The sequence below is a fragment of the Paenibacillus sp. J22R56 genome, from assembly GCF_056269375.1.
Genome location: NZ_JBWDNV010000007.1, coordinates 230685 through 288355 on the forward strand (window position 1 = coordinate 230685; position 57671 = coordinate 288355).

Here is a 57671-nt window from a genome sequence, read left to right on the forward strand (position 1 = left end):
TACATGAACACTCAAGGCACACAGGCATGGAACCCCGGTACTTATGATTCGCAGCTTGGATTTGTATCCCAGCTAGGAAAAGGAATTATGGAATGGCTGGATCCTAAGCCAGATGAGCATATTCTTGACTTGGGTTGTGGCACTGGAGATCTGGCTGTTGAAATTGCGAAGGCTGGTGCACAGGTAACTGGGATGGATCAGTCGGAGACCATGATCTCTTCTGCAAGAACTAAATATCCGGATATTCATTTTTTCGTTGGTGATGGCGAGCAGTTTACCCTGGACGCTCGTTTTGATGCTGTTTTCTCAAATGCTGCCCTTCATTGGATGAAGAATGCATCAGGTGTTATTGAGTCGGTCCATCATGCTTTAAAAAGTGGTGGACGATTTGTCGCTGAATTTGGCGGCAAAGGCAATGTTGATACTTTCGTCCAAGCTTTCTATGAAGTAATGCCTCGCTACGGCATCAATCCTGCTGAGCGAAACCCCTGGTTCTTCCCTTCTATAGGGGAATATACGAGCTTGCTCGAGCAGCATGGCTTCCAAGTTCGGATCGCCGAGCATTTCGACCGGCCGACTCCTCTGCCCGAAGGCGATAAAGGTGTGATGCATTGGCTCGAAGGGTTTGGGGATGCATTCTTCAAAGGGTTGAATGATGCAGACAAACAGGCTGCTAAGCAAGAGGTATACGAATCTGCAAAACATAATCTGCAGGTTGTAAACGGTGTATATCAAGCAGATTACAGACGGATACGAATTGCCGCTGTTAAGTCTTGAAATAAAAAATCCCGAAGCGGATCTTGTGTCCGCTTCGGGATTTTTTTTGTGTTTGGTTACTCCTTCTTCTCGGTAGGCTCAGCCGGCTGTGGGATCTGTACAGATGTCTCAGAAGCAGCGGCCGCCGGTGTGGTTAGTGCACCACCGGACACCCGCGAAGTTAAGCCTTTCATCAAAGCATTCACGTCAATGCCCGAAACATTCTTAAGCATTTCCGGAGCTGTCGCCATTAAGCTGGTAACATAATTGCTTAAGCGAGCTGCTCCTTCACCATGACCGGTATCAACAACCGTAAGCTTATCGATACCTTTAATTGGCTCAGCAACTTTGCCTGCAAGCTCAGGCAGCATTTTCACGATAATATCGAGGATCGCTGCTTCGCCAAAGCTTTCAAACGCTTGAGCAAGCTTCTCTTTCGCCTCAGCTTCAGCAAGACCCCGCAGTCTGATTACTTCAGCTTCAGCTGTACCTTTTGCACGCTCAGCATCAGCTACAGCCATACCGTCGAGACGCTTCTGCTCGGCATTCGCCTTCGCTTCCGCTTCAATGCTATACTGCAGTGCATCCGCTTCACGCAGACGTTTCGTTTTATCCGCTTCAGCCGCCTGCTCAACCGCATAACGATCTGCTTCCGCCTTTTTCTTCACTTCTGCATCATACTGCTTCTCACGACGCAAGATCTCCTTTGCTTCCAGATCAATCTCGCGCTCCTTACGAACAAGCTCAACCTTCATTTGCTCTTCAACTACGCTTTGCTTAGCACGCGCTTCCTGAATGAAATACGCCTGATCCGCTTCTGCCTTAGCCATATCCTGATCACGCTTGAAGGAAGCAATCTTCAGCTCTTTTTCTTTCCCTGCCTCGGCGATATTCGTATCACGGAGCAGCTCCGCCTTCTGGCCTTCCTCTTCGGCAAGCGCCTTCTTAATTCTGGAGTCTCTTACAGCTTCCGCTTCGGCAATGTCCGCATCACGCTTAACAGCGGCGATACGGGGCTTACCAAGAGCATCCAAATATCCATGTTTATCACGCAAATCTTTTATTGTGAAGGAGACAATTTGCAGACCCATTTTCTTCAAATCCTTAGCGGCTACTCCCTGCACCTCTTGAGCGAATTTATCGCGATTCCGGTACACCTCTTCTACAGTCATTGAGCCAAGAATGGCACGCAGGTGACCCTCGAGCACCTCTTGCGCTTCACTCTTCAGCGCTTCTGTAGGCTTACCCATAAATTGCTCGGCTGCCGTCGCTACATCCTCAACGATCCCGCCGATTTTTATAATTGCAACGCCATCCGCCATAACGGGCACACCTTGCTCCGTATAGACCTCGGGAGTAGAGACATCGAGCTTATGAGAAAGCAATGATAAAAATTCAGCTTTCTGGAAAATCGGCAATATAAATGCGCCGCCGCCGCGTACAATTTTGATTTTACGCCCTGTTTCATCCGAGCTTACATTACGGCTTCCAAGAAAAGAACCAGTCACAATCATAGCTTCATCCGGACTAACCGTCCGATAACGTGCCCAAAAGGCAATACCGAGTATAACTAATACAGCAACAACAATAACAGGAATAATTAAATATTCTGGCATGAATAAACCCCTCTCAGCTTATGAAGCTTCTTAGTATGGATCTAACTTTGATACGTACAGCGTACTGTCCTTCACTTCCACAATAACGACCCTTGTTCCACCCGGAATCGCCTCTTTGTCGAAGCTCGCAGCAATTTGGTTCGTATTGCCCGCTCCCACCCTGACTAGTACTTCTCCGTAGCCTGTTGCAGGAATGGCCGTAAGTACTTCTGCGATCTTGCCGGTCAAATCTTTCTCAGACAGCGCAATGGAATTCTCGCTTTCGCTCATTGGCTTAACGTACAGGAAATAACCACCGCTGCCAATCAACACGCCACTAATTAAGGCAAGAAGCAGAACAATAATCACCGCTATGGTCGTGTAATGCATAAGCAGTAATCCCGCGCCTCCAAACGCTGTAATCCCACCAACAAGCGTTGTTGGATTCATCCACGGATGTCCATCCAGCGATAAAAAATCAAGGATGCCTCCAAGCGCATGACCAATCAAATCTCCCAGCAGGGCGCTAATAATGGCATATAACGCTCCACCGACGAAACATCCCCAGAATATCGCCTCCAATTCCATCCCCCTCTCACAGCATCCATATGCTGTTAATTCATACGCATATACCGCCTCTTTTGTTGCGAAAAAAAAGAAGCTTGTATTCGCAAGCTTCTTCAAAGCACTATTTTTGCTGATTATCCCAGCTTCACTTTAATAAATTTCCGTTTGCCAACTTGTACAACGTCTCCGTCTTGAAGCGTAATCACGGCGTCAACATCGGACAGCTTTTCTTCATTAATACGTACAGCACCTTGCTGAACGCTCCGCTTTGCTTCGCTGACGGACGTTTGCAATCCGGTAAACGTAAGCAGCTTCACGAGCTTGATTTGGCCGTTATCCAGCTCGGTTGCAGGAATAACCGCTTCTTCAATGTCGGTAGGAAGAGCACGCTGCTGGAATACAGTAATGAAGTTTTGCTGCGCAGCTTCAGCTGCTTCTTCGCCATGGTACATACGGACAAAGGTTGCTGCAAGGCGCATCTTCGCATCACGAGGATGAACCGTTCCGTCAGCAAGGCCAGCCTTAAGGGTAGCCAGATCTTCGTTGCTCATATCTGTCGCCAGCTCGTAGTATTTCACCATCAGCTCGTCCGGGATCGACATCGATTTGCCGTAAATCTCACCTGGCTCTTCATCAATACCGATGTAATTGCCAAGGCTCTTACTCATCTTGTTAACACCATCAAGACCTTCGATGATCGGAGTCATAATCGCAACTTGCTGCGATTTGCCGTACTCCTTCTGCAGAGTACGTCCCATGAGCAGATTGAACTTCTGATCCGTTCCGCCAAGCTCTACATCTGTTTCCAAAGCAACCGAATCATAACCTTGCATCAGCGGGTAGAAGAACTCATGAATGCTGATCGGCTGACCTGAGGAGTATCGCTTCGTGAAATCATCACGCTCAAGCATACGGGCAACTGTCAGTTTAGCCGACAAAGTTACAACATCTGCGAAGGTCATAGGAGCAAGCCATTCGGAGTTGTAATACAGCTTTGTTTTCTCCGGATCAAGAATTTTGTAAATTTGCTTCTGGTATGTTTCCGCATTGCGCTTCACATCTTCTTCCGTAAGCTGTTTGCGCGTCTCGGATTTGCCAGTTGGATCACCAATTCGACCCGTGAAATCACCGATAATCAGCTGTACTTGATGACCAAGCGTTTGGAACTGACGAAGTTTATGAAGCACTACCGTATGCCCAACATGAATATCCGGTGCAGACGGGTCAAGACCAAGCTTAATTTTGAGCGGTGTGCCCGTTGCTACGGAATTCGAAAGCTTCTCAACAAGCTCTTCCTCAGGCACGATCTCCACAACTCCACGACGGATAACACCAAGCTGGCGTTCCACTTCTGCTTTTTGATTTTCCGATAACTGATCCCATTTCACCATACAACTTTCCTCACTCTCTAAGCGTCTATAGTTAAAAATGAACACAAAAAATCCTTCCAGCCCCAAGGGACGAGAAGGATTAGCTCGCGGTACCACCCTCGTTAGAGCTCGCCGCCATTTTGTTCCAAAATGGCAATAATTACACGGCTCTCACTTCATTGCTTGATAACGGAGTTGCAACTCCGAAGCAGACTACTGGCTTCCGATTGAAATCGGCCGTTCCTCCACTTACTCCGGGCGGTAATTCAACATGCGGCGTGCACCGGTTCGCACCATCCACCGGCTCTCTGATCAACACAATTCGCAGTTTACTAAAAACCCATCAACGCATTATAGTTTTTATACCACAGGGGTAATGCTAAGTCAATGATGTTAGTGCTTCAAATTATTTATTTGTGTTATAATAGGTTTTGGTCATTTAGAGGGGGAGTTCATACATATGCAAGAAGAAGATCGCAAATCACCGCCGCCCCGCGGGAGCGGATGGCGTACATTCGGAATCGTAACATTGATGACTGTCAAATGGCTCATTTATTTCGGTATATTTATTGGGTTATTAACTGGCGGAGCCTTAACCGGTTATGTCGCCTCGCTTGTAAAAGGCGAGGAAGTTCGACCGCGAACTTTAATTGAAGAAAAAGTGAACGAGAACTCAATTACAGGATATGTGTATTTCAACGACGAGACGCTGGTCGGACAACTTCGGACAGAAGAAGACCGTACTCCGATCGAATACGACGACTTGCCACAGCAGGTCATTGATGCCGTTCTCGCGATTGAAGACAACAACTTCATGAATCACCATGGTGTTGATATTAATGGCCTGGGACGAGCTGTTAAACAGAAGCTCTTAAATGAAGATACGCAGACCGGCGGCAGTACATTGACCCAGCAACTCGCTCGCCGAGTGTTCCTCAGCTTGGACAAGACAGACAGCCGTAAGGTGAAGGAAATGTTCCTCGCTCTGCGGATGGAAAGATATTTGACCAAAGGTGAAATACTCGCCGCTTACTTGAATAAAGTACCATTTGGCAATGGCTCCAGCGGCTATAACCTATACGGCATTAAGTCAGCAGCCAGAGGTTTGTTCAATATTACTGACCTTAACCAATTAAACATTGCACAGTCCGCTTACCTTGCCGGTCTGCCGCAGCGGCCTTCCGCGTACACCGCCTTTACAAGCAAAGGCCAATTCGATGAAGAAGGCTTCCTGCTTGCCATCGAACGCCAGGGCACGGTTTTATCGCAAATGTTAAAGTTCGGCCGTATTACGAAAGAACAGTATGATGAAGCGAAAGCTTTCGATATTCGTTCTTCACTTGCACCACCATCAGAGAAGGCTTATACGACCTATCCTTATCTGATGCTTGAAGCAGAGCGCCAAGCTGCTGAAATTATGCTTCTTCAAGATAATCCGAACCTGACAGCTGCGGATCTGAAGAAGAAAGAAAATGCTCCTCTGATTGAGGAAGCCCGTCAGCATTTGCTCAATGGCGGTTATCATGTCTATACGACGATCGACAAAGATATTTATAAAATCATGCATACTATAGCTGCAGACGATAAAAACTTCTCGCCGTTCAGCAAGGAGAAGGGTCTTGAACAGACAGCAGCTGTCATGATCGACCATAAGACTGGTGCGATTCTCAGTATGCTCGAGGGCCGTGACTTCTACGAGGAGCAAATGAACTTTGCTACCCAGATGACACGTCAGCCTGGTTCAACGATGAAGACCATCGCTGCTTATTTACCTGCAATTGATAAAGGCTTGATCCAGCCTGCTAGTATCGTGGATGATGCACCGGTTGTGTTGAAGGATGGTCAAAAGGGCTTCCATATTCCGAAAAACTCGACCAATCGATATTTGGGTCTTGTAACGGCACGCGAAGCGCTTAATCGCTCGCTTAACTTGCCGGCAATCAAAATCTTCCTTGATGATGTCACGATCAAAGGCGCATGGAAGTTTTCCCGCGAGCTAGGTATTACAACGCTTCAACCACAGGATGATAATGCACAAACCGGTGTAATCGGTGGCCTCAGCATCGGCGTATCCGTTGAAGAACTGACCAATGCATACGGTGCTATTCCAAACAAAGGCGTCTTCAACGATGCTTATATGATTCAGCGTATTACTGATGCGAACGGCAAACCTGTCTTCGAGCATAAAGAAACACCAAAACAGGTATTCTCGCCTCAAACAGCGTTCCTCGTGACAGATATGCTGAAGACAGTTATCTCGAGTGGTCAAGGTACAGCGCATTCTCTGACATCGGACTTCAAGCAATACGGTAAAATTCCGGTAGCAGGCAAAACCGGTTCGACTCAAAGTTATGGCGATGTATGGTTTATGGGCTTCACACCTGACATTACGCTTGGCGTATGGGCAGGTTATGAGGAACAAATTCACTCCTTGTCTACTGATGGCAAGAAACGGGCGCGTTCGATTTGGGCCCTCATGATGAATGAAATTACGAAAGCAAAACCGGATCTGTTCCCTTCAAAAGAATTCGAAAGACCTTCCGGTCTTGTAAAAGCAACCGTCTCGAGTGCAAGCGGTAAGCTTCCTAGTCAGTTGACTAAGGAATCGGGTAAACTTGTAACGGATTGGTTCAACAAAAAATACTTGCCTAAAGAAACAGATGATGCCTTAGTGAAAATGGCGTACATTCCATTCAACGGTGTCAATTATGTTCCAAATCCGGCAACACCGGCGGATATGGTTAGAGAGCAAATTGTTATTAAACGTAAGAAACCGCTCGATGAATTAATGGATGAGATCAGAGCTGCACAAGAGAAGCTTCCGGCTAGCAGCAGAAAGCCGATTGAATCCTATTTACCTGCTGATGCAGATACAAATGCGCCATCCAAAAAGGATCCACGTGTAGATGATGGCAATGCGCCAAACGCGCCAAGCAACGTGAAGCTTCAGTCGATTGGCTCCGGCGTAGTTATGCTAACCTTTACTGGTGGAACGGAAAAGGATATTGTCGGCTACAGGATCTACCAATCCATTAATCAGGCACCTGCTAAGAAGCTTGGGGATTCCATCCTCGTTGGCGATGAGTTGAAAGTGAAAATTAATGTATCTGGCAACCAAGGCTACGGCTTCTATGTTACAGCGGTAGACGTTGCTGGCAAGGAATCCGCAGCTAGTCAAGTAGTTCAGTTCGGCAATGGTTCATCATCAACTACTCCTGTTATTCCAGGTATGCCTGGTGATGGATCAGGTGGTACGGATGGAGGAACGGAGCATCCTGATTTAGCCCCTCCTTCTGCTCCAAGCGGCTTAGTTGCGACACCAACCGCTTTAAGTGTTCTGTTAACCTGGAACTCGAACTCGGATGCAGAGTACGTAACTAAGTATCATGTGTTCTACAGTGCAAATAACGATGACAAATACGTCGAGGTTGGAGCAACACAAAATCCAAGCTTCGAATATGCCTCACCACTTACAACCGGATCATTTTATGTCATCTCGGAAAATGACACCGGTAAGTCACCGCCTTCTCAACATGTGAAGGTGGGGAAATAAAACTCCGCATTTGAATGTTCTTCCGATCGCTGTTGTACCCGGATTCCTTGAACAAGTTACATCTAGTGGAATCCGGGTACAAAGGCGAGTCTCCAGAATCATTCAACCTGCTCCGTTAAGAGTGGAAAAGAAAAAGACAAAGGCGCCACTGGGGTTATCCCGGTGGCGCCTTTTGTTGTAGTAAGAGAAAAATTAGTCCTCGATTGTAGATAAATCACCTGTTGGGAGGTTTAGTTCCCAAGCTTTCAGGACGCGGCGCATGATTTTGCCGCTGCGTGTCTTCGGAAGTTTATCTTTGAACTCGATCTCACGTGGTGCAGCATGGGCAGACAGTCCGATCTTCACGAACTGTGCAATCTCCGCCTTCAGCTCATCCGACGCTGTGTAGCCCTCACGAAGCGCAATAAAGGCTTTAATAATCTCACCGCGCATTGGATCCGGCTTGCCAATTACACCCGCTTCAGCGACCGCTGGATGCTCCACAAGCTTACTCTCAACCTCAAATGGACCTACACGCTCCCCAGCTGTATTAATAACATCATCAATACGCCCTTGGAACCAGAAGTAGCCGTCTTCATCCATATAAGCAGAGTCGCCAGAGATGTACCAGCCCTGGATGCGGAAATACTCTTCATATTTTGATGGGTTGTTCCAGATCTTCCGCATCATCGCTGGCCAAGGCGTTTGAATCGCCAGATTGCCCATCCGATACGGCGGCAGCTCATTGCCTTGATCATCAATAATTGCCGCTTTGACACCTGGTAGTGGTTTGCCCATCGATCCTGGCTTAATATCCATTGACGGATAGTTGCAGATCAACTGCCCGCCTGTCTCTGTCATCCACCATGTATCATGGATACGCTGGTTATATACCTTCATTCCCCAACGTACAACTTCTGGATTAAGCGGCTCACCTACGCTAAGCACATGTCGCAGGCTCGACAGATCAAAGCTGTTCACCAGCTCATCTCCAGCGCCCATCAGCATACGGAATGCAGTAGGTGCGCTGTACCAGACGGTAACGCCGTATTTCTGAATCGTGCCGTACCAATCGCTTGGGCTGAAGCGTCCGCCTCGGATAACATTGGTCGCTCCATTCAGCCAAGGCGCGAATACGCCATAGGAAGTACCGGTTACCCAGCCTGGATCAGCCGTACACCAGTAGATATCGCCTTCTTTCAAATCCAGAACGATTTTCCCTGTGTAATAATGCTGAACCATCGCATTTTGAACGTGGAAGACGCCCTTCGGTTTGCCGGTCGAACCGGATGTATAATGCAGAATCAGTCCATCCTCACGTCCAAGCCATTCAATCTCGGTCTCATCAGACGCTTGTGCCATCTCTGCACTAAAATCTACAACCGTGTCATCAGCAGCCACATTGTCGCCAAAAACAATAATATGCTTCAAATTTGGCAGCTCATCGCGTTTAATACGTCCGAGCAGTGCTGGTGTTGTAATAATAGCCGTTGCTTCACTATCCTGTAGACGGTCTTTCACAGCCGTCTCCATAAATGCCTCAAACAACGGACCAACTACAGCGCCAACCTTCAAGGCACCAAGTACACTGAAATATAATTCCGGCGTACGAGGCATGAAGATAAATACCCGCTCGCCCTTGCCAATGCCAAATTTCCGTAATACATTCGCAAAACGATTCGACTGCTTGCTCATTTGCTCAAACGTGTAAGATTCATCACGTGCGTTGTCACTATAATAAAGGGCAATATTAGCACCTTTACCGGACTCCACATGACGGTCAATGGCCTCGTACGCCATGTTTACTTTTCCTGTCTCATGCCAGCTGAAATGGCTTTCAATCTCTTCCCAATCAAAATCAACTGTTGCTTGTTCATAATTTGGAAGGTTAGGATTTGTTGCCACCGCTGGAATTCGTTCTTGATGTAAGTTGATCATTCTATCACTCTCCCATCAAATCTGTTAAACATTAACCACAAAGAATACGCTTACAATCACTAGCCGGATCTTGCAGGCAAACAAGCCGGACCTATTATACCGATTCTTTCGGTTACTCAACCGCCACAACAATTATAACATAGTGACTTTCCGTTCGACTACGCTTTTCATTTCCCTTGATGTCTGCTATAACCATAATTATAAAAGGTTTGGGAGCTCACGGCCTCGGAAAGGAGAACCCGTAATTGGAGCATCGCAAAATATATCATGAGCAGCAAATAGAATTGCAAGATGGTCGGATTTGTCTCATTGAAGGTCCTGTCCCACCAGAATCCTTGCAATTATTAACGATGCATGCTGGTCTTGACGCTTTTCGAAGGCCCAAAGACCAGCATGAAGCTCTAGTTGAGATTGCCGGTCTGGAAGAAGGACGTATGATCATTGCTAGAGTCGACGAAATGATCGTTGGTTATGTCACCTTTCATTATCCTGATGAATTAGAACGCTGGTATGAAGCTGGAATGGCTGATCTGATTGAACTTGGTGCAATTGAAGTGGCCGATCAATATCGGTCTTACGGACTTGGTAAAAAAATGATTCAACTTGCCTTCGCAGATGAACAGCTCGAGAACATGATCGTTTTCACAACCGAATATTATTGGCACTGGGACTTGGAAGGAACCAAGCTCAACGTATGGGAATACCGAGGTATTATGGAAAAATTGATGAAATCCGTTGGCATGGTTTGGTATGCAACTGATGATCCGGAGATCTGCTCACATCCGGCCAATTGCCTGATGGTGCGCATCGGCAAAGAAGTCCCTCAAGAGTCCGAGGAGCAATTCGACCGTATCCGATTCCGTCAGCGGTTTATGTATTAATTGGGAGGTTAAGAAGTGACTAACGCTATATTCGTTCATCATTCTGACAGTACCCGTTATCAATTCGGAGAGCAGCATCCTTTTAGTCCGATTCGGATGACCTTAACCATCGATTTACTGAGAGCTGTAGGAGCCCTGCATGACGACCAGATAGCATCCCCCTCAATCACCGCTGATCAAGCGCTGCTCTCTCTCGTCCATCGGGAAGATTACATAAGCGCTGTACAGCGGCTAAGCTTGGACAAGCCTAATGTAGAAGATACTGCAGCAGCTGGACGATATGGGCTCAACACTGAGGATACTCCTTTTTTCCCGGGAATGCACAATGCTGCAGCAACTATCGCAGCCGGCTCCGTACATGCTGCAGAGCTCGTCATGAGTGGCGCGGCAAACCATGCCTATCATATGGCTGGCGGGCTTCATCACGCTTTCCCAGACCGCGGATCGGGGTTCTGTGTCTATAACGACGCTGCGGTTGCTATACAATACATACGTCAACATTACGGAGCACGAGTGCTTTATATTGATACCGATGTTCATCATGGAGACGGCGTTCAGTGGAGCTTCTATAATGAGCCTGAAGTATGTACCTATTCCATTCATGAAACCGGCAAATTTCTGTTTCCTGGAACCGGCTTTGTACATGAGCGAGGTGCGGATACTGGCTTCGGAGCATGCTTTAACGTACCAATGGAGCCTTATACGGAAGATGATTCATGGCTGGAATCGTTCCGAAGCTCTATTACCAAGATTGCAGAGGTATTCAAACCTGATATCATAGTCAGCCAACATGGCTGCGATGCGCATGCCTATGATCCCTTGTCGCATATACACTGCAGCATGCGTATCTATCAAGAGATGCCTGTTATTATCCATGAGCTTGCTCACAAGCATTCAGAAGGCCGCTGGGTGGCTCTGGGAGGCGGAGGATACGATTGGTGGCGTGTTGTCCCTCGTGCTTGGTCGCTCGTCTGGCTTACAATGTCCGAGCACCCTATCGTTCAGAAATTGAATAATGGCGAAGACGTGCCTTTACCAGCAGCCTGGCTGGATAAATGGTCGGGAGCAAGTCCTACCCCGCTGCCAGACTGCTGGCTGGATGATATGAGTCAAGTATTGCCTATCCCACGCAGGGCGGAGATCGAAGTGAAAAATCGCCAAACAACAGCTATTGCGGTGCAGGATTTATAAATCAAAAACGTCCGTACCATCAGGTACGGACGTTTCCTTTTCTCTATATATGCTGGATCATATCATCGATAATCGCATACGAGTTGTTCGCTGCAGTTACCGTAAACTCTGCATAGTTGACATGCGCTGAACCATCAGCTTTATCCGACATCGAACGAATAACAACAAATGGAACCTCATTCATATCACACACATGAGCGACCGATGCCCCTTCCATCTCCGCACACGCGCCTTGCATCGTTTCATACAGCTCACGAACCGTATCACGACTTGCGATAAACTGATCACCGGATAATACTTTGCCGATCAGGCTACGTCCTTCGAACAAACGCTCACTTGCTTCCGATGCAAGCGAGATAAGCTTCTCATCTGCCACAAACTCTGAACGCTCCTGGAACGGAATAACGCCTTTGGCAAATCCGAGCGGAGTAACATCCATGTCATGCTGCACGCAGCTGGATGATACAACGATATCACCAATATTAAGACGTGGGTCAAGCGCACCCGCTACACCAGTGAACAATACGGAATCTACGTCCATATCAATCAGGATCTGCGTACATACTGCAGCATTGACCTTTCCTACTCCAGACTTGCAAAATACAACCGTCTTGCCGTGCAGCTGCCCTTCATAATAGGTGATGCCGGCTTTCGTAACACTGTTTGTTACGTTTACGTTCTGATGCAACAGTTCAATCTCTTCAACCATTGCTCCGATAATGCCAATCTTGTTAAAACCCATTATGCTTGCAAACCTCCAACAGATTGTCTAATGACAATTTCATGCGGTAAAATGACTTTTGCGTTCTCAACTACTTCTTTCTTCATCAGCTTCGTGAGCAGACGCATCGATACGGCACCGATGTCATACATCGGCTGAGCAACTGCCGTCAACTGAGGACGAACCATCGAAGCCATACGTGTATTATCTACGCTAATAACGGATACATCATCCGGTACTCTCAGTCCGGAATCTTGAATGCAATGAATAGCGCCAATGGCCATTTCATCCGTAGCGGCAAATACAGCCGTTGGGCGTACCGACAGATCAATGAAATATTTCATCGCTTCAGCGCCGGACTCATAACGGTAATTGCCTGTCCGAACAAGCGACTCGTCATAAGGAATACCCGAATCCTCAAGGGCACGCTTGTAGCCTTGATAACGGGAATAACCATTTGCCGGATCCTGCAGAGTTCCACTGATCATAGCAATACGTGTATGACCTTGCTCTACCAGCTTGCGGACCGCATCATAGGCCGCTTCTTCATGATTAATATCAACAGACGGGATTTGTCCGTTCTCATCAGTCGTCGCACAAAGTACGATTGGTACATTCGCAGTCTTGAACGCCTGCATATGCTCTTCTGTAACAGCACCGCCCATGAACAAGAGGCCGTCTACTTGCTTCTCCAGAAGAGTGTTAATAACACGGATTTCTTTGTCTTTCTTCTTATCCGCGTTACACAAAATGATATTATAATGATACATATTCGCAATATCCTCGATACCGCGGGCAACCTCGGCGAAATTCGCATTCGAAATATCCGGAATTACGACTCCTACCGTAGTTGTTTTCTTGCTTGCGAGGCCTCGTGCAACTGCATTCGGACGATAACCGAGTCGTTCAATAGCCTCGTATACCTTTTTGCGCGTTGCCGGTTTAACATTCGGATTATTATTAACAACCCGAGAAACCGTAGCCATCGATACTCCTGCTTCTCTTGCTACATCATAAATGGTAACCGTCACGGACTTCTCTCCATTATCTCAAATTTTATTTACGCTCGCTGCATATTAACGTAATCATACGACAAAATATTACTTTTCGCAATGTTAGCGCATGCACAGCCTTAAATAAACCCCTTCATGCTGCAGCAAACTGGAGAGCGATATTCCCGTATGGCTTATGTATGCAAGGACCGCCTGCTAAGTTGAGATAGTCTTTTGTTAATATCAGCAATCCATTCCTCATCATGAAGCGATTGCGCGATTAGATGTACATCAAGTAAATTATTAATCCGCTCTTGCGTCAGCTGTTCGATATGGTATGGATCCGTATGCTTACGGTGCTCGCTTGCTTCAACAAGCAAATCCGCCCATTCATTACATTCGTTAAATAAAAAGGTTTGTTTCGGTGGTTCTTGGCCTAGCTTTGCGATGAGGCCGGTCAGATCCGGTTTCACATCGGGTAGTACTTCGCTGCGGCTGCATACCGAACAAGAAAATACTGGGACATTGTCAATTTCAACTTTGCCCGAATAGATCACTGTACGCAGTTTCATCTTCATGATGTCACCGCAATGACACCTTTTCTGCACTTTGGCCCACTCCTTTACGCGCGGCTGCTTTTCCATTTCTATTTCTTTTTTCGCTGCGTAAAGGATTCGACCTTTTCTACAAAAAATCCTGCTTATCTGCACTATGTAATTTTTACTATGGAGCAACTTTCCGCCAACGTCTTTTTATCCGCGGGATGGCTGCTAATATAACCCATACAGCTGCCCCAATCATATCATTACGGATATCTAGCACGTCAGTCATTCTGCCGCCTACAAACGATTGATGGAACTCGTCCGTTACACCGTAGAGGCCGCAGCCAATCACTATGAAGCATTTATAGAGGATACGGTCTCCCTTGGCTCCAATTGCATAATCAAAAGTAATGGCTAATAAAAAATAAGCGAGAAAATGTCCCCAGTCAAAGCTCGACATAGATGGGAAGAAGCGCTGGAAAAACGGCAGCATCGTGTTCATCTCATCACCCGTCCGGGAAGAAAATCCGAAAATGACCGCCATCCATAGGACAGCCGGGATAAAACGTATTAGTCGGCGTTTGTTCGTTTGATTCATGAGTTCTCCTTCGTTACAATGAAAATGAAATAATAAATATAGGAGGAAATCAAAATGTCATTACATAATAAAACTGTTATTTGTCTTCTTGATGACGAGTTCGAGGATCTTGAGCTATGGTACCCGGTTTATCGCGTCCGCGAAGCCGGAGCAACTGTCCTGTATGCCGGTCCTGAAAAAGGGAAAAAGCATATCGGAAAATACGGTGTTCCTGCTGTCGCTGACCTGTCCTTTGACGAAGTGAACAGCGCCGACATTGCCGGTCTGCTTGTGCCTGGCGGCTGGGCGCCGGACAAGCTTCGCCGCTATCCGAAAGTACTGGAGCTTGTTAAGGAGCTTGATGCTGCTGGCAAGCCAATCGGTCAAATCTGTCACGCAGGCTGGGTGCTTATCTCGGCTAAAATCCTGCAAGGTCGTAAAGTTACCTCTACACCAGGTATTCGCGATGATATGGAAAATGCCGGAGCAGAATGGTTTGATGAAGCTGTTGTAGTTGATGGCAACATCATTTCAGCCCGCCGTCCACCTGATCTGCCTCCTTATGCGAAAGCATTTGTGGATGCACTGGAACAGCAGGCTCAAGAGTAACAAGGCTGCGCCCCCTTAGAAGGAGCAGCATACGTTTCGCGTGTGAAATATAAGCGTAGTATTGGGAAATCTTATACTTTCTTATATTTGAATACAAAAGGAGCCGTCCGCTAAATCGCGGACGCTGCTCCTTTGCCATCAACTGAATCCATAAACTGCTTCAGTTTGTTATGAATATCTGCGCTCGTACGGCATTCCATAAGCTGCTCGAGCAAGGAGTCGCTGTCTTCCTGCCTTGTGCAGAGCAGCCGCTCTTTCACTTGCAGAATGGAATGAGAGGACATACTCAGCTCATCTACATCTAGGCTAAGCCAGATCGGAAGTGCGCGCAGGTCACCCGCAAGCTCGCCGCATACGCCAACCTTGATACGATTTCTTTTCGCCGCTTCGACCGTCAGCTTCAGCATACGCAGCACCGCTGGATGGAAAGGCTCATACAAATAGCTGATCTCTTCATTCATTCGGTCCACTGCCAGCGTAAACTGGACAAGATCGTTTGTACCGATGCTAAAGAAATCAACCTCCTGTGCCAACAAATCAGCCAGTATAACAGCTGCAGGCACCTCGATCATAATGCCTACCTGGATATTCGCATTATAAGGAATCCCTTCCTGCTCCAGCTCCTGCTTCGCTTCAGCAAGCACATTGTTAGCAGCTCTTACTTCCTCCACGGACGAAATCAGCGGATACATGATCTTTACTTGCCCATAGTGACTTGCCCGTAGGATCGCTCTAAGCTGTGTCTTGAACAGATCTTTACGATCGAGTGAAATCCGGATGGCTCTATAACCAAGAAACGGATTATCCTCTTCCGGGATATTAAAATAATCAAGCTGCTTATCGCCGCCGATATCAAGTGTTCGAATAATTAACGGTTCTCCCGCCAGCTTTTCTGCAACACTTTTATAAACCTCATATTGCTCTTCTTCCTTCGGAAAACGATTCCGATCCATATACAGAAATTCAGTACGGAACAGTCCAACACCATGAGCCCCGGTGGAGAGTGCTACCTCAAGCTCCTTCAAGGAACTGATATTCGCGGCAAGCCCCAGCACCTTCCCGTCCGGCGTTACGGATTGATGTCCGGCAATGCTGTTCAGCTGCTGTCTTGCTTCAGCCAGGCGTCCTTGAAGTTCCGAATAATGATCGATTAACGCATCTTCAGGCTCAATAAACAGGAGTCCTTCCGTACCATCAATAATGAGAGATTGACCAGTTTGAATCGGCTCCTCAAGCTTCGCCTCCACCCCAACCACAAGTGGCACACCAAGAGCACGGGCCATTATGGCAGAGTGAGAAGTCGAACTACCAGCAAGCGTTACAATACCAAGCACATTATTCGGGTTAATATGGGCCAACTGGGAAGGAGAGAGCTCTCTTGCAATTAGAATAAAAGGCTGAGTATCAGAAGGCAGTGTAATTTCCGGTGCACCAAGCAAATGCTTGAGCAACCGATTACCGACATCCTTTATATCAAGGGCACGTTCCTTCATATATTCGTCATCAAGAAGATCAAACATCGTGACGAAATGGTCAATAGCCTCTTTAACCGCAACTTCTGCCGCTTTATACTGGCGCTGGATAATGCCTTGAATCTCATTCATGAAGACTGGATCATCCAATATGGCCAGATGTGCATCAAAAATCTGAGTTTCATCCGAGCCAACAACTTCCCTAAGCTCATCTTTGATTTGCTCAATTTCATGCTTGGATGTGCGAATTCCTTCATAGACTCGTTCAAATTCTCGGGCAAAATCAGCTACATCGACACGCTGCTCAGGAAATTCCCACTCCCAATTCGGAAGTACAAACGACTTCCCGATCGCAATGCCTGCCGAAGCTCCTATTCCTTGTATCATGGTCGTTCCCCTCCACCATTTCTCTCTTTAAGTACAACTGACAAGACAGAAGACTGTCCTTTCTTCACCGCTTTGAATGGCGCAAAACGCCAAGAATGGACGAGATCCGAATTCGTGATGACCATTGGCGTTGCAAGCGATTTGCTCTCCTTGCGAACTCTTTGCAGGTCGAATCGTACGAGCATATCTCCTGGATTAACCTCTTGGCCTTCCTGTACAACTGCTTTGAAATACGATTTCCCCGTCAGCTTGGATGTGTCTATTCCGATATGGAGCAATACTTCAAGCCCCTCCAACGTTCGTATGCCTACAGCATGCATCGTTGGATACACAATAATGACGGTACCTTTAACCGGTGATACCAGCTCGCCTTTATCAGGAATAAAGGCCACGCCTTGTCCGACCAGCTTGCCCGCAAAGATGGGATCGGGTACATCTTCCAGCGGAATCATTCGGCCTTGTACCGGGGAACTAAAGAGCACCTGTTCTTGATCCCGTTCAATAGCCTTCAGCATCTCAGCTCGTATCAGCTCCGAATACGTACCGAATACCACTTGGACGTTACCGCCGCCTAGCCGAAGCACCCCTGCTGCCCCTAAATTGCGCAGCGAGTTATTATCGAGCAGCTTTTCATTGGCTACTTTGAGGCGAAGCCTTGTAATGCAGGACTCCATTTGCACAATGTTGTCTTTTCCGCCTATCGCCTGAAGGATAAGTGGTGCACGGTATGGAATGTCACCTGCCCATTCATCAAGCTGCGAGCCTTCCTCACGTCCCGGCGTCGGAATACGGAACCGATTAATCGCCCACCGAAACAGTACGTAATAAACAATACCAACAACAATACCGATTGGAATAAGCAGCCAGCCTTTTGTTGCCAAATGCTCATTAATGATATAGTCAATGACGCCACCTGAGAACGAGAAGCCATGCCGGATGCCAAGCTCATACGTGACCCACATAATGATGCCGGATAACAAAGCATGCACGACAAACAGATAAGGAGCAACGAATAGAAAAGCAAATTCAACTGGTTCCGTGACACCTGTCAAAAATGAAGCCAATGCAGCATACATAAACGTTTTCCGGATTTTAGGTTTCAAATCTTCCCTTGCTTCATGAATGATCGCTAAGGCAATGGCCGGTAAGGCAAACATGACAATCGGATACATCCCGGCCATAAAGGCACCTGCGGTTGGATCACCTGCGAAAAATCTCGGCAGATCACCATAAACCATTGCACCGTTAGCCGTCTCATATCCACCGACCTGGAACCAGAACACGTGACTGAGCAAATGATGCAGACCAAAAACAACCAGTATCCGATATAAAAAACCGAACAAGAAAACACCAAAACCACCGCCGGAAGCGACCACATCACCTAAGCCTTCCAGCATGCGCTGGATTAACGGTGCTACCCCAATCATCGCCATTGAGAGTACTACGGTAACGAAGCTGACGAACAGAGGAACAAACCTCGGCCCTCCGAAAAACTGTATGTATTCAGGCAGACGCAAATTCTTAAACCGCTCATAGCTGAATCCGGAGATGATGCCGATAATTGAGCCTACAAACACCGTTGGTTCAATCTGTGCTTCCGCTGCACCCGTTACACCAACATAGATGACCATGCCCGCTAAGGCAGCCATACCTGCTGCAATGGCATTACTCGTAAGTCCCAGCGATACGCCAACAGCAAAAATATAAGGCAGAAACATAAAGATCGCATTTCCTGCCGCTTTCAAATAGTCTGCAGCATCGGGTAATCCAAGAAGATCCCATGGCAGCTGACTAAGAAATAAAAAGATTGCCGCAGCTGGAAGTACGATCATCGGCAGCATAACTGCACGTCCTAGCTGCTGAAACCTTCCTAGAAAATTCACCTTTTCACCTCCTAAAAAGAATTATCGCGTTCTTTGCGATAATTCTTTACTTCGTAAGCATCTACCTAAAGAATTATCGCGTTCTTTGCGATAATTCTTTACTTCGTAAGCATCTACCTAAAGAATTATCGCGTGCTTAGCGATAATTCTTACTTCGTAAGCATGCATTGTTGCCTTATCCAAATCTCTATATCGATGGTACGGTGTCTACGCTTTTTTGTCAAAGTAAAAGACGGGCCTGATGGCCCGCCAATTTAGAAAGTATAACGATGAGGTGCGTCTAGACTGAAGCCTTCCCATGCGGCAGTAAGATGGAATCCTCAACCTTAATGCAGCGATCCATAATGACCTGAAGCCCGCCATCAGATGCAATCTTAGCTGCATCATCATTAGCGATCCCAAGCTGCAGCCAAAGCGTCTTCGCTCCAATCGCAACAGCTTCCTCCGCAATTGGAGGAGTATGCTCTGGTCGACGGAATACGTTGACGATATCGACCGGTTCTGGAATATCCTTAAGGGTTGCGTAGCATTTTTCACCCAGAATGATTTCTGCAGCGGGATTTACCGGAATAATCCGATAACCCTTCTTCTGCATCGCTTCAGAGACCATATAAGACACGCGGTCAGGCTTATCGGATAAACCAACAACAGCGATATTCGTACTCGCCTGCAGAATCTCTTTTATTTCATCGCGGGTCGGATTTTCAAATGCCATTATCAGCACCTCGCTTTCATCTGTTTACTCTTATTCTACCCACTCTACGTTCGCACCTAACGCTTTCAGGTGATCGAAATAAATCGGATATGACTTAGCAACATGATGTGCATCGCGGATCCGGATCGGATTCTTCGCACGCAGGCCTACGACAGTTAGTGCCATAATCACACGATGATCATAATGGGCATTAATTTCAACGCCGCCTTCTACACCTTCCGGACGGCCATGAACGATAATTTCTGCTTGGCGCTCTTCTACATTCGCACCAGCTTTACGCAGCTCGTTCAAATAATCCGTAATACGGTCGCACTCTTTGTAGCGCAGGTTCTCTACATCATAGAAACGCGAAGTCCCTTCAGCAAAGACTGCCGCAGCAACCATAGCTAGAACCGCATCCGTAGCTTTATCGCCGTCGAATTCAACAGCCTTCAGCTTGCCATTGCCCTTAACATGAACAATTCCGTTCTCATGAGTCATTGGAACTTCCATCATACGGAGGACGTCTACAACAGCTCTCTCGCCTTGTTTACTATTCTCCTCCAGACGATGAACAATAACGTCCGAATTCGTAACCGCTGCTGCTGCAAGAATAGCTGCCGAACCTGGGTAGTCCCCTTGCACGACATATTTCTTCGCTTCATACTTTTGTCCGCCTGGAATACGGTAGTTCATCAGATCCTCGCTTGCATGAATCACGATACCTGCCTGCTCCAGCACTTCCAGTGTTTGTCCAACAACAACCTTGGATTTCAGATCATGCAGCACTTCGATCTCGCTGTCTTCTTCAAGCAGCGGCGTCAAGAACAACAAGGCGCTCAGGAACTGCGAGCTGACATTGCCGGATACTTGAATTTTCTTGCCTTTTGGTGCTCCGCCTTGAATACGGATCGGCAGCTTACCCTCGTTATGTTCAACCTTCACACCTATTTGGCCAAGTGCGTCGATCAGATCGTTATGTGGACGTTTGCCAAGTGAATCTGGGTAACGGTTAATGAAGGTTACATCCGGGCAAAGCGAAGCAATCGCCATAAGGAACCTAAGGACGGCACCAGCATTGCCTACATCCAGCTGCTTAACTGCTTTTGGATTTTTGCCAAAGCCAGTAATGACGATTTTCTCTTCATCTTCTTCTACGATTGCACCCAGATCACGGATACAACGGCGCATTGCGTCGCTGTCTTCACTATGAGCTGGATAATAAATCGTGCTTGTACCTTCCGCAAGCGCAGCGACCAGTAAGTAGCGAGTCGTATAGTTTTTAGAGGAAAGTGCTTGAATTTCCCCTTTAAGTATTGGAGTAGGTGTAACGATAACATCCATTGTGCTGCAGTTCTCCTTTTATTTAAAGTAGTTGAACGTTGCTCCTGCTATTCCTCTTGCAGAGCTTGCAGAATGACCTCTGCGGCTTCCTGCGGCGTTAATGATGTTGTATCCAATTGGAGGTGAGCAAAATCATAAGCATGCTTGCGCTGCTCCATAATGCGGTGAACGTTGGCAGCTACATCACCCTGTAGTAATGGACGAGTAGTGTCAGACTTCACTCTATTAATGATATGCTCCGCATCTGCCGTAAGCGCAACCACGAATCCATGCTTCAGCATAGCTTCCCGGTTATGTTCCCGCAGAACTGCGCCGCCGCCAGTTGCGATAATAGAGCGTGCTTCGGCCTCTAACAGCGAAACCAGCACTTTGCTTTCGATATCGCGGAAGCCTGCCTCACCATAGGTTTCGAACAGCTTCGAGATTGTCCCTTCGGTTTGCTCGATGACCTCATCCGAATCGTAACGCGAGCATCCGAGCTGCTCTGCAAGCAGTCGGCTGACGGTTGATTTCCCTGTTCCCATAAAGCCTACTAATACAATTTTTCTTGTGCGTAGATCCACTGCAAGAACTCCCCTATTAGTCTGTTCCGATATTATTTACCACAACATCATATCATTTTTTATCCGGAATAGGGTATAAAAAAGTTGCATATGCCGTATGGATGATAATGATGCATATATCATGAATAGGAGTGAAGATGGCATGACCAGTGAATCGAATTTGCCCGCTTCCCACCCAAGCAATGTCCGAATGGATCGTATTTTAAGTCCCGATCACCCGTTATGCCGTGAAGATGTCGTCTGGATGCTTGAATATATTAAAAAAAAGGTGGCTGACGAGGACCCTGCTCTCAGGGACCTTTCGCAGCCACGCTTATTGAAAAACTTTCATTATTTCGCCGAAGCGTCAATGCTGCTCATTCGCCGCAAGCATTACTCCGAACAGGAGGCAACACGTTTGCGCCAATGTCTCATTGAAGCGTCTTACGGGCTAAAATAATCAATCCGGATTAGGAGTTCATCCAGTTGTGGTGGAACGAACCTTCTTTGTCCAAACGTTTGAACGTATGAGCACCGAAGTAGTCACGTTGCGCTTGCAGCAGGTTAGCTGGCAGACGCTCTGTACGGTAGCTGTCGAAGTACGACAGTGCGCTTGAGAAAGCAGGCACTGGTACGCCGTTAGTTACAGCTGCGCCAACCACTTCACGCCATGCGCCTTGGTACGACTCAACGATACCTTGGAAGTAAGGATCGAGGAGCAGGTTGCGCAGGTTAGCATCACGATCGTAAGCATCTTTGATGTTTTGCAGGAAGCGTGCACGGATGATGCAGCCGCCGCGGAAGATCATCGCGATGTCGCCGTAACGAAGGTTCCAATCATATTCTTCAGAAGCTGCACGCATTTGAGCGAAGCCTTGTGCGTACGAGCAGATTTTACTTGCGAACAGCGCTTTGCGTACGGATTCGATGAATGCCGCTTTGTCGCCTTGGAACGCTTTTTTCTCAGGACCGTTCAATACTTTGCTTGCAGCTACGCGCTCTTCTTTCATAGCGGACAGGAAGCGAGTAAATACGGATTCCGTAATGATCGACAATGGCACGCCAAGGTCCAGGGAGCTTTGGCTTGTCCATTTGCCTGTGCCTTTTTGACCAGCAGAGTCAAGGATAACGTCAACCATAGGTTTACCTGTCTCAGGGTCATATTTGGAGAAGATGTCAGCTGTGATCTCGATCAGGTAGCTGTCCAGTTCGCCTTTGTTCCACTCTGTGAAGATGCTGTGAAGCTCTTCAGCGCTCAGGTCAAGCGTGTTTTTCAGCAGGTCATATGCTTCGCAGATGAGCTGCATGTCGCCGTACTCGATACCGTTGTGCACCATTTTTACATAGTGGCCGGCACCGTCTGGACCGATATATGTGCAGCAAGCGTCGTCGCCGACTTTTGCAGAGATAGCAGTAAGGATTGGTTCAACCAGTTTGTACGCGGATTCTTGGCCGCCTGGCATAATGGAAGGACCTTTCAGTGCGCCTTCTTCACCGCCGGATACACCAGTACCGATGAAGCGGATGCCTTGCTCTTCAAGAGCTTTGCTGCGGCGAACCGTGTCAGGGAAATAAGCGTTGCCGCCGTCGATGATGATGTCGCCTTTGTCCAGGTGAGGAACAAGAGCGTCAATTGTAGCATCAGTACCAGCGCCAGCTTGTACCATGATCAGAATTTTGCGAGGAGATTCGAGCGATTGCACGAACTCTTCAACTGTGTAAGCAGGAACAAGGTTCTTGCCTTCGGATTCTTTAATCAATTCATCTGTTTTTTCACGGGAACGGTTATATACCGAAACTGTGAAGCCTCTGCTCTCAATGTTAAGTGCGAGGTTTTTGCCCATAACTGCTAGGCCGATAACACCGATTTGCTGTTTTGCCATTTGGTTTCTTCCATCCTTTTTTTTATAGTATGGTGGTCTTCAATAGTTTTATATTACTCTTTTTGCAAAGAGATGAAAACCATTTGCGCGGAATTTGTCGCCAAACATCCATTAGATTTCCTGACCGCATTAGAAAGTTTACCTTATATTACGAAGAAATGCTAACCAGAAAATGAAAAAAACCGGCCAAATGATTCATTAAGAACCATTCAGCCGATTTATCAAATCATTCATTATTAGCTTTACAATTCAAGCTGCAGCATCTCCGAACGGAGCAGCACGAGTTTTTCCTTCGATTCAGCAACGGCCTCTTCATTGTTCTCTTGCAGAGCGTCAAAGAGTACCGTCAGCTCATAATCCAATTCATAACGTAATACCGCTGCGCGTTCCTCCGCCCGTTTGGACTGAAAAGCCTTGATCATTTCCTCTATAGTTACGAATGGCTTCTTTTGATAAATAATCCGATGTTCCATACCGGACACCTCCACAAGTCGTATTATTTCACCAAACATAATGTTCTCAATGACGATCTGACGATCTTTGATCCGCTTGACAATCGCATGTCCACGTGTGTCATTAATAAGCTTTTCAAGCAACTCCGACAGTTTCTCGTCCTTAATGGTGTAATCCCCGACGATCTTGTAACGGTTCTTCATCCGCTGAAACCTTAACTTCACGAGCTTACGACCAGTTCGAATTGAAATGAGGAACTGCCCCTCCGTTTCGCTCCAATACAAGGAGTACCCTTCCTGAATGAGATCACGGATGAGGTTTTGGATTTGCCGGCGATCAAATCGCAGCTCCAAATTACAATATTCGACTTCGTAGCTCTTATTCACGGCAATCCCTCCCTTTTTAGCATTTGACGAAATAGTCTGACAATTTGTTCTTACCTCTATCTTATACTCCATCTTATGTTCTGGCAACTTGGATTATTGACTAATTTTCGCTTAAAGGCCGTCTAATTTAAAAAAAGGGCGGTCAAGCCGCCCGCAAGAGGGGACATGCCCCCTATCGAAGCTGTACCACTGCCTTGGATGTGCTATAATGAACCATTATTATTTGTTTCAATTGTGAGGAGAGAGAACATAGATGACGACTACAACGACGCCAGCAGCCTTTACAGGCTTTGAACAAAAAGACTTTGATACTTTCCTGATCGATGGCCTGGAGCAGCGAATGTCGGCTATTGAGGAACGGATCCGGCCGAAATTCCGCTATCTCGGCGAAAAGCTTGCCGGCGATATTGCCGTGCAGGCAAGTGACGAGATGTTCCTGCATATTGCCAAACATGCGCGCCGTACGGTAAACCCGCCAAAGGATACTTGGTTTGCAATCTGCAACAACAAACGCGGCTACAAAGCACACCCACATTTCCAGCTTGGCTTGTTCGACGATCACCTATTCTTATGGTTCGCCCTTATTTATGAGGCGCCTAATAAATCCCGCATTGCATCCACTTACTTAGAACATCTGGACGAGGTCATTGCGGCTGTCCCATCCGATTATGTCCTTTCCCTTGACCATATGAAGAAAGAATCCAAGTCTGTCAGCGAAATGGCCGAGCAGGACTGGACTAACGCGCTTACCCGCCTGCGTGATGTGCAGAAAGCCGAATTACTTATCGGCCGCCACATTCCAACCGGTGACCCGCTCCTGCAGGATGGAGATGCCTTGTATAAATTTGCCCAGCAAACCTATGAAACGTTAATGCCGTTGTACCGCTTGGCATCCCAATAAGCAAAAACCGCTTCCCATGTGGGAAGCGGTTTTTTTCTTTTTATTGCACTTGCACTGCTGTTACACCTTGCGCAGATTGAGCACCCGCACGGCGCTGCTTGCGCGAGGTACGGAAGAACATCAACTCATACATACATGGCACAACGATCAGGGTAAGCAGCGTTGCAGCTGCGAGACCACCGATAACAACAATCGCAAGGCTTTGTGATACAATACTGCCCGATTCGCTTGAACCAAAGACGAGTGGCAGCATTGCGCATATGGTTGCGACAGCCGTCATTACAATTGGACGCATCCGTGTTGTAGCCGCTTCAACTAAGGCATCGCGGATCGTCATCGTCTCTTCATTCTGCTTCACTCGGTCAATTAACACGATTGCATTCGTGACAACGATACCGATCAGCATGAGAGCGCCAAACATGGCAGTAAAGTCTGGTGTTACCCCTGAGATCAAGAGTCCAATTACAGCTCCAATCGCAGCTAGCGGCAGCGAGAAGAGGATCGCAAGTGGTGCACGAAGCGTCTTGAAGGTAAGCACCATGATCAAGTAAACAAGGCCGATAGAGATTAACGCTGTCATACCGATGTCTGCAAAGTCACTTGATTGATCTGCAGATGCACCGCCAACCTTAAGTGTTACACCTTCTGGAAGCTCCAGCTTATCTGCAGCTTTCTGAATTTCCTTGCCTACAACAGACAGCTGGCTAGGTTCAGCATCCGCTGTAACCCGAACATACATTTTGCCTTCTTTGTGATAGTACAAGCTTGCTTCTTCTGACTTCACAAGCTTAGCAACATTCGTAATCGGAACAATACCGGAAGCTGTAGCAATCGTTAACTTGTTAAGCTCATCTTCCGTATCCGGATTAATGACTGGCTGCATAATGACGGACGTTTCGCGGCCTTCCACTTGAATACTGCCAAGAGGAACAGGGTTCAGCATACTTTGCAGCTGCATAGCTACTTCTTGGCCTTTCGCCTGCTCCGGATTAACCTGGAAGGTATAAACCGGTTTCTTCTCTTCCTGATTGCTTTGTACTTTCAGAACGTCCTTGATTGGTTTAATATTAGCGATCAGCTGATCCGCAGCTTGTGTAAGCTTCTCTGGATCATCGCCTGTAACATCGATAAAGATTTGTGATGAACCGCCGCCCATCATGAGGTCAGCTGCATTAATGATAAGCTCTGCATCACCGAAATTACTTTTTTGCGTTTTCACTTCATCCATAAATTTCTCGGCATCAACGCCGTCTTTCAAATCAATCGTGTAGGTAACGAGTGTTGGAGAAGAAACAGCACCGTACTTGGCGTTATCCGCGCTGTTGCCAAGCTGCATGATAACCCATTCAACACTTTTGTTATCCTTCAGGAAGGTTTCCAGCTTTGTACCGCCCTGCTCTACTTGATCAGACGGAGTATCACTTGGGTATTGCAAGGATACATTGACATTCTCAGCACTAGAGGAATCAAGCGCACCTTTAGGCATCATCACATAAGCACTGATTGATCCTACAAACAATAGAAGAGCAACAACTAACGTAATCCATTTATGCTGCAAATTCCAACGAATGAACGAAGCAAATTTGCTTGAGCCCTTATGCGGTTTTTCTTTGGTACCGCGCAGCAAGAACGCGCTGAGCAGCGGTACTACTGTCAAAGCAACAAGCAGAGAAGCAAGCAGCGAGTATGCCACAGTCAGTGCGAATGGCAGGAGGAAAGCTTGCAGCGAGCCGCGCAGCAGACCCATCGGCAGGAATACGGCCACAGTAACAAGAGTGGATGATGTAATCGCCGTTGCTACTTCTTTAGTCGCATCAATAATAACGGTTTTGGAGAATGGCTCTTTCTGCAATCTTCGGTAGACATTCTCGATTACGACTATACTGTCATCGACCAGTCGGCCGACTGCTACTGCAACACCGCCAAGTGTAATGATATTAAGCGTAACCCCTGACAGGTCCAGCAAATACAACGTAATACCTAACGACAACGGGATCGATACAATCGTAACCAGCGTCGCTCTCCAATTACGCATGAAGATCAGAATGATAATGGTAGCGAACAACGCGCCGAGCAGAACTTCACGCAGCATGCTGTCAACCGAATGTACGACAGTATCAGACGTACTCATCAGTACCGAGATCTCAGCACCAGCTACATCCTTACTTAACCGCTCTACCGTCTTCTCGATATTTTTACCTGCCGTAACGGCATTCGCATTAGCTGTCTTTGAAATTGTAAACATAATGGCATCTTTACCGTTCATTCGGCCGATGCTTTCTTGTTCCTTCGCTTGCTCAACAGTAGCTACATCTTCTAGCTTAACCCCTGGCGCGATAGGCAATTTGCGCAAAGTATCTATACTCGTTACTTGATCATAGACATTGATGTTGCCGGATGCGCCGTCAATGGCACGTTCACCAATGGATGAGGACACTCCTCTTCCTTGCAGGACACTAAGAAGGGTTTGAACAGGAATACCCTTCTCTTCGAGCTTATCCGTAAGCGGAGTCACATGCACAGCCGGTGTAGATTTACCGCTGACGCTAATTTCACCTGCACCTTCCGCTTTTTGCAGTTCAGTAGTAATCTCCTTAAGCTTCGCGTCTTTCTCTTGCTCACTCATTCCATCCTCGAATGTGAGGGTAATCCAGGAGATCGGAATCATCGATGTATTGTATTGGATAACGAAAGGCTTCATAACGCCTTGAGGCAGCTGGATCTGATCAACAGTCCTCTCTACTTCCGCCTTCGCTTCCTTCATGTTTGTATTCGAATCAAAGTTCAAATTCACTTGTGCATAACCATTACCCGAAGTCGAGAACATATCGGTCTTGCCCTTCGTGAACCCTACCGCTTCTTCCAGCGGGTTGGTTACTAGCTGTTCCATCGATTTGGCGTCCATGCCAGGTCCAATTACCGTCACCATGACCTGCGGATTATCAGCTTCCGGCAGGAACTCCATTGGCAGCTTCAAATAGCTGACAACTCCCATCACCAAAGCCATCACGACGATCAGGATGACGGCCGCCCTGTTGCGGAACGACCATTCGGTTAACTTATTCATTACAACTACTCCTTCTCCCTATTCGGAATTCTCTTTTGTGTATTTGACAGTTCTAAGCATACCTGCATTGAAAATAATGTAAAAACGTCTGGAGACGGTACTTTACTCTCGCCTCTGGTCGGAGGGCTTCTACGACTTAAGTCTAGTATCTTTTGTGAGTAAGTACTCACTTTACAATTTCGAATAGCATACCTATACTAAAAAGTGAGTATTCACTCATTATGAATTACAAGGGGTGTGAACCATGACAAAGGCTACCGAAACATCTGCAGATTCTGCTATTATCGCTCAACACATTGTAAGACGATTTGGCGATCGGACGGTTCTGGATGATATTTCGCTTACGGTACCACGGGGGGAGTTATTCGGACTGCTCGGTCCATCTGGATCGGGAAAAACAACCCTTATTAAACTTATAACCGGCATTGACCGGGCTGACGCCGGCAACATTCAATTATTTGGTGAACCTATGCCCCAGCTGAAAATGCTGCAAACCTTTGGTTATATGGCACAATCCGATGCCTTATATCAGGAGTTAACCGGCAAGGAGAACATGGCTTTCTACGGATCTCTCTATGGACTTAAGGGAAAAGTTCTTGCTGACCGCATGCAATCTGCCGCATCACTGGTCAATCTGACCTACCATCTGGATAAACAGACGAGCGCTTATTCCGGTGGGATGAAACGCAGACTGTCACTGGCCATTGCCCTGCTGCATGAGCCGCTGCTCCTCGTTTTGGATGAACCAACCGTAGGTATTGATCCCGTGCTTCGGAAAACGATTTGGAACGAGCTGAGGACCCTGACGGAAAAAGGGGTTACTATTATCGTGACAACCCACGTCATGGACGAAGCGGAGAAATGTGATCGGCTTGGCCTCATCCGAGACGGTAAGCTGATCGCCATTGGCACTCCTCTAGCAATTATGGAGCAGGCTGGCGTCCATACGATTGAAGAAGCCTTTATCTCGCTTGGCAGCGAAAGGAGTGAGCATGCATGAGAATACGCGCGCTAGTTATTCGAATTACACGCCAGTTTCTACGCGACAAGCGGACGCTTGCCTTATTATTCCTTGCTCCACTGCTCATTTTGAGTCTGACAAAGCTTGTCTTTGACGGCAATACCGTCTCTCCGGAAATCGGCCTGGTCGGTCCTACTGCCGCTCTTTCCGAGAAGCTGGAGGAGCAGCAAGCAAGCATTACAATCTTTGACTCCTTTGATGCAGCAGATAAAGCTCTTCATGATGGCGATCTGGACGCTATTATTCAGATCGTAGACGGTAAGCCTGTCATTACACTAGAAGGAAGTGATCCTTCGGTCAGCCGCAGTACGCAGCTAGTTCTGCAGAAAGCTCTGCAAAGCGGCGCACAAGACCTCGCTCCTACCGTTCATTATTTGTACGGTGGACCAGATATGGCCTCATTTGACTCCTTTGGCCCTGTATTGATCGGCTTCTTCTCCTTCTTCTTCGTGTTCCTGCTTGCAGGTGTTTCCTTCCTGCGAGAACGTACGAGCGGCACGTTGGAACGGCTGCTGGCTACTCCCATTCGGCGATCTGAGATCGTCCTTGGATACCTCGCCGGCTTTGGTATCTTCACCTTGATCCAAGCTTCCCTAATTGCCTGGTATTCCGTGCAAGTGCTAGGCATGTCAATGTCCGGAAATATCGTGAATATGCTGCTCATTAATCTATTACTATCGCTGACGGCTTTGACCCTTGGCACTTTGCTCTCTTCGTTTGCAAGCAGCGAATTCCAAATCATTCAATTCATTCCGATCATTATCGTACCTCAGGCCTTCTTCTCCGGATTATTTAATCTGGATGCGATGAATCCAGTTCTGCAAAAACTCAGCTACATCATGCCGCTCTATTATGGAGCAGATGCGATGCGCGGCATCATGATCAGAGGAGAAGGCATTGGCGATATCCAGCTCGATATTTATGTACTGGCAGGCTTATCTATCCTCTTCGCGCTCCTGAACGTCGTTGCGCTGAAGAAGCATCGCCGCATGTAGGCTGGTTTTAAGTTCTGCTATAATAGAAGGAATGGACAGGAATGAATAAAGGGAGTGTAAGCATGAGCGAGCCGATTGAAGAATGGCTGGAAGAGCTGGGCAAGCTCGGGGATGAGAAGACGATGACAGAGAAGCAGCTTAGGATCGTTAGAGCAGCTTCCGAGATTTTCGCAGAGAAAGGTTATGCCGCGTCTTCCACGAATGAGATTGCACAACGCGCTGGGGTTGCGGAAGGAACGATATTTCGTCATTACAAAACAAAAAAAGATTTGCTTGTATCCATCGTAGCACCTGTAATGGCAAAGCTAGTCGCACCGTTTGTTATGAGGGAATTTTATAAAGTACTGGATAGTAAATACGACAGCTATGACCAGATGCTTCGCGCGATTCTCGAGAACAGGCTTGCGTTCCTGGAGAAGCACATGCATGTGCTTAAGATCTTTATTCAGGAGATCCCGTTTCACCCTGAATTGCAGGAGCAATTCGAGAAGCTTGTTCTTGCCAAGGTATTTGAGAAAATCACCCCTAACATCCGTCGGTTCCAGGAGGACGGTACATTAGTGGACTGGTCACCATATACCATTATTCGCTTGACTGTCTCTTCCTTAATTGGCTACGCCGCTATACGTACTTTATACGGCAAACGTGATGGAAGCAGTTGGAATGACGAACAGGAACGGGAAGCGACGATAGCCTTTATCATGAAAGGCTTGGCTCCTTAACCAAACAAGACAAAGCCGAAGGCATATGCCTCCGGCTTTATTCCTGTCTAAAGTGATGGTTATGCGGCAGGTTCCAGGTACATAAGCTGGTTGCAACTCCCCCCGCCGCCACTGTAATTAAGGATAGTAAGAACGTATTTTCAGGCAGCAAGAAAGCTCCTGTACCGATAATAAGAAAATCCGTCAGAAAAATAATCACGCCTACATTAAGAGGAATGTAACGGGAAAGGTAATGCGCAAGCAAATCCGTCCCGCCTGTTGTGCTGCCGTTGCGAAGCATGATGCCGATGCCTGTCCCAATGCAAAACCCGCCAATCACAGCGCGAGTGAATGGGGTCCACTCAATATAATAGAGAAAATAAAATCGATACGGGCTTAGCAGGTCGATGACATAACTGGACAACAGCAAGCCATTAATACTCTGGTAGATCATACTTCGGCTTTGAAACCATGCCAGAGCGAAGATTGGAATGCTGCAAATCAGCATCGTTAACCCAACTTGAACATGAAATAGATAATTTACGATAAGGGCAATTCCAATGAGGCCCCCATCCAATATCATTAATGGCATTAGAAAAAAATTGATTCCGGCCGAAATAAGCAGACTTCCCAAAATAATTGCTGCCCATTTGCGCCAAGACAACATTCCCATACTTCCATTCACCTCTTTTTACCCTACCTCATCTATATGCGGCTTCCAGACAAGCCATTCTTTGGGAAAACCAAAAAAAACCGGCTCCTCATCAAATGATGAGAAACCGGCTTTAAATTAAAAGCTATTCCTGAACAGCAGTTACCGTGCTTGTACTGTCCATTTTCCGGAATTGCAGAAGCAGCAGCAGAGCTGCGAGGCATAAGATGCCGCCCGATACATAGGGCAGACGCAAATCCATCGTAAACAAGAACGAACCAATAAGCGGCCCCACAATCCGGCCCAAGCTGTCCATTGAGGAGCTAAGACCCGATGCAACACCTTGTCCAACCTGCGTCTTCTGTGTAATCAAGGATGTAACACAAGGACGAATCAAGGAGTTGCCGACGCCAAATACCGCAAGCGACAGCGTAGCCCACCATAAAGAATGAGCGGCCAGCAGCAGGAAGAATCCGACTGCCGAAATGATAAGTCCAGCTGCAATATATTGCGGCTCCTGTCCTTTCTTGATCCGGCGGCGAACAACACCACCTTGTACAAGAGCACCAACAAAGCCGCAGACGAAGAACAGAATACCTACCTGCAGTGGTGTGACGTCAAAGCGCTGAATACCAAAGAACTGCAGCGTTGCTTCCATACCAGCCAGCGTGAAAGTAACGAAGAAGGCCAATACATACAAGTATTTAAGCGGCCCGGTAAAAGCAGACCAACGGGAAGGCTGCTTCTCGCTTGCCGCTCTTCTCTTCTCTGGCGGCAGCGATTCCTTCAGCTTCACGAAAGCAAGAATTAATGTGATTAATGCCATCACAGATGCAGCATAAAATGGTGTCTCCAGCGTAACTTGGCTGAGCAGTCCGCCAACGCCTGGCCCAATCGTAAAGCCAAACCCGATCGACATGCCGACAAGTCCCATTCCTTTTGTACGCTGCTCTGGTGGTGTAATATCAGCTACGTAAGCGACAATAACGGACGTTACAGCGCCTGAGAACAGTCCGCCTAATATTCGTGATAAGTACATCATCGTAAGATTGTCCGACGATAAGCCAAACAGAAGGAAACTGATCGCAAAACCTGTAACCCCTGTTATTATAATCGGCCTTCTGCCAATCTTATCGGATAAGCCTCCCCAATAAGGAGAGAGTATGAAGGATACCGCAGAATACAAGGCGAGCATGTAGCCCGTATGTTTTTCCGCATTACCCGGGTTAACTGCTTTAATCATTTCGGGCATTACAGGAATAATAATCCCAAACCCGATGAAGGTGGTCATTAGAATTGCCATTACAATGAGTAGTCGTTTATCTCGCATTATGTTTTCACCCCATCCATAATCGTAACATATCAAGTCAGCGCATTGTTATGAACAAATGGAGAACATTCCGGTTCCAGCTCCAGAATGCATAGCTCCTGATAAAATTGTTACTTGCATTCCGACTTGTTTTTGCTATACTCAACTTTGTTTGTACAAAAGACATTAGAAGATATTCGAAAGGCAGGGACTAAAGCGATGGATCATAATAAAACCCCGCTCTTCAGCGCACTCCGCCGCCATGCGGAGAACGATCCGGTACAATTTCATATTCCGGGGCATAAGAAGGGTCTCGGCAGCGATACTGAGTTTCGCGAATTTATCGGCGACAACGCCTTGTCGATCGATCTTATAAATATTGCTCCGCTTGATGACTTGCATCAGCCAACCGGCGTTATTGAAGAAGCGCAAAAACTTGCAGCCGATGCCTTTGGCGCCGACTACACCTATTTCTCCGTTCAAGGCACAAGTGGTGCGATTATTACGATGATTCTTACGGTCTGCTCGCCAGGCGATAAAATTATCGTACCGCGCAATGTGCACAAATCGATTATGGCTGCGATTATTTTCGCTGGCGCACGCCCTGTATTCATCTCGCCTGCACGCGATTCGAATCTGGGGATCGATCATGGCATTACAACTCGTTCGGTTAAACGTGCACTCGACCGTCACCCTGACGCGAAAGCTGTTCTTGTCATTAACCCAACATACTTTGGCATATGCGCAAACCTGAAGGAAATTGTAGATCTTGTCCACAGCTACGATATTCCTGTTCTAGTTGATGAAGCTCATGGCGTACTTATCCATTTCCATGAAAAATTGCCGATGTCAGCTATGCAGGCTGGCGCCGATATGGCGGCAACAAGCGTACATAAGCTAGGCGGGTCGATGACCCAAAGCTCAGTCCTTAATGTACGTAAAGGCCGTATTAATCCGTTCCGGATCCAAACGATCCTTAGTATGCTGACAACGACCTCAACTTCGTATATTCTGCTTGCATCGCTGGATACTTCCCGCCGCAACCTGGCGATTAATGGACATGAAATTGCAGAACGCGCAATTGGACTTGCTCAATATGCACGTGAGCAAATCAATAAAATTCCGGGCCTGGAATGCTTCGGAGAAGATATTCTTGGCGATGAAGCAACCTATGATTATGACCCAACCAAGGTAACGATTCACGTTCGTCATTTAGGTGTTACGGGTTACGAAGTAGAGAACTGGCTCCGTGATCACTACAATGTAGAGATCGAGATGAGTGATATGTATAACATTCTTTGCCTAGTTACACCAGGAGATACGTCCGATTCCATTGAAAAACTACTTATCTCGCTTCGTGGTCTATCCGAAACCTTCCATGAAGGGGCTGAAGCCCGCGAGCTGGTAGTCAAAATTCCAGAAATTCCACAGCTCTCCTTAACACCTCGCGATGCCTTCTATGGCGAGACAGAGGTTGTTCCTTTCAAGGAATCTGCTGGCCGGATTATCGCAGAGTTTATCTATGTGTACCCGCCGGGTATTCCAATTCTGCTGCCAGGTGAAGTCATCTCGCAGAAAAACATCGACTACATCGTTGATCATGTTGAGGTTGGCCTCCCTGTTAAAGGGCCGGAAGACCGCAGCATTCAGTTTGTTAAAGTAATTGTCGAGGAAAATGCGATATTCTAACGAAATACAGCCGGCTGCAGTCCCTCTTCAGGGTTATGCAGCCGGCTTTTTATATACCTGCCTATTCCACTTATTGTAAACATTCTGATCTGCATGCTATGATGAGATGGGGGTGGGACGAATGAGTCAAAGCGCAGTGATTAAGCTTGTTCAAGGGTCTGCCGTAAGTGAACTATCGCTAGAAGAACTGAAGGAAAAGCTCCTCCATTACCGTGATCAAACCGCATTAACAGGAACCCAGCTCGATTGGGATTACGCAGCTTCTGCCTTTCCGTATACGATCGAGTCCAAGCAGGATGACCGGTGGTTCTATTTGCAAGGAACGAATCCTGGATACAAGTACATCATCTTTGGCAATGGGACGGATGATCCTTCATCGGTTCAAGTCGTGCTGCCGGATGGTTCAACCCATGGCGATAAGGCGAAGGCCAATGAGCTGTGCAAATATTTAGCTAAACAGCTTCAAGCCGAGTTAACGATGTTTAACGGCCGAACGATTTATTATAATCCGCGGAAATAAGGCAGCCTCTATCGAGGCATAAAAAACACCCGTCTTACCGGGCAGCTGCAGGAGCAGTTACTCGGATAAGACGGGTGTTCTAGTAGCGGCTATTAAGCCTCTTTGTTCTCGTTCTCTGTTTTTGCGATTTCTTCGTAGATCGCTGTTACGCGTTCCCACTCTGCATCGTCTTCGATTCCAACGAGGAATGCCTCTTCGTTCTCTTCTTCGATACGGAAGATAACACCGTCTGCTTCTGGGTCGTTACGATCCAGCAATACAGCATATACGTTATTCTCCGATTCAAATGTATAGACCATGACCATTTCACGCTCTTGGCCTTCGTCGTCTGTCACGATGAACACATGCTCATCATGTTCATGATCTTGTCCGCAACCGCAGTCTTCGCCGTGCTCATGTTGATGCTCGCTCATGGAATTACCCCATTTCAGTTAATTATACATACTAACGTATCGTACCATGTGAAGGAACGGTGGTCAAACAAAAGACGCCTTTCTGCTGCACTCACAGCAATAGGCGCCCTATATTAACAGCTATTGGGAAGAAATCAGCTTCTCCGACACGACTGTCCAGTCATCTGATGGTGATGTCTTCAAATAAAATCGAACGGCGTATTTCCCTGCAAACTCAAAGTTATATTTGATATCTTCGGTCCGATACCAGAAGTTATCCTTCGTAATATTCACGTTCTGAGTTTGAATAACCTTCTCTGTGCCGTAAGGATCCGTAATCGATACTTTCACGGCTGAAATGTCCGTTGTCAAGTTATCGATCTGAGAGAAAACGTTAAACGTATATTTATTCCCTTTGTCCACATTGCCAAATATCACTTTATCCTGGAATAAAATCATATGAACATTAGGCTTATTAATCGTCGCTTTCTTGCTCTGATTATCCCAGTCGACTAGTGCGTGCAGACTGTTTGCCATTTGGCGCAGCGGTAAATATGTCTTGCCGTCTACAACAATTCCGCCGTCATCAAGCTCACTGCCATTTACAATTACTCGTACCTTCTGCACTGCCGAATCGGCAAATATGAATGTACCACCACATACCGACAAAATAGCGAGCAGAATGGCTACTTTTTTAAATCTGACCAACATTTGCTGATAACCCTCCATCCGTTTTGTCTGGATGAAAAGTTATACTCGGAATTTCGTCCAAAGTTGCGCACAAGCCTAAAAGTTTTTAACAGCTAGAAAGACTATCCTAGAGCTGTCAAAAGCTGTAGAATCATGCGCTTGCCCAGGAAATATTCGTCCTTATTTGTACGTGCGAGTCAAGATACAAGGAACACCTTTCCCTACCGCTCCGGGCTCCTGCATCCGCCTCCAATAGTTCATTCCCCGCTCACAAGGCGTTTTGCATACTCCACATGTATCAGACAATACAAGCTTGTAATGATACTGCTTTTTCTCACTTGTCTTTTTCTTCTTGACGACTTTACCTTTGCCTTTGGCCGCTGCTGCTGCACTCATCGCTTCCTTCAGTCCTCCCGCCGTTATGCTACTGCATTATATGTAGGCGCAGGCAAAAGTGCATCTGTTGTTTGTCATCAAGATACTCATTTGATAAAGTGGAAGAAAATGTACCGGGAGGGCTCCAGAATGCAAATTCAAATGTTAGGCACAGGTGGTGCTTTTGCGAAAAAATACGCGAACAATAATGCGCTGGTTGAGGTAGACAGCTTTAGGCTGCTCGTCGATTGCGGCATTACTTTACCACGATCACTGCATGATGCTGGCTATTCGTTTGATGATTTAGACGCTGTACTTATCAGCCATATGCATGCCGACCATGTTGGGGGACTTGAAGAATATGCGTTCCAGATGATGTTCCGCTATGGCAAGAAGCCAGTCCTTTATATCGCCGATACCCTTGTGGAGCCATTGTGGGAACAGACGCTTCGGGGAGGACTTACTCAGGAACCCCTTACGGCCATATCCGATTTCTTCGATGTCCGGCCTATTAAAGAAGGTGAAGAGTATGAGATTCATCCCGAAATTAAAGTAAAGCTTATCCTTACCGATCATATTGCAGGAAAACTCAGCTACTCTTTCCTCTTTAACGAGAGCTTCTTTTACTCGGCAGATATGAAATTTGATGGTGCTTTGCTCAGCAGACTTAGCAATGATGGCGTGGAGACCATTTTCCATGACTGCCAGCTCACTTCCCCCGGGGTTGTACATGCAAGCTTGGATGAATTGCTGACACTGCCGGAGGACATTCAAGAAAAGGTTTGGCTTATGCATTATCACGATAATATGGAGGAGTTTATTGGTCATACGGGCAAAATGCGCTTCGTCCAGCAGCATGAGGTTTATACCATATAAGCTTTATTAAAAAGTCAAAAGCAGATATCCACCGCGCTACTGGCGCTGCAAACATCCGCTTTCGTGTTAGTGTATGCAAGAGTGATCCAACTGGTCCAACACTTATTCTTCCGATTCATGCATTTCTTCCACCTCATTGAACCATACTAGCCAATGGGAGGATGATAAAAAATGGATCAATCAGAAGAAGTTGTAGCCGTACGTAAAAATGGAGACGGCGATATCGTGGAGCTGCAGTTAACATCCGGCCGTGTTGTGGATTACAAAACCGCACAATCAATGGTTAAAAATAATGAAATTGCCGGACTAAACGTCTTTAGAGGCCGTGATCATGATGAGCATCTCCGTTCAAACGCGGATGGCCGTACAGACAATAATCTCGACAATTTGCCTACGTTCTAAAAACCAGAAAATCGGCTGCCGCATATGCGGACAGCCGATTTTTGTTTTCCTCATTTTTTTTTCGTTTCAGGAGGCAGTTTTCTTCGCCACACATGTGTTTGATCATAAGACAAGGAATCCTTCACCACAAACCGAGCAACATAAGCGCTCACCGTACCCACGATGCCAAACAAGCCTAGCAGCCATACGGCCATATAGGCATATTCCGTTGCCAAACGAGACCGCCTCCTATTGTGTTGCAAGTGCTTACTATACACGTATGTGTGGTTTTCAGAAATTATGCTGATTTTGTAAAAACTCCGTATCATCTTTCCGATATTATCCTCATACTACCGGGCGGACAAAATTATTCCTGCAATATTTTCCACTCCCATCAAACCGCATTTTCATTTCCTTCGTTACCTCCTATATGAGACGATCATTCTTTAAGGAGGATTAATGATGACAACTAAACGATTTATGATGTTTATGTTTTTGGCTGTACTCTTAACCGGCTTATTATCTTCAGTAATTGGTGTATCTGCGGCTGACCAACCATCCGCTTCCGCTTCTGTCACAACGGATGCAGAGACGGCAGCCAAGCTGGGATTGCTGCTTGGCGATGGCACCGGTGTAAATGATACCTACCTCTTGAAACAAACCACCCGCATGCAAGCTGCCATTATTTCTTTACGCCTGAACGGAAATCTGAAAGAAGCGATGGCGTTTACCCCAGCTTCTAACTTTAAAGATGCAGACAAAGCCGGCAAATCAAATGAACCTATCCTCGCCTATTTGAAACAGCATTCTGAATTAGGCTGGTCTGGCAATCCAGATGGCACTTTCCATCCTAATGATCCAATCAGCTCCCAACAGCTGTACAAAGTACTGCTCGAAAATATCGGCTTCCATTCCGGGTCCGAGTTTGCTTATTCCGACACCTTGACCTTCGCTGCTTCCAAAGGGATGGCTTCTATTGCAGCGGTCAACCTCTTGACCAATGCTCATTTGGCTACAGCACTCATTGAAGCCTTGGCTGTTCCTACCGTGCAAGGCGATTCGCTTTTTGTTGCACTCCAGCAGAAAGGTATCATCCCGCAATCGGCAATGCTCCCTCAAGGCAAGAGAATTCAGCTAGGAAGCCATAAAGAGTTAGGTACTTATTTGACCGATAACAACGGTATGACTTTGTACTATTTCACGAAGGACGCTGATAACATCAACGCTTGCCAGGGACAATGCCTCGTCAATTGGCCTATCTTCCAATCCGACGAACTTCAGATTCCTGCCTCCCTGAACAAAGCAGATTTCTCTACCATCACACGCACTGACGGAACAAAGCAATGGGCTTATAAAGGTTACCCGATCTACACCTTTATCCAGGATAAGAAGCCAGGTGATGTACTAGGTCAAAACGTCAATAAAGTATGGTTTGTCATTGATCCTTCTACCTTTAAAGGAATGGCAGCAGAAGTGAAATCGTATCAAATTGATATCAAACAGTTCTCGTTCGGGACAGAGCCCTTAACCGTTGAAGCTGGCTCCAAGATCACCTTCACCAATTATGATGAGATGGAACATAACGCAGTAGCTGTTGACGGCAGCTTTAAAGTACCTATGCTGAAAACCGGAGAATCCTACACGATTACGCTAGATAAGACAGGAACATATAGTTACTTTTGCGAGCTGCACAAGTCGTTTATGACGGGAACTATTATTGTGAAATGAGGGATGGACGATGAAATGGAAACAGCAGCATAAAGGTTTACTAACCTTGTTGTCCGGACTAATATTCGTGCTTCTTCTGGCAGCATGCGGCAATTCAGTGGAAAAAGCACCCTCATCATCATCACCATCGGAGGAAACGGCAGCTGTTACGCCAAGCCAAAGTCCTTCATCCTCCGCACCAAGCGATGAACATATACAGCATGAATTAGCAAAACCAACGGAGGCGCCAGCGGCAACCTCGGAAGCTACACCAACAGCAAAGCCGCAAGCTTTAGCGACAACATCGCCAAAACCTTCTCCAGCGCCATCTCCTTCTCCATCCCATGATGATCATCATGGCGGACGCTCAGATGACGATGATTCTAACGCATCACCAAGTGCTGCCATCGAGGATCATCCAAAGAGCTCACCTGATGATAAGGCATCCTCTGCTGAGGACGGAAGCAAGGAATATGTCGTTGAGATTTCGAATTTTGCCTTCTCCCCCGCCAAGCTGGAGATCAAGTCAGGAGACCGCGTTACTTTTATAAACAAGGATGAAATGAAACATAGCGCAACCGCAGACGACAGCTCCTTTGACACCGGTCTGCTCGCAGAAAATGAAGACAAAACCGTAACATTTGATGACGCTGGTGAGTTTGCCTACCACTGCATGCCGCATCCAGGGATGCAGGCAACGATTGTCGTCTCGGATAAATAGAATGAAATGAGGGATAACCATATGGGGTTATCCCTGTTTTTAGTAGAATAGAGTTATATTATCTTTCAATCGTGGAGGTCATTATCGTATGCGGGAGCTTACGGATCATCAATTGATGCTGCTCGTGCAGAGCAAGCAGAGCGAGGCGCTTTCGATTTTATATGACCGATACTCATCTCTCGTGTATTCCTTTGCCTGGAAAACGTTAAAGGATGAAAGTGTCGCCAGAGAAATCGTACAGGCTGTTTTTATGCGATTATGGACGACCAAATCGGTCTATAATCCCGAACAGGGAAGGTACTCCAGCTGGCTGCTGACGATCACTCGTAATATTACAACCGACTGGCTGCGCAAAAGACGTAGAGACAATGCTGCTCTCATTCAGGTCGAACAAGAGCAACTCGATCGGATCCCAGATCATGTAACGGCCACACCGGAAGCAGCGCTGCTAAACAGCTCCGTGAAGGACCAAATCAGAAGTGCTTACGGCAACTTGTCAGAGCAGCAAATTCATTTGCTTGAGCATTTCTACTGGCAGGGTTACACCATAAGCGAGCTTGCGACCATTTATAATCAGCCGATAGGAACGGTTAAGAATCGTCTGCATCAGACGTTAAAAATATTACGCAGGCATCTTGTAGCCGAAGGAGAGCAATCATGAAGCAGCAAAATGCGACGATATGCCAATATGTTCTGGACTATATATCCGGCGTTTGTTCCGATAAAGAGAAAAAAGCTTTTGAACGGCATCTTCCAGGATGTCCGACTTGTCAGACCGAATTGGAAGAGCTGCGCTTAGTATGGGACTCCCTCCCTTCCGATATGGAATTGATCGATCCACCTGGCGATTTGAAGCAGCAGGTCATGGATGCCGCTCTCGCCACCGTTACGCCGCCTGCATCCAAGCGGTCCTTCCGGAAGCTTACATGGGGTGCAGCAGCAGCCGCAATACTAGCCGTCTTTATCGCGGGTACGGCATGGAATATAAATCTCTATAACAACCGCAGCAGCGCAGCGATTATTCCAATTGAGAAGGCTTTATCCGTCTCAGCATCCCAGATAAATGAGCTCATTTCCTTAAAGCCTATGTCTGAAGACGTGGCCTCCTCTTATGCTGTCGCTTGTATCGTCGATAACGGAAGCAACAAACAATTTGTTGTTTATGTATTTGGTGCGCCCGCTTCGAAGGGTGATTCGGTTTATCAAGTATGGTTGAACCATTCCGGTGAGAAGGATAGCGCAGGTACTTTCCGTGTTGATGAGCAAGGCATTGGCGTATTAGCTATGCCTGTTGCAAGCGAAACTTTTGCTTTTGATTCGATTGGTATCACTGTAGAACCTGATGAACACGGGAACCAACCTCGGGGAACGAGAGTTTACAGCTCAATCTCCTGAATACAAAAAAACCGCCATCCGTACGGCAAGGTACGATGGCGGTTGTCTTATGCAGGGAATCTGTCTCCCCTTGTCGTTGGTTTTGAAATCACAAGGAACTGGATATCACTGTCCGACTTATTATACATCTGATGCGGAATATGTGGAGCAACATGAATTCCCTCATGCTGATGCAGCTCATGCACCTCACCGGCAATCTCAATTGTCGCCGTCCCCTCAAGCACAAAGAAAAACTGCTGTGACTCTTCATGATAATGTCTTGCTTCGGCGGTATCTGTCGGCATACGCTCATGGATAATACTTAGATCCTGCGCTTTTAGCAAATGCCACCCGTCACATTGGTCCCCCCATATGTAGTGCTCTGCGTTTTGTCTGCTCATCTTCATGTCTGTTTCTCCTTGATGTCCAATCTCTCCCTAGCTTCATAGAAGGCAATTCAAGCAACCGATAAGAAACATAGGCTCCAATTAGGGAGGTTAATATTACAATTATTTCAATCGCCCATATTGGCATAATAGTATGAAGCAGATATATAAAAGTCAATAGAAGAACGGCATGAAGCAAATAAAGTGAGTAAGATATTTTCCCTAAAAAAGCGATCGGCTTCCTATGCAGCATTAGAGACAACCCGTTTATGGTCAACGCACACATGATGAGTAATACCACCCCCATTGCGATTCCCCAGTCAGCCGCGAGGCTCAACCATGCCCCCTCTATCTTCATCACCTTAGTTACAACGGTATCACTGATACCGGCATAAGTGTAGCAGAGCAGCCCTCCTGCAAGTACAGCTAGCTTTATCGACCGAGGCAAGCTGCTCATTCGACGAATAAGTTTCTCCCTATTCTTCGCTAATAATGCACCTACCATAAACATCCCCATGTAATGCAAGGTGTACAGATAATTCGTCGAGATCGGGTTTTGATTAGTTAAGTTGAATACCATATTCCCAATATACGACAACAGGGACAAACTAATCGCAAACGTTAAATTCATCCTCCATCCATACCGAATGATGAATATCATCAGCAGCGGGAAAATAATAGAGATCCGCATCTCCTGCGTTAAGGACCATACGACTGGATTAATTGCCGTTTCCGAATACTCGGGAACGAGCAGCAGATGACGGAGCACTGTATTTAAGGTTAAGGGTTCCGTCCACCATTCTAACTGAAGACCATCAAAGCTCTGATTCGGAACATATACAAGCTTATAGAGTAGCAGGCTGAACAGCATTATTATCAGAAACGGAAAATAAATTCGGCAAATTCGTTTCACTATGTAGTTGGAATAAGTGAATTTTTTATTCGAATAAAAGGGAAGTGACAATACAAAGCCGCTAAGCACGAAGAAAAAGATAACGGCCTCGTGCCCCCCCATTAATGATTCGAAGCGGTGTCTCATTGAGAGCATCTATCCACGTTACCGCACTCAAGATCATTATGAAATGACCAAACACCACGCTTAAAGCAGCTAGTCCTCTTAAGGAGTCGAGCTCCTCATATCGCTTCATCATAACCCCCCTGACGTACCTTTTTTTATGTTACAAAATGTATCACACAAGTTCACGAAATGGTAGCGACTTTATGCTCAGAAAAGTTTTAAAGTATGTTAAATTTGTATTTCAATTCTGTTGACAATCATTTTGGATGCTGATATATTAATATCTATCACTCACGTGATCTGTTAGCTCAGCTGGGAGAGCACTATCTTGACAGGGTAGGGGTCAGTGGTTCGAGCCCACTACAGATCACCATAACTTAAAATGTCGAAAGCCTTGAGAAATCAAGGCTTTTTTTGTATTACTGATAAAACACATTACTTTAATCATAATCGAATTTCAGGTACTGGTCACATATTGGTCACAGAACGTCTTAAATGAATACTAAATTAGCTAAATTTTCTGCTGCTTCTTTCTGCATGTTAGGTAACAAGTGCGAGTATGTGTCTAATGTTAACTTTATTGATGAGTGCCCCAATCGTTCAGACACTATTTTAGGATGAACATTTTGACTTAACAATAAGGAAGCATGTGTGTGACGCAAGTCATGGAATGTAATTTTTCGAACATTAGATTTAACTAACAGTTGTTTGAATTCTCTCATTAAATTTCTAGGGATGAGTTGATTACCTGTACTTGTATGAACGACAAGCCCCTTCTCACCGAATACCCCCATTGCTAAACGCTTCTCATTTTCCATAATTCTATGGTGTCGAAGTAAATAATCTGCTGTTGTTGGATCAATAGATATTGAGCGATTCCCAGAAACAGTCTTTGCGCCGACCTTGAAATCTTTCCCATCGTGGCTTAATGTTTGACGCACAAGAATCTTACCATTTTCGAAATCAACATCCTGCCATCGAAGTCCAAGTATTTCTCCCTGGCGCATCCCTGTCAAAATTGCCAAGTGGAATGCGATGTAATATCTACTCGCCTTAGCAGCATCTAGAAATTGTTGTATCTCATGAAGGCTCCAAACTTCTAATTCTTTTTTCTTCACTTTAGGTTTGTCCACTAATGAGGCAACGTTTTTAGTTATCAATTGCATTTTCTCAGCCTTATTCAGTGCAGTATTGATAATATTAAATGTTCGTTTTATCGTAGATGAGGCTAGTCCTTTTTCAAACATTGTTGTAGTTAACCGTTGAACGTCCAATGACGTTAGTTTGTCTAATGCTATTTTTCCGACTACTGGTATAATGTGATTTCTAATGTAGATTAAATTAATTTTTGCTGTTTCCCTTCCGATGGTATGTTGTTTATCGTTCATCCACTCCTGTAGATAATCTGCTACGGTGAGCTTTGATGCTTTTACAAAAGTACCGCTGTTTAAAGCGCTCTGCGCCTCTACAAGAGCTCTCTGAGCTTCTTTCTTAGTATGGAAGCCTCTTTTTTTACTTTGTTTTCTTTTCCCATTCTCAGTGCGTTCTAAGACGTAATACCACTTGTTCCCTTCTTTCCTAACAGAACCTGCCATATCATAATCACCTAATCCTATTATCAATTTCTTTATCGAGTATAGTAGTAGGCTTTATCTCAATAATTTCAGAATGAGCAATAAAAGAAATTCTCTTTTCTCTTTTTAGCCATATTCCATCCGAACCAATTAATCCAAATACACTATTCTTATCGGGTTCTACAACTACACCAATTAATACTTCGTCTTTAGTTCTAACCGTCACCTTACTCATATACATCTCGCTCCTCATTAAACTAGAATTGATGGTACTAAGATTTTATCTGTCGATCCTGTAAGCCATAAAAGAAACACTTCTCTTGCGACCTTAATTCTTTTCCCTGCTCTTACAACATGAAATTGTCCTGAGTTCACAAGTTCATACGCCTGTCTTCTGCCAATACCTAAAATATTCTGAATATGTATTACATCGAGTACCTGTGGGATGTTCTCATCAGTCATTGTGATTTCTCCTTTAATCGAAGTTTAGGAATTTACTTTGTCTTAGTGTTTTTTCAATATCGAATGATTTCATCTTATATGCGAGCTTTGTATCGCACCAGGACTGTAAGACTTTCGATGTCTCACTAGTTGATTCATGATCACTAATTGCAGCAACTGACATTAGTAAACCAGCAGCTTGATCAAGAAGTCTTACTAAGTTCCCTTGCTTTATTGTCTCTCGTATCAATGGTTCTGCAGAGTAATCGTTTTTTGCGTCTTGAATTAACTTCCACTTCCTCTTTATTTTCCACCGCGAAATGTTATCTTTAGATGGATTTCTTATAGTAAGCCATTCTTTGGTCAAATAAGCCCATAATTCATTTTGTTTTTCAATGAATGTCTCAAAAGTAGGAATACCAAACTCTTTTAACGCTTCTCTCCGAATTTGAAACTCAACTCTCCAAATATCACTTGAACCGTCCCAATCATTATCCAGCCATATTTGATGAAACCATATCTTCCCAGATTTTTTCACTTCTAAAGTCTTGTTATAAATCCTAGCTAACATCGGCTTTCCCCTGCCAATAGTAAAACCGCTGAACGTTCTACCATGTGTATATTCTTCGTTTACAAAATGCTCTGTTTTCCCTTTTGCTCTTGTTACTACACCTTTAACATCGTTTTGAGTAAAATTCATTTCATCAGTATCAAGAGATGGATCAATTCTAGACAAACTTGACGAGATGACTTTTAACGATAATGTTTCAAACCATTTCATAAACTTTGCATACGCTTCTATGACACCATATGACCATAAGTACGAAGATAAGAAACGAACCATAACTGGAGAATTAGAATTCATCTCCTTCTCCATAAAAGAGATCAGAAAATCATTGCAAGAAAGTCGATAAGCATAAAACCTTTGACCTGAAGCATGAACTGTTAGTTCTATTCCTCCGATATTAATGTGTTGTTCCTTTCCTTCTTTTTGTGCTCTCTCCTTTAAATACTTGAACTGCTCTAGGTATGGCTTAAAACTGCTAAAATAACATTCAATATTTAAACCAAATTCTAAAGTGTCAATTGCCTTTATTATCAAGGCTCTAAGCCTCCTCCTGATGTAATTTGCACCCAGCATGATATATAGTTGCTGGGCGACAGTGCTACCCGCCTCAGCCTTTACATGGAGCCTCCGCAAGCCGTGCCAGTCAGGCATTGCGGTCAGGCTCAGAGAGACCTGACCGGCAAGCCAGCCTTGCACACCTTGCCCTCCATATAAAGGCCAAGCCAGTGCGTCACTATCGTTCCTTACTGGTATCGGCTTCGCTTTGCAAGCTAAGCCGAAGTCTTACAATAGAATTTGTAACCTTCTTCTCAGATACTGCTTGTATTGCTCTGGTTTTACTTAATTGGGATAAATATTTTTCAACTTCATCTAGCATTCCAAGTATAGAATTTATATCCAGTGCTATTCACCTCATTCCATCCACTAACGGATTGGGTTAGTTAATATTAACGGAAAGCGTTAATTTCATTATACTAACGGATTTGGTTAATTTCAAGAGATTGATTTTAATGTTTCAAAAAAACCGTTACAAATGATAAAATGAAAATTAATATACTAACCAATTGGAGGGTTCTTACGATTGGATATAAAACAACTATTTGAACAAGGTGAAAGTGAATATGGAGTGGGCAAAAGAATAAAACAATTGAGGAAAAAATCAAAGTGGACTCAATTGGACTTAGCTGAAAAAATAGGAGTTTCATCTCAAGTTATATCAAACTGGGAAAGAGAATATACAGATCCTGATCCAGAAGACCTTTACAAATTGGCTACAACGTTCGAGGTAACAACTGACTACCTAATACTTGGACTACAAGACCATGAAATCAAAGATATTCGACTATTGGAACGAAGAGAAACAATACTTATTGATGATGTTCTACACTATATAAATAATTTCGGTTCAGATTTCATAATCCAAGTAACTCAAAACAACATCATACTAGAAGAGTTATTGAACAATAAAAAACTAAGTTTATCCTTTAATAATAGAAAATTATCAATGCAGGATAAGAAAAAGATTTATGATCTATTGAAAGTCATTTTAAGCAACTAATCAAAAAGAAACCGCTATAAAGCGGTTTCTTTTTTTCTATGGTATATTATTGACCACTCTGTTAGAATTTTCCTTATAAAACTAAGAGGGTGTTCATATGAAAATTCACAGCTTAAGGCTTGAAGGATTTCGAAGACATGTAGATACGACAGTGTTTTTCTCTGACGCAACATTCTTAATTGGTGAAAATAACGTAGGTAAAAGTTCTATTTTGTCAGCTCTTAACTATCTTCTGAATGATATAAAAAAAATACCTGAAAATGAATTTTTTCACGTTTTAGGTGATGGCGAAGTTGGTAATATTCGAGCTGCTGATAAAATTGTCCTCACTGCTGAGTTTAGGGGAGTTCCCGAGGAAGCTCGAGCATGGAAGGGATTCAAGTCACGAGTTTTATCGTATCACGAGAATGAGGTCTCGGGTTTAAGAATTATTTACAGAAAAACTTTTGAGCTAAATACTGATTATGTTGTCGAGTTGAGGCAACAAGTAAGAAGCAAAAAAGAACAGTTCGAAAATTGCTCTACAATTAATGAATACATCGAAGCAGGTCTTGATATTTCTGAAATCATGGAAAAGCTAAGTGGTTCAGATTTTAATAGAAGACCGTCAGCAAAAAATTTGCAGTTAATTGAAGAATTAGAAGATTTGTACAATTACGACGAACAGAATGAAGAATGGTTCAGAAACCCAGGTGGAATTCCAGGTATAGTCCTTCAAAAACTACCTAAATATTTATTTATTCCTGCACAGGATAAAGCAACCGAGCTTTCAGAAACGTCAGGTGCACTGTACTCTACTTTAAATGAACTTTTTAATGATGTCAGAGAAGCATCCTCACACTATCAGGAAGCTCAAAGATATTTAAATCTTCTCGCACAAGAGCTTGATCCTGCGGATGAGCAGAGTGAATTTGGAAAAATGATGACTGAATTAAACTCTGTAATGAGAGATGTTTTTCCGAATACTGGTCTAAAAGCGGAGACGCAATTATCCGATGCAGACAAGGTAATCAAACCACAATTTAAAATATCCATGTTCAGCAATATTGTTACACCCGTTGCGCTGCAAGGTACTGGAATGGTTCGTTCAGCGGTATTTGCACTATTAAGATACAGAAATTTACGCGAGAACAGAAGTCATGATCATACTTTAATACGCCCATTAATTATTGGTTTTGAAGAACCTGAGATATACCTGCATCCTAATGCGGCACAACAGATGAGAGATACCATTTATGATCTTGCTTCAATTGATAAAAATCAAATTGTATGCACCTCTCATTCACCGTATATGATTGACCTTAGTAAAAGACCATTGCAAATATTAAACAGCCTAGCATTAGAGCACTCTACCCTTGAAATTAATGGGCATACCCTCAATACTGAAAAGGTTCGTTGTAATCCATTCAATACAAGCCGATCATTTAGCCTGTTGCAAGATAACGATAAACATTATGTGAAAATGTTGTTAAAAATTGATGATCATATTGCCAGAGTTTTCTTTGCTAAACACGTGCTAATAATTGAAGGTGACACTGAGGATTTAGTGTTAAGGGAAACAATCGCTCGGTTCCCTTTAGAGGTCCGAAAAGATATTCAATGCAATTGGCAAATTATTAAAGCTAGAGGCAAAGCAACTATAATTTCACTCGTTAAATACCTTAAAAGTATGGGGATTAATCCTGTTGTTATTCACGATGCAGATACAGGGACTGTAGGAGCAGAGATATTCAATGCACCTATACTAGAAGCTGTAGGTGAAGCAGAAAAGTGCTACCTGTTAACTAATTGTATAGAGGACATTCTTGGATATCGTGCCCCTACTAGCGAAAAACCATATCGTGCATATCGTTACATAAACTCGAACTGGACAGATAACTGGATTGATATTAGTAGTAATTGGTTAAGAATAGTCAAACAGATATTTCATGAATCATTTGCTCTTATCGAACAGCATGTGGTTGTGGAATTACTTCAGGCAGCACCTGGAGCGGAAGTTACCGATAATTAGGAATCATAATGGTCACACTATTGGTCACATACAACAGTATATATAAGGTAACTCGAGGCTACCTCTTGGGCTGATTCAAAGTGATAGTTAGCCATTTTTAGAACTTTAGTTAACAAGAGGAAACCTCAGATGTCATGGTAGCCTATCTTGACAGGGTAGGGGTCAGTGGTTCGAGCCCACTACAGATCATACTAACAGAAACCCGCTAAGCCTTGTGCTTAGCGGGTTTTCTTTGTTGGTACAGTTATTCATTAGTAGTAGTACAGCATGTATTGATGTGAAAGTTAGCTATAGTGTCAGTAAGTTAAAAACAAAAAAAGCAGCCTCTCCGAGGAAGCCGCACCGATCTGATCGATACGCGCGGAACTCCCGGCGGGAGGCTGCTTTATAAGTTGCTTCACTACCGTTAAGCAGCGTCCTTAACGAGCGTTTTCACGCCGTTTTGCTGCATGCTGGCTACAATCAGGTCGGTTGGCTGAAGCATAAGCGAATAAAGAATAGCTGCTTCCTCGCCTTTATTTAATACTTCCTTCGAATGGAAATTGAACGTGCCGTCGGCAGCTTTCGTGACCTCTGGACCATAGATGCCAAGTGCCACCATCATTTGGACCGCAGGAACAGCCCAAGGATCGGTCTTGCCGGACAATTTCACATCATTGAACGAAACTTTTGGATATTGCAGGACAAATACGCGTTGAATCATCGCGGCCGCTTCTTCGCGGCTGATCACCTGATCCGGCTTAAAGCTACCTTTACCGTCTCCTTTTACCATGCCCATCATAGCAGCAACCTGTATGTACGGCGCTGCGGGATGATCCTTAATATCGTTAAAGGCATACGTGTCAAACTGCTGAGCTTGTACACCGGACATTGAAAGCACGTCCTGCACGAATTGTCCGCGCGTAACCCCTTCTTCCGAATGGAAATTCACCTGCAACGCATCATTGGGCAAATAACCAAGCGATTGCAGCATGAAAATATATTTGGCATACGGATGATCCTTGTCCACATCGGCAAATCCTGAAGCTTCCGCGCCTTTTTGGGCATAACCAAGCGGGTTCAAATACGGCTCCTTCATATACAGAACCTTGCCATCGCCGTCCAACTTAAAGGCGGTGAACTGCTTCGTCAAATCATCGATAAACAAATTATCGTCAACCTGCTTCAGCGTGCGCGGTCCCAGATACGAATCGCTAATCGTCAGCGCGCTTTCATCGTCATTAATTCCCGACACCAGCACCTTGGACCGGATATCGGCGTAATAACCTGCGAAACGGCTAAGCTCTTCGCTGCTTTGAGGCGTGTAATCCTTCAGGTCGGCAGGAGCCGCATACTGCGGGAAGAAGGTTTGGATAAATTGCGGGTAAAATAGGTTGCGTAACGGGCCTTGCTTGTTGTAAGTAAGGAATACGCCGGTATTTTTCTCTGGGATAAGGAACATATACGAGCTGAAGTCGGTCATATCACCAGCTTTGGTCACAATTTTGGAGCTTGCGCCCGCTCCCGGAATCTGAAATGGCGCTTCAAAGCCATACGTCGTGTCCGGCAGCAGCGGATGGATAAAGGAACGGTATTGCTCCATCGAGTTTACCGTATCCTTGGACAAAATGCGGCTTGACCCCGCTGCTCCGCCATTTAGGAACGCGATCATAAACTTGCCGACATCCTCCGCCGTCGACAGCATGCCCCCTTCCGGCAGGACGGTTGGCTTCAGGCCGTACAATGGTACCGGAGCTCCTGCCGCAGTATAACCGGTCGCCAGGTTATCCTTCAGTGCGCCATCCAGCAGAAACCCGCTGTTATCCATACCTAGCGGCCCGAATACCTTCTCGTCCATATACTTTTCAAAAGGCACTCCGCTCACCTTTTCCACGATCAGCCCAAGCAGCAAATAACCAAAGTTGTCGTACATGTACGCCGTACCTGGCTCACGGACGACTGGCGGCATATGCTCGCGGACATAATCGTCCATGCTGAAGGTTTTGCCGAGATTGCCTGGCAACATGTCTTCCGCCTGAACTTCGCGAACATCAAGCCCGGACTTATGTGTAAGCAGATCCGCTACGGTTACAGGCTTATCGAATGGATTTTCAACTGTGTACCCCGTAAGATAAGTCAAGAAGTTCTCATCCAGTTTGATCTTACCTTGCTCCACAAGCTGCATGACGGCTGCTGCCGTAAAAGTCTTAGAAACAGAAGCGACACGGAAGACAGTGGAAGCCGGATCGACAGCTTTCCCAGTTGTTTGGTCCGTAACACCGTATCCCTTTTGAGCCACCACTTCCCCATCCTTGACAACTACAACAGATGCCCCAACATAGTAAGGCTTGGCCGCATCTGATTTAAAAAAACTGTCCAAAAATGCGGTTGCCGAGTCCGCGTTTAACGCGGCCGGCTGTGCGGCTGTCGACGTCTGAGGCGATGCCGCCAAAGCTGACGAGGATAGCACGGTAAATGCGACGAGCGATGCAGCGATTGTTTTCGACCATACAGAGAACTTAGATTTGTACGATAATAACTTCAATTTCCATATCCCTCCCAATTTATGAATCTATTATTCTACTCCATAATTTGGGAAAAGTTTCGTATAATTGAAAAGCAAATCTAAATCTCTTATTTGAATCCTCTTCGTTTTTTATAAGAAAAAAAGAAGCGGTGCAAGGATAATCCATCCATCCTTCCACCACTTCTTTCGTTTAGATTCTATTCCAACAAGCTCTCTAAGCCGGCATGCTGCTCCTTATACTCGCTAGGGCTTAATCCTGTATGATCCTTGAACACACGGGAGAAATAATGCTGGTCGCAGAAGGATAGCGCATCTGCGAGCTCCTTGATTTTCAAATCTGGCTTAGCACACAGCTGCTTGCAGGCTTCCTCGATCTTCAGCTCCATGTAATATTGTACGAATGTTGTGTTCGTATAACGCTTTATGATCCGGCTCACATATGACGCACTGACATGGAATTTGGCAGCCAGATCATTGATGGAAAGCTGCGAAAATTTATGGAGCTGCACGTAAGCATCCATCTGCTCAAACAACTCTTCTCCGCTTTTCCGGTTACGCAATTGCAGCTGTTCAAAGTTGAGGGCACACCAGTCCAGACATTGCTCACAGAATCTCTGGTAGCTGCCCAACTCCAACATTTCTTTGACAGCTACTGCCGCTGCCAGCCTTTCCTCCGGTCCGTTGCTCGGCAAAGCATGGACAAAAGCATCTCCGATCGCGGCTACAAGCTTCGCCAAATCGTAATAACGGGTATGCTCGTTATAGGAGATTTGCAGATACTCACGGAGCTTCATCAGGAATGGCTGTGACTGGCGCTGTTCGATCATATCGGTAAAGCTTCTAATAATCTCTTCCTTCCCTACTTGTTCAGGAATGCGATAATCCGTATCCAGCAGCACTCTTTTATCAAGCAGCGTTTCTTGATCGAGTAAATATTTCAATCTGTCATATTGAAGCTGCAGCTGGTTCATATCAACTGGCTGGAATCGGCCCGCCATGGCGATTTCAATATCAACACTTAGCAGCTGACGTTCAATGGATTCCATCCAATCAATCGTTGTAGTGAACCGCTCCTTCAAAGCGGACTGGACAAAAACAATATAACGGTCCGAATCCTTAGCAGGAAACAGCCAGCAGCTTTGCGGCTCGCAAACGGCTTGGAGCACCGTTTGCAGCATTTCCGTCTTCCAATTGCCCAAATTTGGGCTAAACGGCTGCCTTCCAATCAGAAACAGCGAAATAGATTGTTCATGAAATTGTGGTCCAAGACGCAAGCCTGATAGAGATGCAGCAGGCACAATCGACTTCAAGGGATCAAGGCTATATTCCAGCTTTTCTGCGAGCGAATCAACGATCCGTTCCATAACCTCAATCAATTGGTTCCGCTCTACAGGCTTCAGCAAATAATCAAACACCTGTAAATTAATCGCTTTGCGCGTATATTCAAAATCGCTGTAGCTGCTGATAAGCACTACTTTTAGCGACGAATGCAGCCTCTTCGCTTGCTCGATAAGTCCAAGTCCGTCCAGCTTGGGCATCCGGATATCGGTAATCAGGATGTCGATAGGCTGCTTTTTCATATAATCCAGTGCCTCTTCCCCGTTATAGGCGGTTGCGACGATCTGAATCGGCAGTTCCGATGATTCGAGAAGCGCCTTGATATTACGTAGTATCGGCTTGCTGTCTTCAGCAATCAAGGCGGTAAACATAGACTTCTCCTCCTAAAAAGAATTGTTGCTTCGTAAGCATAATCCTAGTAAAAATCTTTCGTGAGAGAGGCGATAATTTGTACGGTTGAGCCCTTGTCCTCCCCCGCGTTATTGTACAGGTTGAAAAATAGTCGGTTCTTATACATCAGCTTGAGTCGATTCACCGTATTCACAATTCCCATATTTCCAAAGCTTGACGGCATATGAAGCTCATGCTCCCTCGCTTCGGAATTCGAAATATTATTCATGATTTCATTAATCTTACCAGCTTCAATACCTTCACCATTATCATTTATTTCGATCGCCCAAATCCCGTTATACAGCTTCACCAGAATTTTTATGCGCCACGGCGGATCGGTATTCGTAAACGCATGCTCGATGCAATTTTCAACGAACGGCTGGATGACCAGCCTTGGAAGCTGAATAAGGTTTGCAGCTGCATCATCTGCGATAATTTCCCATTCCAGGTCGTTTTCATAATTTTGTTGGACAAGCGATAAATAGTTACGGATATGCTCCAGTTCTTCCGTCAATGAGACGTGCTGGTAGGGAGACGTAACAATATAACGCAAGGAATCGGACAGATGCTTGCACATATCTGAAACCGCATTGTTTTTGCCCTCTTGGGCGGCAATGCTAATCAAATATAGCACATTGTGAATAAAATGCGGCGCGATTTGCGATTGAAGAGCCGAGTTTCTCGCCTTCATTTCTTCCTGCAGCGCCAGCTTTTCGTTTTCGATCGATTGCTGAAGACGGCCTAACAGCTCCTGGAAGGAATCACTTAAAGCTATCAACTCGTTGTTATGAGAACGGTTGTCCACTTTGACATCCAGATTGCTATAGTTAATGCGTGAGATTTGGCCTCGCAGCTTCCGAATTGGCAGCAGCAGATTCCGGGTACTGAAATAAATATACACGAATGAAAACAGCATCAGTATGGATATAAACGCAATTGATAAATATTGGACAGAATTGACCGGTCCAAGCACGGCGTGCTTTGGAGTTACAACATAGGTTGTCCAGCCGGTGCTAGCCGATTGATTATAGGCGACATAATTGGAACGGTCGTCCAAATACATGCCGCTGGTCACAGCATCTGCCTCAAGAAGCTCCAGATCACTTGGCTTATCTGCATTTTGTGAGCGGGCAATGAATTGATGCTCCTGGTCCATGATATAAACGTCACCAACCGCAACATCTTCCGTTGGAAGCTGCAGCTCGGATTGATCCAGTTGAATGGATAGATAGCCAAAAATCTGGCCATTCTGATTGATGATTGCTCTATCAAATGCCGTTATGCCATTAGGCTGCTGATATAAAATATAGTCGTTATTATCCATTTCACTCTTCAGCTCTGGTTCGATCTTCACCGGGTTCGTCGGATAACCGATGTAGGATGAAAGCGCCCGCCCTTCGAGATCGTAGATGATCATATCTCGTATATCTACGCTGGGGCCGATAGCCTCAAACATCATCCTTTTCAAAATTCGGCTCTGAGTCAGACCTTCTGCTGAATCCCCTGAATGATAACCTCCAGATAAGGCTGCTGTAACTTGCTCGTTAGACAAAACGCGCTGAGACAGCTGATTCTGGTTTTTAATATATTGGTCCAGCTGTCCGCTGATTTTAGCGGCCGTGAGCTGCTTTTCTTTTTCATTGTTTTCCTTGAGCGGCCTGATAACCTGCCAATTGACATAGGCCAAAAAACAGCATACTACAAACAAAAGCAAGATTAGAAACATAAGAACTACTTTCGTTTGAAGGCTGGTCTGCCTGGGAATAAATCTGATTTTCTTGCTAACGCCTTTCAAGAATGATAGCCTCCGATTCGATATTAGTTCAGAATTTTACACAGCAATGGTAAAGGTGAAACATGTACCTCCAGGTGAAAAAATCCTACAATTGGATTGTAAACGGATTCAATCGAAGATACAACAAAGGGCACCATGAGGGGAGAAAAACATGAACCAAACAACACGTAAGCTATCATTAGGCGCAGTAAGCGCAGTACTAGCTCTATCGCTAGCAGCATGTGGAAGCAATAACACGAATTCAGAAAGCGGAAGCACCGGAAGCGGCAAAAAAGTAACGATTGAGCTTGCTCTATCCAAAAGCTCGCAAGACTCTGCATTTGTACAGCAAGACCTGCTCGATGAATTCGAGAAACAAACGAATATCAAAGTCAATTTACAGCTGCTTCCAGCAGAACAAACATCAACCGTGCTCCAAACAAAGCTGGCTGTTAACGAAACGCCGGACATTCTGCAATACAACCTGGCAAGCGCAACAACTGACCTTAATCTCGAGCGCAACTTTGAAACTCTGGATGACCAGCCTTGGGTCAGCCGTCTTCAGAACAAAGACGTCCTGTCCGCATACGGCCATATTTACAGCTTCCATGTAAGCCAAGATACGGGTATGCAAGGGGTTGTCTATAACAAAGATATCTTCAAAGAGCTTGGCCTTGAAGTTCCAAAAACCTATGACGAGTTCCTTGCGGCTTGCGAGAAAATTAAAGCAGCAGGCTACACGCCAATCTTTATGCCATTCAAAGATAACTGGGCGGCTAACGTAATGCCGGGCGCAGCATTTGGTGAATATGCGGCTAAAAACGAGCCTACACTCTTTGATGATCTGAATGCAAACAAGAAAAAATGGACGGATATTCCAGCGTTCCAAACGATCCTTGACCAGCAATATGATCTGTATAAAAAAGGCTACACCAATACTGACGTATTGAGTGACAGCTATGACATGGCTGCAGGTAAATTCCTGAACAAGGAAGTAGCGATGATGTTCATGGGTGACTGGCTGATCGAATCGGTTCAGCAACAGGATGCTAACATGAACCTTGGCTTGTTCGCTTACCCTACCGACAACAGCGGCGATGCTTATCTTGGCGCAAGCCCGCTTGGCGGCCAGCTGTTTATTCCGAAAAAAGCGAAGCATATCGAAGAAGCTAAAAAATTCCTTGACTTCATTGCAACAAAAGAAGTTGCGCAAGAAATTGTGAATAACCAAAGCTATGTATCCAATTTCAGCGACGTAACAACGCCAGAGCTTCCTGCTTACAAGCAAGAAATTTTGGACAACTACATTACACCTAAAAAAGTTGCTATGACGATGGACGCTTTCATGCTGGTTGACCGCAGTGAGCTGTACAGAAGCCTTCAAGACCAGTTCACAGGCAGCATATCGTCCCAAAAAGTACTTCAAGCCTGGAATGAGAAGTTTGCTGAGCTGATGAAAGACAAAGGCGAAGCTGGCTTCTAAGCAGCAACAACAATAAAGCAAGTTAAAGACTTACCTGCGGCTGCTGTTCTTTTGCAGCGGCCGCTCCTTCTAAAGAATGCAATTGCAAAGCTAGAACTAGAACATAAAAATCAACAAATTTGGTGGGATGAGAAATGATGACACGCTCCAAGAGTATGTACGGCTATTACCTCTTATGGCCTGCGCTGCTTATCTATACGGTCTTCTTCGTATTACCGGCAATTATCGGCTTGTATTACTCCTTTACCGACTGGCGTTTAGATCGTATCGGCATCAAGTTTATCGGCCTCGATAACTTCAACAAAATCTTCACGGATGACACCTTAATTCTTGCCTTGAAAAACACGTTTATTTTTGCAATAGCAACTGTTGTCGGAAAAAATGTGATTGGCCTTGTGCTTGCCATCGCTTTAAATATGCGGCTTAAATCCCGCAATTTCCTTCGTGCTATATTTTACTCTCCATCCATTCTAAGCGTATTGGTAATCTCTATCGTCTTTACCCCTATGCTGCGTACAGAAGGTATGGTGAATAAGTTTTTTGACGCTATCGGTCTTCACTTCCTGAGCCAGGCTTGGCTGACCGACCCCCATATTGTGATTTGGACGGTTGCTCTAGTATCCATCTGGCAGCACGCCGGCTTCCAAATGGCTATCTATCTGGCTGGCCTGCAATCCATCTCGAAGGAATACTATGAAGCTGCAACGATTGACGGTGCAGGTGCTTGGAGAAGCTTTACGAACATTACCGTTCCGCTTCTGCTGCCAGCCATCAATATTAACTTGATGCTTACGTTAATCGGGGGATTGAAAGTTTTCTCCGAAGTATTCGTCTTGACAAGCGGCGGTCCGGGCAACTCCTCACAGGTTATAGGCACGATTATTCTTCGAGCGTTTGGCGAAGGCAACTGGGGCCTTGGCACGGCAATCAATACCCTG

At 45.6% G+C, this 57671-nt stretch carries 53 protein-coding genes, 1 tRNA gene and 1 other annotated feature (1 of these 55 only partly in view); of the genes, 23 read left to right on the forward strand and 31 right to left on the reverse strand.

The features are described from left to right. Nucleotides 1–3 precede the first annotated feature (3 nt). A complete protein-coding gene (locus tag AC0YNT_RS18175; protein WP_475805912.1) occupies nucleotides 4–777 on the forward strand; it encodes a class I SAM-dependent methyltransferase in 774 nt (257 codons plus the stop codon). Nucleotides 778–833: 56 nt separating this feature from the next. On the opposite strand, the gene AC0YNT_RS18180 is transcribed toward AC0YNT_RS18175, so the two are convergent. The 3 genes from AC0YNT_RS18180 to tyrS all read right to left on the reverse strand — a co-directional run bounded on the left by AC0YNT_RS18180 (nucleotide 834) and on the right by tyrS (nucleotide 4309). Next, nucleotides 834–2372 (reverse strand): flotillin family protein, encoded by a 1539-nt coding sequence (locus AC0YNT_RS18180; protein WP_475805913.1) that lies wholly within the window; start codon nucleotides 2370–2372, stop codon nucleotides 834–836. A gap of 30 nt (nucleotides 2373–2402) precedes the next feature. Next, entirely contained in the window at nucleotides 2403–2939 is a 537-nt protein-coding gene (locus tag AC0YNT_RS18185) for an NfeD family protein (protein WP_475805914.1), read from the reverse strand. A gap of 113 nt (nucleotides 2940–3052) precedes the next feature. Further along, nucleotides 3053–4309, reverse strand: a complete 1257-nt coding sequence (gene tyrS / locus AC0YNT_RS18190; protein ID WP_475805915.1) for a tyrosine--tRNA ligase — start codon at nucleotides 4307–4309, stop codon at nucleotides 3053–3055. 62 nt (nucleotides 4310–4371) lie between these two features. Next, nucleotides 4372–4644: a binding site (T-box leader), on the reverse strand. A 104-nt stretch (nucleotides 4645–4748) separates the two neighbouring features. Here tyrS and AC0YNT_RS18195 point away from each other — a divergent pair. Next, complete coding sequence (locus AC0YNT_RS18195; RefSeq protein WP_475805916.1) at nucleotides 4749–7841, forward strand: transglycosylase domain-containing protein; 3093 nt, start codon at nucleotides 4749–4751, stop codon at nucleotides 7839–7841. A gap of 192 nt (nucleotides 7842–8033) precedes the next feature. Here the strand turns inward: AC0YNT_RS18195 and acsA are convergent, their stop codons facing one another. Next, nucleotides 8034–9758 carry an acetate--CoA ligase gene (acsA, locus tag AC0YNT_RS18200; protein WP_475805917.1) on the reverse strand — a complete coding sequence of 575 codons (1725 nt, stop codon included), beginning with the start codon at nucleotides 9756–9758 and terminating at the stop codon, nucleotides 8034–8036. Nucleotides 9759–10003: 245 nt separating this feature from the next. Between acsA and AC0YNT_RS18205 the strand changes: the two genes are divergently transcribed. Both AC0YNT_RS18205 and AC0YNT_RS18210 read left to right on the forward strand, forming a co-directional pair. Beyond that, entirely contained in the window at nucleotides 10004–10639 is a 636-nt protein-coding gene (locus AC0YNT_RS18205; protein ID WP_475805918.1) for a GNAT family N-acetyltransferase, read from the forward strand. 15 nt (nucleotides 10640–10654) lie between these two features. Further along, entirely contained in the window at nucleotides 10655–11830 is a 1176-nt protein-coding gene (locus AC0YNT_RS18210; protein ID WP_475805919.1) for an acetoin utilization protein AcuC, read from the forward strand. 43 nt (nucleotides 11831–11873) lie between these two features. On the opposite strand, the gene AC0YNT_RS18215 is transcribed toward AC0YNT_RS18210, so the two are convergent. From AC0YNT_RS18215 to AC0YNT_RS18230, 4 genes are all read right to left on the reverse strand, one after another. Then, on the reverse strand, nucleotides 11874–12572 hold the full coding sequence (locus AC0YNT_RS18215; RefSeq protein WP_475805920.1) for a 5'-methylthioadenosine/adenosylhomocysteine nucleosidase: 699 nt from the start codon (nucleotides 12570–12572) through the stop codon (nucleotides 11874–11876). Continuing rightward, complete coding sequence (gene ccpA, locus AC0YNT_RS18220; protein ID WP_167277910.1) at nucleotides 12572–13582, reverse strand: catabolite control protein A; 1011 nt, start codon at nucleotides 13580–13582, stop codon at nucleotides 12572–12574. The genes AC0YNT_RS18215 and ccpA overlap by 1 nt, the downstream gene beginning before the upstream one ends. Nucleotides 13583–13737: 155 nt before the next feature. After that, on the reverse strand, nucleotides 13738–14151 hold the full coding sequence (locus AC0YNT_RS18225) for a hypothetical protein (protein WP_167277908.1): 414 nt from the start codon (nucleotides 14149–14151) through the stop codon (nucleotides 13738–13740). A gap of 115 nt (nucleotides 14152–14266) precedes the next feature. Next, complete coding sequence (locus AC0YNT_RS18230) at nucleotides 14267–14683, reverse strand: VanZ family protein (RefSeq protein WP_475805921.1); 417 nt, start codon at nucleotides 14681–14683, stop codon at nucleotides 14267–14269. Between the two features lie 54 nt (nucleotides 14684–14737). Between AC0YNT_RS18230 and AC0YNT_RS18235 the strand changes: the two genes are divergently transcribed. Further along, nucleotides 14738–15271 carry a type 1 glutamine amidotransferase domain-containing protein gene (locus tag AC0YNT_RS18235; RefSeq protein ID WP_475805922.1) on the forward strand — a complete coding sequence of 178 codons (534 nt, stop codon included), beginning with the start codon at nucleotides 14738–14740 and terminating at the stop codon, nucleotides 15269–15271. Between the two features lie 110 nt (nucleotides 15272–15381). Here AC0YNT_RS18235 and ptsP read toward each other — a convergent pair whose 3' ends face one another. The 5 genes from ptsP to AC0YNT_RS18260 all read right to left on the reverse strand — a co-directional run bounded on the left by ptsP (nucleotide 15382) and on the right by AC0YNT_RS18260 (nucleotide 21614). Continuing rightward, a complete protein-coding gene (gene ptsP / locus AC0YNT_RS18240; RefSeq protein WP_475805923.1) occupies nucleotides 15382–17130 on the reverse strand; it encodes a phosphoenolpyruvate--protein phosphotransferase in 1749 nt (582 codons plus the stop codon). Continuing rightward, a complete protein-coding gene (locus AC0YNT_RS18245) occupies nucleotides 17127–19013 on the reverse strand; it encodes a glucose PTS transporter subunit IIA (RefSeq protein WP_475805924.1) in 1887 nt (628 codons plus the stop codon). The genes ptsP and AC0YNT_RS18245 overlap by 4 nt, the downstream gene beginning before the upstream one ends. Nucleotides 19014–19293: 280 nt before the next feature. After that, entirely contained in the window at nucleotides 19294–19728 is a 435-nt protein-coding gene (locus tag AC0YNT_RS18250) for a CoA-binding protein (RefSeq protein WP_475805925.1), read from the reverse strand. Nucleotides 19729–19758: 30 nt separating this feature from the next. Further along, a complete protein-coding gene (gene aroA, locus AC0YNT_RS18255; RefSeq protein WP_475805926.1) occupies nucleotides 19759–21051 on the reverse strand; it encodes a 3-phosphoshikimate 1-carboxyvinyltransferase in 1293 nt (430 codons plus the stop codon). Nucleotides 21052–21098: 47 nt separating this feature from the next. Further along, nucleotides 21099–21614 (reverse strand): shikimate kinase, encoded by a 516-nt coding sequence (locus AC0YNT_RS18260; RefSeq protein WP_475805927.1) that lies wholly within the window; start codon nucleotides 21612–21614, stop codon nucleotides 21099–21101. A gap of 142 nt (nucleotides 21615–21756) precedes the next feature. Between AC0YNT_RS18260 and AC0YNT_RS18265 the strand changes: the two genes are divergently transcribed. Further along, complete coding sequence (locus AC0YNT_RS18265) at nucleotides 21757–22053, forward strand: hypothetical protein (RefSeq protein ID WP_475805928.1); 297 nt, start codon at nucleotides 21757–21759, stop codon at nucleotides 22051–22053. 10 nt (nucleotides 22054–22063) lie between these two features. Here AC0YNT_RS18265 and gndA read toward each other — a convergent pair whose 3' ends face one another. Next, nucleotides 22064–23476: an NADP-dependent phosphogluconate dehydrogenase gene (gndA, locus tag AC0YNT_RS18270; protein ID WP_167277883.1), complete on the reverse strand. Its 1413-nt coding sequence runs from the start codon at nucleotides 23474–23476 to the stop codon at nucleotides 22064–22066. A gap of 242 nt (nucleotides 23477–23718) precedes the next feature. Continuing rightward, entirely contained in the window at nucleotides 23719–24315 is a 597-nt protein-coding gene (locus tag AC0YNT_RS18275) for a hypothetical protein (RefSeq protein WP_127493532.1), read from the reverse strand. A gap of 253 nt (nucleotides 24316–24568) precedes the next feature. On the opposite strand from AC0YNT_RS18275, the gene AC0YNT_RS18280 reads away from it, so the two are divergent. Beyond that, nucleotides 24569–25216 (forward strand): DUF1054 domain-containing protein, encoded by a 648-nt coding sequence (locus AC0YNT_RS18280; RefSeq protein WP_475805929.1) that lies wholly within the window; start codon nucleotides 24569–24571, stop codon nucleotides 25214–25216. 40 nt (nucleotides 25217–25256) lie between these two features. Here AC0YNT_RS18280 and AC0YNT_RS18285 read toward each other — a convergent pair whose 3' ends face one another. Next, complete coding sequence (locus AC0YNT_RS18285) at nucleotides 25257–28283, reverse strand: efflux RND transporter permease subunit (protein WP_475805930.1); 3027 nt, start codon at nucleotides 28281–28283, stop codon at nucleotides 25257–25259. 244 nt (nucleotides 28284–28527) lie between these two features. Here AC0YNT_RS18285 and AC0YNT_RS18290 point away from each other — a divergent pair, with 244 nt between their 5' ends. The 3 genes from AC0YNT_RS18290 to AC0YNT_RS18300 all read left to right on the forward strand — a co-directional run bounded on the left by AC0YNT_RS18290 (nucleotide 28528) and on the right by AC0YNT_RS18300 (nucleotide 31021). After that, nucleotides 28528–29283 carry an ABC transporter ATP-binding protein gene (locus tag AC0YNT_RS18290; RefSeq protein ID WP_475805931.1) on the forward strand — a complete coding sequence of 252 codons (756 nt, stop codon included), beginning with the start codon at nucleotides 28528–28530 and terminating at the stop codon, nucleotides 29281–29283. Continuing rightward, nucleotides 29280–30299 carry an ABC transporter permease gene (locus tag AC0YNT_RS18295; protein ID WP_475805932.1) on the forward strand — a complete coding sequence of 340 codons (1020 nt, stop codon included), beginning with the start codon at nucleotides 29280–29282 and terminating at the stop codon, nucleotides 30297–30299. Before AC0YNT_RS18290 ends, AC0YNT_RS18295 begins: the two co-directional genes overlap by 4 nt. A gap of 62 nt (nucleotides 30300–30361) precedes the next feature. After that, on the forward strand, nucleotides 30362–31021 hold the full coding sequence (locus AC0YNT_RS18300) for a TetR/AcrR family transcriptional regulator (RefSeq protein ID WP_475805933.1): 660 nt from the start codon (nucleotides 30362–30364) through the stop codon (nucleotides 31019–31021). Nucleotides 31022–31058: 37 nt separating this feature from the next. Here the strand turns inward: AC0YNT_RS18300 and AC0YNT_RS18305 are convergent, their stop codons facing one another. Further along, entirely contained in the window at nucleotides 31059–31667 is a 609-nt protein-coding gene (locus tag AC0YNT_RS18305) for a YitT family protein (RefSeq protein ID WP_167278203.1), read from the reverse strand. A 130-nt stretch (nucleotides 31668–31797) separates the two neighbouring features. Next, nucleotides 31798–32982, reverse strand: a complete 1185-nt coding sequence (locus AC0YNT_RS18310; protein ID WP_475805934.1) for an MFS transporter — start codon at nucleotides 32980–32982, stop codon at nucleotides 31798–31800. Between the two features lie 198 nt (nucleotides 32983–33180). Here AC0YNT_RS18310 and AC0YNT_RS18315 point away from each other — a divergent pair, with 198 nt between their 5' ends. Together AC0YNT_RS18315 and AC0YNT_RS18320 are read left to right on the forward strand one after the other, a co-directional pair. Further along, the gene (locus AC0YNT_RS18315; protein WP_475805935.1) at nucleotides 33181–34650 is read left to right on the forward strand and encodes an aminotransferase class I/II-fold pyridoxal phosphate-dependent enzyme; all 1470 of its coding nucleotides are present in this window, start codon (nucleotides 33181–33183) and stop codon (nucleotides 34648–34650) included. Nucleotides 34651–34771: 121 nt separating this feature from the next. Continuing rightward, nucleotides 34772–35170, forward strand: coding sequence for a DUF1885 family protein (locus AC0YNT_RS18320; protein WP_167277866.1), 399 nt, complete (start codon nucleotides 34772–34774; stop codon nucleotides 35168–35170). Between the two features lie 92 nt (nucleotides 35171–35262). Here the strand turns inward: AC0YNT_RS18320 and AC0YNT_RS18325 are convergent, their stop codons facing one another. The 3 genes from AC0YNT_RS18325 to AC0YNT_RS18335 all read right to left on the reverse strand — a co-directional run bounded on the left by AC0YNT_RS18325 (nucleotide 35263) and on the right by AC0YNT_RS18335 (nucleotide 36648). Further along, nucleotides 35263–35583, reverse strand: coding sequence for a DUF1292 domain-containing protein (locus AC0YNT_RS18325; protein WP_167277864.1), 321 nt, complete (start codon nucleotides 35581–35583; stop codon nucleotides 35263–35265). 120 nt (nucleotides 35584–35703) lie between these two features. Beyond that, complete coding sequence (locus AC0YNT_RS18330; RefSeq protein WP_441894841.1) at nucleotides 35704–36273, reverse strand: stalk domain-containing protein; 570 nt, start codon at nucleotides 36271–36273, stop codon at nucleotides 35704–35706. Nucleotides 36274–36432: 159 nt separating this feature from the next. Further along, nucleotides 36433–36648 carry a hypothetical protein gene (locus AC0YNT_RS18335; protein ID WP_441894840.1) on the reverse strand — a complete coding sequence of 72 codons (216 nt, stop codon included), beginning with the start codon at nucleotides 36646–36648 and terminating at the stop codon, nucleotides 36433–36435. A 129-nt stretch (nucleotides 36649–36777) separates the two neighbouring features. On the opposite strand from AC0YNT_RS18335, the gene AC0YNT_RS18340 reads away from it, so the two are divergent. After that, nucleotides 36778–37503: an MBL fold metallo-hydrolase gene (locus AC0YNT_RS18340; RefSeq protein ID WP_475805936.1), complete on the forward strand. Its 726-nt coding sequence runs from the start codon at nucleotides 36778–36780 to the stop codon at nucleotides 37501–37503. A gap of 171 nt (nucleotides 37504–37674) precedes the next feature. Further along, the gene (locus AC0YNT_RS18345; RefSeq protein ID WP_167277854.1) at nucleotides 37675–37905 is read left to right on the forward strand and encodes a DUF3892 domain-containing protein; all 231 of its coding nucleotides are present in this window, start codon (nucleotides 37675–37677) and stop codon (nucleotides 37903–37905) included. Between the two features lie 50 nt (nucleotides 37906–37955). Here AC0YNT_RS18345 and AC0YNT_RS18350 read toward each other — a convergent pair whose 3' ends face one another. Continuing rightward, nucleotides 37956–38120: a hypothetical protein gene (locus AC0YNT_RS18350; protein ID WP_167277852.1), complete on the reverse strand. Its 165-nt coding sequence runs from the start codon at nucleotides 38118–38120 to the stop codon at nucleotides 37956–37958. A 223-nt stretch (nucleotides 38121–38343) separates the two neighbouring features. Here AC0YNT_RS18350 and AC0YNT_RS18355 point away from each other — a divergent pair, with 223 nt between their 5' ends. The 4 genes from AC0YNT_RS18355 (at nucleotide 38344) to AC0YNT_RS18370 (ending at nucleotide 41707) form a co-directional block, all read left to right on the forward strand. Beyond that, nucleotides 38344–39612: a plastocyanin/azurin family copper-binding protein gene (locus AC0YNT_RS18355; RefSeq protein WP_475805937.1), complete on the forward strand. Its 1269-nt coding sequence runs from the start codon at nucleotides 38344–38346 to the stop codon at nucleotides 39610–39612. 10 nt (nucleotides 39613–39622) lie between these two features. Then, on the forward strand, nucleotides 39623–40312 hold the full coding sequence (locus AC0YNT_RS18360; RefSeq protein WP_475805938.1) for a cupredoxin domain-containing protein: 690 nt from the start codon (nucleotides 39623–39625) through the stop codon (nucleotides 40310–40312). Between the two features lie 88 nt (nucleotides 40313–40400). Further along, entirely contained in the window at nucleotides 40401–40973 is a 573-nt protein-coding gene (locus AC0YNT_RS18365) for an RNA polymerase sigma factor (RefSeq protein WP_475805939.1), read from the forward strand. Further along, the gene (locus AC0YNT_RS18370; protein ID WP_475805940.1) at nucleotides 40970–41707 is read left to right on the forward strand and encodes an anti-sigma factor; all 738 of its coding nucleotides are present in this window, start codon (nucleotides 40970–40972) and stop codon (nucleotides 41705–41707) included. Before AC0YNT_RS18365 ends, AC0YNT_RS18370 begins: the two co-directional genes overlap by 4 nt. A gap of 47 nt (nucleotides 41708–41754) precedes the next feature. Here AC0YNT_RS18370 and AC0YNT_RS18375 read toward each other — a convergent pair whose 3' ends face one another. Both AC0YNT_RS18375 and AC0YNT_RS18380 read right to left on the reverse strand, forming a co-directional pair. Then, complete coding sequence (locus tag AC0YNT_RS18375) at nucleotides 41755–42093, reverse strand: cupin domain-containing protein (RefSeq protein ID WP_475805941.1); 339 nt, start codon at nucleotides 42091–42093, stop codon at nucleotides 41755–41757. Next, nucleotides 42041–43111 carry an acyltransferase family protein gene (locus tag AC0YNT_RS18380; RefSeq protein ID WP_475805942.1) on the reverse strand — a complete coding sequence of 357 codons (1071 nt, stop codon included), beginning with the start codon at nucleotides 43109–43111 and terminating at the stop codon, nucleotides 42041–42043. The genes AC0YNT_RS18375 and AC0YNT_RS18380 overlap by 53 nt, the downstream gene beginning before the upstream one ends. A gap of 276 nt (nucleotides 43112–43387) precedes the next feature. Here AC0YNT_RS18380 and AC0YNT_RS18385 point away from each other — a divergent pair. Further along, a tRNA-Val gene (locus tag AC0YNT_RS18385) sits at nucleotides 43388–43463 on the forward strand. Between the two features lie 118 nt (nucleotides 43464–43581). On the opposite strand, the gene AC0YNT_RS18390 is transcribed toward AC0YNT_RS18385, so the two are convergent. From AC0YNT_RS18390 to AC0YNT_RS18405, 4 genes are read right to left on the reverse strand one after another with little or no spacing between them, the layout of a single operon-like run. Beyond that, nucleotides 43582–44685: a site-specific integrase gene (locus AC0YNT_RS18390; RefSeq protein WP_475805943.1), complete on the reverse strand. Its 1104-nt coding sequence runs from the start codon at nucleotides 44683–44685 to the stop codon at nucleotides 43582–43584. A 7-nt stretch (nucleotides 44686–44692) separates the two neighbouring features. Beyond that, entirely contained in the window at nucleotides 44693–44899 is a 207-nt protein-coding gene (locus AC0YNT_RS18395; RefSeq protein ID WP_475805944.1) for a hypothetical protein, read from the reverse strand. Between the two features lie 17 nt (nucleotides 44900–44916). Next, entirely contained in the window at nucleotides 44917–45126 is a 210-nt protein-coding gene (locus AC0YNT_RS18400) for a helix-turn-helix domain-containing protein (RefSeq protein ID WP_475805945.1), read from the reverse strand. Between the two features lie 13 nt (nucleotides 45127–45139). Further along, nucleotides 45140–46369, reverse strand: a complete 1230-nt coding sequence (locus AC0YNT_RS18405; protein ID WP_475805946.1) for a replication initiation factor — start codon at nucleotides 46367–46369, stop codon at nucleotides 45140–45142. Nucleotides 46370–46754: 385 nt separating this feature from the next. Between AC0YNT_RS18405 and AC0YNT_RS18410 the strand changes: the two genes are divergently transcribed. Beyond that, nucleotides 46755–47231: a helix-turn-helix domain-containing protein gene (locus AC0YNT_RS18410; protein ID WP_475805947.1), complete on the forward strand. Its 477-nt coding sequence runs from the start codon at nucleotides 46755–46757 to the stop codon at nucleotides 47229–47231. A gap of 97 nt (nucleotides 47232–47328) precedes the next feature. Further along, complete coding sequence (locus AC0YNT_RS18415) at nucleotides 47329–49242, forward strand: ATP-dependent nuclease (RefSeq protein WP_475805948.1); 1914 nt, start codon at nucleotides 47329–47331, stop codon at nucleotides 49240–49242. Nucleotides 49243–49648: 406 nt separating this feature from the next. Here the strand turns inward: AC0YNT_RS18415 and AC0YNT_RS18420 are convergent, their stop codons facing one another. From AC0YNT_RS18420 to AC0YNT_RS18430, 3 genes are all read right to left on the reverse strand, one after another. Beyond that, nucleotides 49649–51766 (reverse strand): serine hydrolase, encoded by a 2118-nt coding sequence (locus AC0YNT_RS18420; RefSeq protein ID WP_475805949.1) that lies wholly within the window; start codon nucleotides 51764–51766, stop codon nucleotides 49649–49651. Nucleotides 51767–51945: 179 nt separating this feature from the next. Further along, the gene (locus AC0YNT_RS18425) at nucleotides 51946–53457 is read right to left on the reverse strand and encodes a response regulator transcription factor (protein WP_475805950.1); all 1512 of its coding nucleotides are present in this window, start codon (nucleotides 53455–53457) and stop codon (nucleotides 51946–51948) included. Between the two features lie 44 nt (nucleotides 53458–53501). Continuing rightward, the gene (locus tag AC0YNT_RS18430) at nucleotides 53502–55271 is read right to left on the reverse strand and encodes a sensor histidine kinase (protein ID WP_475805951.1); all 1770 of its coding nucleotides are present in this window, start codon (nucleotides 55269–55271) and stop codon (nucleotides 53502–53504) included. A 151-nt stretch (nucleotides 55272–55422) separates the two neighbouring features. Between AC0YNT_RS18430 and AC0YNT_RS18435 the strand changes: the two genes are divergently transcribed. Beyond that, nucleotides 55423–56733 carry an ABC transporter substrate-binding protein gene (locus AC0YNT_RS18435; protein WP_475805952.1) on the forward strand — a complete coding sequence of 437 codons (1311 nt, stop codon included), beginning with the start codon at nucleotides 55423–55425 and terminating at the stop codon, nucleotides 56731–56733. 134 nt (nucleotides 56734–56867) lie between these two features. Then, nucleotides 56868–57671 carry the 5' portion of a carbohydrate ABC transporter permease gene (locus AC0YNT_RS18440; protein ID WP_415639889.1) on the forward strand. Its footprint extends 72 nt past the window's final position, so the window shows 804 of its 876 coding nt (coding positions 1–804); the start codon lies at nucleotides 56868–56870; the stop codon falls past the right edge of the window.

What these genes read in the sequence shown, in the direction of transcription:
- AC0YNT_RS18380 (WP_475805942.1), bottom strand. Translation starts at nt 43,111, where the DNA reads ATGAGACACCGCTTCGAATCATTAATGGGGGGGCACGAGGCCGTTATC.
- AC0YNT_RS18295 (WP_475805932.1), top strand. Translation starts at nt 29,280, where the DNA reads ATGAGAATACGCGCGCTAGTTATTCGAATTACACGCCAGTTTCTACGC.
- AC0YNT_RS18390 (WP_475805943.1), bottom strand. Translation starts at nt 44,685, where the DNA reads ATGGCAGGTTCTGTTAGGAAAGAAGGGAACAAGTGGTATTACGTCTTA.
- AC0YNT_RS18175 (WP_475805912.1), top strand. Translation starts at nt 4, where the DNA reads ATGAACACTCAAGGCACACAGGCATGGAACCCCGGTACTTATGATTCG.
- AC0YNT_RS18370 (WP_475805940.1), top strand. Translation starts at nt 40,970, where the DNA reads ATGAAGCAGCAAAATGCGACGATATGCCAATATGTTCTGGACTATATA.
- AC0YNT_RS18325 (WP_167277864.1), bottom strand. Translation starts at nt 35,583, where the DNA reads ATGAGCGAGCATCAACATGAGCACGGCGAAGACTGCGGTTGCGGACAA.
- AC0YNT_RS18265 (WP_475805928.1), top strand. Translation starts at nt 21,757, where the DNA reads ATGACCAGTGAATCGAATTTGCCCGCTTCCCACCCAAGCAATGTCCGA.
- AC0YNT_RS18285 (WP_475805930.1), bottom strand. Translation starts at nt 28,283, where the DNA reads ATGAATAAGTTAACCGAATGGTCGTTCCGCAACAGGGCGGCCGTCATC.
- AC0YNT_RS18345 (WP_167277854.1), top strand. Translation starts at nt 37,675, where the DNA reads ATGGATCAATCAGAAGAAGTTGTAGCCGTACGTAAAAATGGAGACGGC.
- AC0YNT_RS18195 (WP_475805916.1), top strand. Translation starts at nt 4,749, where the DNA reads ATGCAAGAAGAAGATCGCAAATCACCGCCGCCCCGCGGGAGCGGATGG.
- AC0YNT_RS18215 (WP_475805920.1), bottom strand. Translation starts at nt 12,572, where the DNA reads ATGGGTTTTAACAAGATTGGCATTATCGGAGCAATGGTTGAAGAGATT.
- AC0YNT_RS18360 (WP_475805938.1), top strand. Translation starts at nt 39,623, where the DNA reads ATGAAATGGAAACAGCAGCATAAAGGTTTACTAACCTTGTTGTCCGGA.
- AC0YNT_RS18415 (WP_475805948.1), top strand. Translation starts at nt 47,329, where the DNA reads ATGAAAATTCACAGCTTAAGGCTTGAAGGATTTCGAAGACATGTAGAT.
- AC0YNT_RS18305 (WP_167278203.1), bottom strand. Translation starts at nt 31,667, where the DNA reads ATGTTGTCTTGGCGCAAATGGGCAGCAATTATTTTGGGAAGTCTGCTT.
- AC0YNT_RS18185 (WP_475805914.1), bottom strand. Translation starts at nt 2,939, where the DNA reads ATGGAATTGGAGGCGATATTCTGGGGATGTTTCGTCGGTGGAGCGTTA.
- tyrS (WP_475805915.1), bottom strand. Translation starts at nt 4,309, where the DNA reads ATGGTGAAATGGGATCAGTTATCGGAAAATCAAAAAGCAGAAGTGGAA.
- AC0YNT_RS18365 (WP_475805939.1), top strand. Translation starts at nt 40,401, where the DNA reads ATGCGGGAGCTTACGGATCATCAATTGATGCTGCTCGTGCAGAGCAAG.
- ptsP (WP_475805923.1), bottom strand. Translation starts at nt 17,130, where the DNA reads ATGATACAAGGAATAGGAGCTTCGGCAGGCATTGCGATCGGGAAGTCG.
- AC0YNT_RS18400 (WP_475805945.1), bottom strand. Translation starts at nt 45,126, where the DNA reads ATGACTGATGAGAACATCCCACAGGTACTCGATGTAATACATATTCAG.
- aroA (WP_475805926.1), bottom strand. Translation starts at nt 21,051, where the DNA reads ATGGATGTTATCGTTACACCTACTCCAATACTTAAAGGGGAAATTCAA.
- AC0YNT_RS18435 (WP_475805952.1), top strand. Translation starts at nt 55,423, where the DNA reads ATGAACCAAACAACACGTAAGCTATCATTAGGCGCAGTAAGCGCAGTA.
- AC0YNT_RS18300 (WP_475805933.1), top strand. Translation starts at nt 30,362, where the DNA reads ATGAGCGAGCCGATTGAAGAATGGCTGGAAGAGCTGGGCAAGCTCGGG.
- AC0YNT_RS18355 (WP_475805937.1), top strand. Translation starts at nt 38,344, where the DNA reads ATGATGACAACTAAACGATTTATGATGTTTATGTTTTTGGCTGTACTC.
- AC0YNT_RS18320 (WP_167277866.1), top strand. Translation starts at nt 34,772, where the DNA reads ATGAGTCAAAGCGCAGTGATTAAGCTTGTTCAAGGGTCTGCCGTAAGT.
- AC0YNT_RS18235 (WP_475805922.1), top strand. Translation starts at nt 14,738, where the DNA reads ATGTCATTACATAATAAAACTGTTATTTGTCTTCTTGATGACGAGTTC.
- AC0YNT_RS18280 (WP_475805929.1), top strand. Translation starts at nt 24,569, where the DNA reads ATGACGACTACAACGACGCCAGCAGCCTTTACAGGCTTTGAACAAAAA.
- AC0YNT_RS18335 (WP_441894840.1), bottom strand. Translation starts at nt 36,648, where the DNA reads ATGAGTGCAGCAGCAGCGGCCAAAGGCAAAGGTAAAGTCGTCAAGAAG.
- acsA (WP_475805917.1), bottom strand. Translation starts at nt 9,758, where the DNA reads ATGATCAACTTACATCAAGAACGAATTCCAGCGGTGGCAACAAATCCT.
- AC0YNT_RS18395 (WP_475805944.1), bottom strand. Translation starts at nt 44,899, where the DNA reads ATGAGTAAGGTGACGGTTAGAACTAAAGACGAAGTATTAATTGGTGTA.
- gndA (WP_167277883.1), bottom strand. Translation starts at nt 23,476, where the DNA reads ATGGCAAAACAGCAAATCGGTGTTATCGGCCTAGCAGTTATGGGCAAA.
- AC0YNT_RS18330 (WP_441894841.1), bottom strand. Translation starts at nt 36,273, where the DNA reads ATGTTGGTCAGATTTAAAAAAGTAGCCATTCTGCTCGCTATTTTGTCG.
- AC0YNT_RS18310 (WP_475805934.1), bottom strand. Translation starts at nt 32,982, where the DNA reads ATGCGAGATAAACGACTACTCATTGTAATGGCAATTCTAATGACCACC.
- AC0YNT_RS18250 (WP_475805925.1), bottom strand. Translation starts at nt 19,728, where the DNA reads ATGGCATTTGAAAATCCGACCCGCGATGAAATAAAAGAGATTCTGCAG.
- AC0YNT_RS18230 (WP_475805921.1), bottom strand. Translation starts at nt 14,683, where the DNA reads ATGAATCAAACGAACAAACGCCGACTAATACGTTTTATCCCGGCTGTC.
- AC0YNT_RS18315 (WP_475805935.1), top strand. Translation starts at nt 33,181, where the DNA reads ATGGATCATAATAAAACCCCGCTCTTCAGCGCACTCCGCCGCCATGCG.
- AC0YNT_RS18425 (WP_475805950.1), bottom strand. Translation starts at nt 53,457, where the DNA reads ATGTTTACCGCCTTGATTGCTGAAGACAGCAAGCCGATACTACGTAAT.
- AC0YNT_RS18290 (WP_475805931.1), top strand. Translation starts at nt 28,528, where the DNA reads ATGACAAAGGCTACCGAAACATCTGCAGATTCTGCTATTATCGCTCAA.
- AC0YNT_RS18375 (WP_475805941.1), bottom strand. Translation starts at nt 42,093, where the DNA reads ATGAAGATGAGCAGACAAAACGCAGAGCACTACATATGGGGGGACCAA.
- AC0YNT_RS18180 (WP_475805913.1), bottom strand. Translation starts at nt 2,372, where the DNA reads ATGCCAGAATATTTAATTATTCCTGTTATTGTTGTTGCTGTATTAGTT.
- AC0YNT_RS18340 (WP_475805936.1), top strand. Translation starts at nt 36,778, where the DNA reads ATGCAAATTCAAATGTTAGGCACAGGTGGTGCTTTTGCGAAAAAATAC.